Raw genomic sequence first — 57,551 nt, 5'->3', positions numbered from 1 at the left:
TAGTTTATACATATTCAACAATACTGAGTTGAGCTTAAATGCAGTTCAGTGGGGTTCGTTAGAACGTGGATGGTCTAACGAAAAGAGGCAGTCATGTTGGCGCTAAAAATTTGGGGATGGTTTAAGCGCTGCATAAACATATAGAGCAAATAATGAGTACAGATTTTTTTTTGGCATATTTAGTTGAAGATACAGGTCGTTATGATGGTATTACAGCCAATGGTTTGGTCAGGGTAGAAGGGGTAAGTGCCGAGCAAGCTTGGTGGTTGAGTATAGATGGCGGCACAACTTGGCTGGAGAGCTATGGTACAAGCTTTACTTTACCTGAAGGACGGCACAATGTTTTACTCAAACGTAGTGAATATGATTTTCCCTATTTATTAGGCAACATCACAGTAGATCATACCCCGCCTGAGGCACCGACTGCTGCATTTTCAAATGATGGGCAATCTATCAGTGGTTTAGCTGAGGCAGGCTCAACAATTAAAGTTGAAGCAATGATTGATGGGCAGCTTAAAGTCTTAGCCTCCACCATGGTCAATGCGCATGGGCAGTATACGATTTATCTGCCCGCTTTAACCAATGCGGAAACAGTCTATATCACCGCTACCGATAAAGCTTTAAATCCATCTGCACATATAGCCCTCCAAGCACCGCTACTGGTAGAGAAAATCCTCTTAAGTGCCGATAATCAAGCTGTGTTACACACCCAATTTGCGGGCACGCAGATGGCAAATGAGTTGCAAGATAAAACCAGTTTTTCTTTCCTCTCTGCGGATTTAGGCCCAGTTTTGTCGGCTGACGTTGTAACACGCGTCTTTGGTGCAGCCTTACATTTTGATGTGGCTGATAATACTCAGCGCCAATTGAGCTTAAAAGCCCAATCGGGCGGGGTACAAGTGGCGGCCATGTACGATCTACATATTTATAAACTCGATCAAGTCACTGGCGAATGGGTTAGTCAATATGTAGAGCAGAATTGGTTAAAGGCGCTGTTGCTTGGTGGCGTATCTGGTGATTTTGATATTACTTTGGATGCCGGCCAATACATGATGGTATTGGGTAATGGCTTAGGCGTTGCTGCACTCACCGGTTATACCTTAAAAACCATCTCCGATATTACTTTAGATTACAGCCAACCTGTGGGCGCGAAAGGCGATGTGCGCGGTAATGTGTTACAAGACATTGACCTTAAACATGGCTTAGATGTGCTGCCACAAGGCACCCGTATTTTAAATGTGAAAGTCCTGAATGAAGCTGGTCATGTCGATAATTACTTAGTGGGTGATCAAGGCACTTATTCTGTACAGGGTTTATATGGGGTGTTGTATATTCAGTCCAATGGCAGCTATCGCTATGAAATTCATCCTGAATTTAAGCTGACCCATAGCGTGGTGGAAACCTTTAGTTATGAAGTGGCAACTTTAAGTGGAGTCTATAGCAGCGCTAATTTAAGCATTCATATTAATGCTACACAGCAAGCGCAAACTGAAATTGACCATTACCTGATGGTGCAACCGGAAGCGATGGTGTATGCCGGTGAGCAACTGGGTAAAGTAGTGGATTACAGCATTTTAGATGTAGATTTGCTCAACCCAATTCTAGGTGCCGATGCTTTAGCATTTAAGGGTGCGATGAGCTTTAACGTAGCCGAACAAACTTTACGTGAACTGACCTTTAAAGGCGCTTCAGGTGGTATTGAAATTGGCTCAAAATATGATTTAGTGATCTATAAGCTTGATCCTGCTACAGGTGATTATATTCAGCATCATGTAGAAGAAGATTGGTTTAAAGTCATTGTTTTTGGTGGTGCATCAGCCAAAACGACACTGAGCTTTACCCCAGGACAATACAAAGTGGTGCTGAGCGGTAAAACCTTGCTTGGGGCGCTAAAAGGCACTGTGGTGGAAGTGGTTGAGGATATCGTCAAAGATTATAGTCAGCCTGTGCAGCAAACTGTGCTTGATCCTTTAAGTGGGGATTTAACTTTAGCTGACGCAGATCAAGTGCTCAAAGTGAATCAAAGCTTTTTAAATGCTGAAGGTACAACTGAAGTTGCAGGTCAATTTGGTGTGCTCAATATTGCACGTAATGGCGAATATCACTATACGCTTTACACTGACAATACTGCAGCTTATGGGCAAATTGAGAGTTTCTCATATTTAGTGCGTCATGCCGATGGCAGTCAACGTATCGAAGTAATTAATATTCAAATAGATAGCCAACATGCCAACCATGATGTAAATCGTGTAGTGCTAGATACTACAAATAATGTCTTTACCCATAACGAAAATGACAAGCCCCATCGTAAAGACTATAGCTATAGTTTTAAGGTAGATGCTGCAACGCAAACGGATATCACCTTATCAGCCAAAGTGTTGTCACTGCTGAATGACAACCGTGAGTTAAAATATACCTTAACCAATATCACAACAGGTCAAATGCAACAGGGCAGTGTTACGGGCAAAAACCCAAGTTTAGAGCAGTTGAAATTGACTGGATTAAGCGCCGGCGACTATGTGTTAAGCCTTAATTTAGAGGCGAGTAGTGGTTTAGCCGGAACCATTACATCGGTGATTATTAGCCAAAATAGTGTTTATTTAACCGAATTTAATGCCGATACAGTGCCTGTGGTACAAGGTAATTTGCTTGAAAATGATTTAGGTTTAAGCCATGTCAGCAATATTAGCATCGCAGACCAAAGCATCTATAGCGGTGCAGGTCAGCACAGCATGTGGGTCAATGGTCAATATGGGCGTTTATATCTAAATATTGACGGTGAATATCGCTACGAAGCCTATGGCAATGCCTCAGGCATTGAGCGCTTTGAATATAGCTTAAATTCGGCAGTTGGCTCGCAAAGTAAAGCTGTGCTTGAAATTGAAGTAGCACAGCATATTCAAGCGAGCAGTGCAGATGAAACTGTGCTTGCAAGTAGCGCCCATGATCAACTGCATTTGGGGCTTGGTCAGGACACGCTTTTGTTTAGTTTATTAGACAATAACAGCGCCACAGGCGGCAATGGCAGCACTATTTGGCATGATTTCCAAGCCGGTCATGTCAATCAAAATCGCAATGCCGATAAAATTGATTTAAGCCAATTGTTGCCACAGCTTGCGCCTGAGCAGCTTAGCGATTATTTAATGTTAAATTATGATGAGGCGAGCCAAATGGTGACTTTAAGTATTGATCGGGATGGTCAAGGCAGTCATTTTACCGAGGAAAATCTACTTTACCTGACCAATCAAAGCCAAGCTTTAAGCTTAGATGAGCTGCTATACAATCAGCAAATCTTATTTTAGGCGTGCTGCCCAAGCCTAGTGCTTGGGCAATGGCTAAAAATAACGCCAATATTTATTTTCATCCTTAATCGCCAAGACAAAATTAAAGTAGTCGTCATTGGCCACCAAAAGACTTTGCGGGGTCATCAACAGCACTTTGAGTAAGGTACCTTGCTCAAGGTGCACGGGGTGTTGTTGATCGCGACTTAAGGTCATCGGGAGCAAAATTTCAATCACACGCTGTTGCATCTGTAGGCTCCGTTTATGCCAGCAAAAGCAAGGTAAAAATAGAATAGTTACAGCAGGTTAAATGCTAATTTTTGCACCTAAGACTGCCACAAATTGCGCAAGCCAAGCCGGATGTGCGGGCCAAGCTGGGGCTGTGACTAAGTTGCCATCGGTAACTGCTTCAGTGACGCCAATGTCTGCAAAGTTGCCGCCGGCTAACTTCACTTCTGCGCTACAGGCAGGATAAGCCGCACAGGTTTTGCCTTGTAAGATGCCTGCCGCAGCTAAAATTTGCGGGCCATGACACACCGCTGCAATCGGTTTTTGGGCTGTATTAAATTCTTGTACAATTGCAAGCACACGTTGATTTAAACGTAAATATTCAGGCGCACGACCACCCGGAATCACTAGTCCAACATAATCTTCGCTGTTAACTTGATTAAAATCATAATTAATCGCGAAATTATGGCCACGCTTTTCGCTATAGGTTTGTTCACCTTCAAAATCATGAATCGCCGTGGCGACCGTATCTCCGACTTGCTTATCTGGGCAAACCGTATGCACTTGATAACCTAAAGCCAGTAAAAATTGAAATGGCACCATGCACTCATAGTCTTCGACATAATCACCTACCAACATTAAAATTTGTTTAGTCACGCCCGCATCCTTGATTAAAGTTTTGTTTAAATTATAAGCATATTTTTGCTAATGACGCTGACCAAAGTGACCAAAATACAACTACATAAAGTACATAAAAAAGCCGCCTATTATTTTAGAAAAGTTTTATGATGACCTCCTTAGTAAAAAATACAGAGAAATCATTGTGTTTAAGTCATTTTTTCCGCATCCCAAATGGTTTTTTTTATCCTTAATTCTATGGTTTGCCATCAATATTGCGCTGTGGTATTCGGGCGGGCACAGCTGGGGCAGTTATTTAGGCTTAAATTTAGTGGCGGATGATGCTTTACCCATAGGCGTCAGCCGTTTTTGGTCAGGCAATTTTTTATGGTTTTATCTGTGGTTTGTGCTATCGACCAGCATTTTTGCCACGTTTTGGCGCTTAAAATCCAATAATCCTTGGCAAAAGTGGTCAGTGTGGGGCTCGGCTTTTATTCTGTTTAATATTTGGTTTGGGGTACAAGTCAATGTGGTGATTAACGCATGGTATAGCCCATTTTATGATTTGATTCAAAAAATGCTGACCCAAGGCGGTGGTGATGTCAGTTTGTTATATAACGAGACCCTGACTTTTTTATACATCGCCATGGTGTATGTGACCTTTGCGGTATTTAACTTATTTTTTGTCAGTCATTATATTTTCCGCTGGCGTACCGCCATGAACGACTTTTACAGCGCGCATTGGCAAAAATTACGCCATATTGAAGGTGCGTCGCAGCGTATTCAAGAAGATACCATGCGGTTTGCCAAAACCATGGAAGGCTTAGGCGTAAGCCTGATTGAAGCCTTTATGGTGCTGATAGCCTTTTTACCGGTGTTATTTACTCTATCTAGTCATGTGAAAAGCTTACCCTTTGTTGGTGAAATCGCGCATGCCTTGGTTTGGGCTGCGGTAACATGGTCGGTTTTAGGTACTATTATTTTAGTGATTGTGGGCTTTAAATTGCCGGGGCTTGAGTTTAATAACCAAAAAGTTGAAGCCGCCTATCGTAAAGAATTGGTCTATGGTGAAGATTACGAAAACCGCGCCGATCCTTTGACTTTAAAAGAACTGTTTAGCAAAGTACGCGTCAATTATTTCCGTTTATATTTCCATTATGCCTATTTTAACTTGGTGCGGATTTGGTATATGCAGCTTGATAATCTATTTGGTTTATTTGTGCTATTCCCAAGTATTGCAGCAGGTACCATTACTTTAGGTTTAATGATGCAAATTTCCAATGTGTTTGGCAAAGTGCGTGAATCATTCCAATATTTAATTGCCTCATGGCCGACGATTATTGAATTACTCTCAATTTATAAGCGTTTAAAAGCCTTTGAATCAGCACTCGATGACTAAAATGATGCCCACATTGTGTGGGCTTTTTTACATAAAGATAAAAGGCGTAAGCTGCACTTTATGCTACAACACAGCCAAATGAAAGGAACTGCATGATGAAAAAATTACTCGGTCAAATTGCATTAGCAACCAGTTTAACTGTAGGTGTCGTTGCTACCACGCAAGCGAGCAGCACAGTGGATGCTTTAAGCCAGTGTTTAGTGAAATCGACCACGGCTACAGATAAAACCACGGTATTGCAATGGACCTTTGCTGCGCTTGGTCAGCATCCTGATTTAAACACTATGAGCAGTGTCACCACTGCACAAAAAGAGCAATTGGATAAGAATTTAGCCCAAGTATTGCAACGTATTTTGGTTGAGCAATGTAGCAGCCAAACCAAAGCCGTGATTCAAAGCGATGGTTTAGAAGCAGTGGGGGAGAGTTTTCAAGAATTAGGCACCATTACCGGTAACGAAATTTTAAAAACCCCACAAGTGAAAAGTCAGCTTAATGGGGTATTGAAGCATGTGGAAATGGGAAAATTGGTGACGACGTTTTTAACGCCTGATATTTGGAATAAATTGGGCGTCATTCGTTAAGATTAAAGCTTACTTTTGGCAAGTGATAGCTTGCCAAAAGCTGAATCTTTACAAGCATTAGGTATATTTTTCAGGGTTATTTAAAATCTCTAAGGCTGCGCAGCCGTTACTGCCAATTGAGTCGGCAATGGTTTCGGGAATGGCTTTATTCATCGTAATGCTGCTTGCACTGTTGGAATCAAGCATTTTGCCTTTGGCGTTATAGTTGACGTTTTGTTTAATGCCAAACTCGCGATCAGGGCAGTTAATTTTATATAAAATCATTTGGTAGTCGTTAATGGTCATACCGTCTTTGGTGAGGTCGTTATAGATGACGGCTTTGACCCACATTTCTAGTTCTGTGGCTGGGGTGCTTGAGCGTCTGATCGGGTTAATGTGTTCAGGTGAGGCGTAATATTTTTTTTCGTCGCTTTGGGTCAGTTCAAACCATTCGGCAGCGTAGATGCTGCTCAAGCTAAGTAATGTTGTGGTAAGTAGGGCAAGTTTTTTAAACATGATTTAACCCTCAAATCTTTTTTGGATTTTGAATTATTTTAGTCTGCTTAAAGATGAGCGGCAATGTAATTGGTCTGCTTGTCTGAGTTGCTTGATTACAAATGAAATGAATATTTTCCCTAGCCCTCCTCCTTTCTTGCGCTTCGTTTTAAAAGCAGTGCTTTAAAACTCGCTCAGGAGAGAGAACTACGCGTATCAATGTAATTACGTGACAAATCCCCCTTTGAAAAACGTAAGAAGTGAAGCTTCGCAAGGAGGGGGATTGAAAAGTCATGCATAAATCATGACTTTGAAAGTTGAATACGTCCTAAGTTTTTGAGTTTTGTAATAGATGATACTTTTTAATAGTCATCAGAATTTACCCAAGATATTTAGTTAATTCGGTTAAAATTCCTGATGAGGCAAATGCAGTAAGAATTGTAATGTGATTAGATAAAGTAGTTGTGAGCTTTGCATAGGCATTTTTAAATGTTGATGGATCGTTAGTTCTCTCTATGTCATCAACAATATTTTTTATACCTTGTTTTACTTCAGTGGATTCACTTGCCTGATCAATAACTTCACGCATTTTACTACACAATTGTTGTAAGGCTTGGTTATTGATTTGATTTACATTCATGGTGCTATTAGCTCCATTTTGGAATTGGCTCTGTTGAAATGTACCAGAGTAGTAGTTTTGAATAGTTGGTACGGCTTTCATCGCATTATCAATATCATCCATTTTTAAAGTACCTTTCTGAAGACGATATGTTTTTGTTTGTTTTAGTAAGTTCAATATATCAGAGATTTGGTCAATATCTGCACATATATATTTGCAAATATTGATCATCTCAATGATAGACCATTGATAAAATTCAAGTTCATGAATTCTTTTTTCAACAGCTTGATATGTGCTTTCACAAATATTTTTATGATATTCAAGATTTGCTGATAAACCATCAATGAGTTCATTTAGTATTGGTGTATGAGTATAGTCTGTGAATTCCCAAATAATATGGTTTAAAGAAATAGTAGTATCGCGCCCTTTTCCATAGATTTTTGAGATTAAAAAATTATCTTCAGGTTTTAGCTCTCTAAGACACTCATAGAAATGCTCTATAGATTTGTGCCGTATAAATTGTTCTTCATATTCCTTCATTTTTTTGCTTTTGACTTTTATAATTTCAATTTGTTGGTCGATATCAATGATTTCATGTGTGATGGCGTAAGACATAATATAAAAACCCCGCATTCAGCGAGGTTTTTATAACACAAAATCAATTGATTAGCGAATAAATCAACCAATCAATTTCTTCATTAATTCATTGACTTGCGCAGGGTTGGCTTTACCTTTTGCTGCTTTCATCACTTGACCAACAAGACCGTTAAAGGCTTTCTCTTTACCAGATTTAAACTCTTCAACCATCTTCTCGTTAGCAGCAAGTACGTCTTTAATAATCGCTTCAATTGCGCCTGTATCAGTTTCCTGTTTCAAGCCTTTTTCCGCAATAATCTGGTCCGCAGTTTTGCCTTCTTCCCACATAAAGCCGAAGACTTGTTTTGCGATCTTGCCGTTAATCGTGTTGTCCACAATACGTGCAATCATACCGCCAAGTTTTTCAGCAGATACAGGAGAATCAGCTAACTCTAAGCCTGCTTTGTTTAAAGCACCTGAGAATTCACCCATTACCCAGTTAGCCGCAATTTTACCTTGTGCAGCACCGCCCGCAGCCTTAACCACTTCTTCATAAAACTCTGACATTTCACGCGTCAGTGTTAAAACGTGCGCATCGTACTCAGTCACACCAAAGTCCGCTACAAAACGCGCACGGCGTGCAGCAGGAAGCTCAGGAAGGGCAGCGCGTGCCGCTTCAATTTGCTCATCTGCAATGATCACAGGTAGAAGATCAGGATCTGGGAAGTAGCGGTAATCGTTCGCTTCTTCTTTCGAACGCATCGAACGCGTTTCCATTTTCACAGGGTCAAACAAACGCGTTTCTTGGTCGATGGTGCCATCCCATTCCAAGATTTCCATTTGACGTTCAATTTCAACATTGATCGCTTGTTCAATGAAACGGAATGAGTTGAGGTTTTTCAATTCACAACGTGTACCAAATGGTTGACCCGGACGACGTAAAGACACGTTACAGTCAGCACGGAATGAACCTTCCGCCATGTTACCGTCAGAAATACCTAACCAACGTACAAGGGTGTGAATCGCTTTAATGTAGGCAACTGCTTCTTCAACCGAACGCATATCTGGTTCAGATACGATCTCAAGTAAAGGTGTGCCTGCACGGTTTAAGTCGATGCCTGACATGCCTTCGAATTGGTCATGGATGGATTTACCAGCATCTTCCTCAAGGTGGGCACGGGTTACGCCAATGCGTTTTACTGTGCCATCTTCAAGTTGGATATCGATATGACCCAAGCCCACAATCGGGTTGTCCATTTGGCTGATTTGGTAGCCTTTTGGCGAGTCAGGGTAGAAATAGTTTTTACGTGCAAATACTGATGCTTGATCAATATACGCATCAATACCTAAACCAAAGCGAATGGCAAGGTCAACCACTTCTTTGTTGAGTACAGGCAATACGCCCGGCATTGCAAGGTCAACAAGGCTGGCTTGCGTGTTTGGATCATTACCAAAAACAGTCGATGAACCTGAGAAAATTTTGGTGTTGGTGGCAAGCTGAGTGTGAATCTCAATACCAATAACCACTTCCCAACCGTCAATTAAGTTTGACTTTGGTTTTGCAGCGTTCTTCGCCATTATGCGTTCTCCTCAGCAATTGCAGCGCGTTTAGTGTGCCAATCGGTTGCTTGTTGATACTGATGTACTACAGACAACAATTGCGATTCTGACCAGTAGTTACCAATCAGCTGTAAGCCAACCGGTAAGTTATTTGCGTCAAAACCAACAGGCGCGTTAATGGCAGGTAGACCGGCTAAGTTCACTGCGATGGTGTAGATATCACCTAAGTACATTTCAACAGGTGACAAGTTTGCACCAATCTTATATGCCGTGGTTGGTGCAGCAGGGGCAGCAATCACATCGACATTTTCAAATGCTTTTAAGAAATCTTGTTGAATTAAACGACGTACTTTTTGTGCTTTCACGTAGTATGCATCGTAATAACCCGCAGACAGCGCGTAAGTACCAATTAAAATACGTTGCTGAACTTCTTTACCAAAACCTTCTGAACGTGAACGTTTGTATAAATCCATTAAATCCACAGGATTTTCACAGCGGTAGCCATAACGCACGCCGTCAAAACGTGACAAGTTAGACGATGCTTCAGCAGGTGCGATTAAGTAATAGGTTGGTACGTAGCTTTCGGTCATGGTCAGATCAATCTCAACCAAAGTCGCGCCCATCTCTTCTAACTTTTTCAGTGATTCTTCAACACGCGCTTTAACGTCAGCTGCTAAACCTTCGACGTTAAAGTACTGTTTAGGAATACCAATACGTAAACCTTTAACCGATGTGCCGTTGAGGTTCGCTACGTAATCATCAACTTCTTTGTCTACAGAGGTTGAGTCTTTGGCATCATGACCTGCCATTACGTTCATAAGATAAGCACAGTCTTCAGCCGAGCGCGCCATTGGGCCGCCTTGATCCAGTGATGATGCATAGGCGATCATACCAAAACGTGATACGCGGCCGTAAGTTGGCTTAAGACCAGTCAAACCACAGAACGATGCAGGTTGACGGATTGAACCACCAGTATCAGTCCCTGTGGCAAACGGTGCAAGGTCAGCCGCAACTGCTGCCGCAGAACCACCTGAAGAACCACCCGGAACATGGTTTAAGTTCCATGGGTTGGCAGTTGCGCCATAGAATGGGTTTTCTGAGGTAGAACCCATGGCAAACTCGTCCATGTTGACTTTACCTAAAGTCACAAGACCCGCAGCTTTAGCCTTTGCCACGACAGTCGCATCATAAGGCGAGATAAAGTTATCCAGCATTTTAGAACCAGCAGTGGTTTTAATGCCTTGGGTACAGAAAATATCTTTATGGGCAATGGGTACACCCGTTAACACATTGGCACCACCTGCGCGGCGTAGTGCATCGGCAGCATCGGCATCTGCTAATGCTTGCTTAGCGGTCACAGTCACATATGATTTGACTTGTGCATCGATTTTTTCAATGCGTTTTAAATAATGTTCGGTAATTTCGCGTGATGAAAACTGAGCATTGGCTAAACCTTCAGTCAGTTCACGAATCGATAAACGATGTAAATCAGTCATGAGAGAAAAATCTTCACTAAAATGTAAGAAAAAGCTTGAGATGAATCAGAATTATTCAATGACGCGTGGTACAAGATATAGACCCGCTTCTACAGCAGGAGCAACAGCTTGATATTCTTCACGATGATTGCTTTCAGAAACTTCATCAACGCGTAGGGGTTGCGGATGGTCAAATGGGCTTTTTAGTGGCTCAACACCATCGGTATTGATCTCTTTGAGTGATTCCATCATGCCTAAAATTTTATTTAAACTTTGAGCATATTCAGCAGATTGCGTATCATTAAGCGATAATCTTGCGAGATGGGCAATTGCTGAAACTGTTTGTGCATTTAAATCTGCAGAATGCTGAGCATCCGATGTCGACATAACATCACCTCATCAGTATTAAAAATTTTCAAAATATCGTGCGTTATAATAAGCGATTGACTTGTTCAAAGCATCACATTTAGTTAAAGTTGCCCACTTGCGTCCACATAAAGTTTAATTGAGAACGTCCCCGTGATTCTAAAACGACTAATTGGCTTGTTTTCGCCTGATCTGGCCATTGACTTAGGTACAGCGAATACCCTTATTTATGCACCAGGACGCGGCATTATCTTAAATGAACCAACCGTCGTGGCGATTCGTCACAGTGGTTCACAAAAAATTGTTGCCGCCGTAGGTCTTGATGCGAAACAAATGCTTGGTCGTACTCCTGCAAACATCTCAGCCATCCGTCCAATGAAAGACGGTGTGATTGCTGACTTTGAAGTAACCGAGACCATGCTCAACCAATTTATTGGTAAAGTGCATGAAAAGCGTTTATTCCCACCTGCGCCACGCGTTGTGGTGTGTGTACCGTGTAAATCGACATTGGTTGAACGCCGTGCGATTCGTGAGGCGGTATTTAATGCAGGTGCGCGCGATGTACGTTTAATTGAAGAACCAATGGCTGCGGCAATTGGTGCTGGTATGCCAGTTGAGCAAGCGTGTGGTTCAATGGTCGTTGATGTTGGTGGTGGTACAACTGAAATCGCGATTATTTCCTTACAAGGCTGTGTGTATGCGGATTCGCTGCGTATTGGTGGTGATGTGTTTGATGAACAGATCATTAATTATGTACGTAAAGCGCATGGCTGTGTGATTGGTGAGACAACAGCAGAAACCATTAAAAAAGAAGTCGGTATGGCATTGCCAGATGAAGGCGCCAAAGCACTTGAAATTGAAGTGCGCGGTCGTAACTTGGCAGAGGGTGTACCACGCGCCATTAAAGTGACTTCAACAGAAGTGACTCAAGCGATTGCGGATCCGCTGCAAAGTATTGTCTCTGCGGTGAAATCAGCACTTGAACAAACCCCGCCGGAATTATCTTCAGATATTGCAGAGCGCGGTATTGTGTTAACCGGTGGTGGTGCTTTACTTCGTAACCTTGACAAGATGTTGGCGCAAGAAACAGGTTTACCTGTGGTTGTGGCAGAAGATCCACTGACTTGTGTGACACGTGGTGGTGGTAAAGTGCTTGAATTCTTTGATAACCCAAATCACGATATGTTATTCGTTGGCTAAAAGGACCTAGGCGGTGCAAGCAAATCTGTTTTCCAGACAGCCGCCATCTTTTCGCTCATTTATCATTGCGGTCATCACATGTTTGGTTGTGCTGTTTTTAAACTGGCGCGTGCCACATGTGATTCAGCCCGCAAGAGATGTCTTGTATGCGGCATATAATCCGATTTATGCCTTAGCAAGTTATCCCGTGTTATCGCGAGAGTGGCTCACTCAACAAACCAAGTCTGAAGCACAACTGCGTCGTGAAAATACTGCGATGCAGGCGGAGCTGTTACAGGCGCAAGTGCGTTTGCAAAAATTATCTGAACTTTCTGCTGAAAATACCCGTTTACGTGGCTTGATTGATACGCCTCTGATTATTGATGGACGTATGGAAATTGCTGAAGTGATAGGTACAGATGCTGATCCTTTACGCCATATTATTGTCATTAATCGTGGTTCGACCAGTGACTTAAAAGTCGGTCAAACGGTGCTCGATGATAAAGGCATTATGGGGCAAGTGGTGGCCGTGTATCCGCATAGTAGTCGTGTCATGTTATTGTCAGATAAAGAACATGCCTTATCGGTACGACTAGAGCGCAGTGGAATTCGTGCCATTGTCAGTGGTAAAGGCGATTTAGCCCAGCTGAAAATGGAATACGTACCCACCAGTGCAGACGTTAAAGTTGGAGAAAAAGTCTATAGCTCAGGCTTAGGCGCACATTTTCCAGCCGGTTATTTGGTCGGTACAGTACAAAAAGTGAGTCGCCATAACAGTGGTGAATTTGCTCAAATTGATATTAAACCAGCCGCACAGCTTGGTGGAGGTCAACACGTCGTGGTCTTGTTCTCTGATTCACTGGCGATGGAGCAACCGCATGTCGCTCAATAGATTCAATCCACAGGCTAAAAAAGATCCTCTGATTGCCATTATTGTATCGGTGATCGTGGCATCAGTGCTGATCGTTTATCCGCTGTCTTATAGCACCTCAGGTTGGCGACCAGAATATATGCTGTTGGTGGTGATGTTTTGGGTCATGTGTCAGCCAACGTGGTGTGGCGTATGGTTTGCCTTTGCCACAGGTATGTTTTTAGACTTACTGGTCGGCTCACCTCTGGGCTTAAATGCTTTAAGCTTTGTGTTGACGACCTTTGTCACACGTTTTTTAATCCGTGAAAAACGGATTTTAACCTTTTTACATATTTGGATTATTGCAAGCTTGGCCACCACTGCACATTTACTCTTACAATGGTTTATGCAGGTCATGGGTGGGCTTGATTTTGCTTTAGCGCGACACTGGCAGCCTTTACTGACTAGTATTGCAGTATTTCCATTGATTTATGCTGTACTGAAACGATGGCGCATTTAATTTTAGCGTCGAGCTCACCGCGGCGCCGCGAGTTATTAAGCCAATTGGGCTTAAACTTTGAGGTTTATAGCCCTGACATTGATGAATCTGTGTTGGCAGGGGAAGATGTCGCCCACTATGTGGAGCGTTTGGCGCGTGCTAAAGCACAGGCTGTGTTGGCTCGTTTTCCTGATGCTTTAGTCATTGCCGCGGACACATCGCTCGGTGTCGATGGGAAAATTTTAGGAAAACCTGAATCGAAAGCACATGCATTTGCCATGTGGCAGATGATCTCTGATCGTAAACATGACGTGTTTTCAGGTGTTTGCGTTAGTACAAAACAACAAATTTCCAGTATAGTGGTACGTACCCAAGTTGAATTTCAACACTTAAGTCCAAAAGATATGGAAGACTATTGGGCCACAGGTGAACCGCTTGGTAAGGCGGGTGGCTATGCAATTCAAGGCATTGCGGCACGTTATATTCCAAGTATACAAGGCAGTTATAGCAATGTCGTAGGTTTGCCTTTACATGAAACAGTACAGTTATTAACAGCGTTTAAGGCATTAAATTAAACACTGCGCAAAAAGAATTTTTATAATGTTTTGAGTTTTATTATGTCTGACGAATTATTAATTAACGTCACCCCGATGGAATGTCGGGTGGCGTTAATTGAAAATGGTACCGTCAATGAGTTATTCGTTGAACGTACTGCCAAACGTGGTTTGGTCGGCAATATTTATAAAGGCAAAGTGGTACGTGTATTGCCGGGTATGCAAGCTGCATTTGTAGATATTGGTTTATCACGGACCGCATTTTTACATATCAACGATATGGTATGGCCACGTCAGCAGCCAACCCCCAATGTCTTTGAACTATTACAGCCCGGGCAAATTCTGACTGTCCAAGTCATGAAAGATATGCTTGGCACCAAGGGCGCACGTTTATCGACTGACCTGTCTATTCCGTCGCGTTATTTGGTGCTGATGCCGTATGGCAGTCATACCGGTGTGTCACAGCGCATTGAGGCTGAAGAAGAACGCAATCGCTTACGCGGTATTATTGAAAATATTCAAGCCGAGCATAAACTCCCGGGTTCAGTGATTGTACGTACTGCAGCCGAAGGCGTGTGTGAAGAAGATATTGCGCAAGATATGGCCTATTTGGCCAAGCTTTGGGAATATATTCAACGTAAGCAAAAAAGCATTGCAGTACCGTCGTTAATCTTTGAAGAGCTGCCACTACCACAGCGCATTATTCGTGATTTAGCCAACGAAAAAACCGCAAAAATTTATGTTGACTCACGTGAAGTCCATGGCAAGTTACAAGAGTTTGTCGCAGAATTTGTACCCATGATGCAGGATCGTTTATTGCATTATCCGGGTGAATGTCCAATCTTTGATTTATATAATGTTGAAGAAGACATTCAAAAGGCGCTACAAACCCGTGTCGCGCTAAAATCGGGTGGTTACCTCATGATCGACCAAACCGAAGCCATGACCACGATTGACGTCAATACTGGCTCTTACGTGGGTGGACGCACGCTTGAAGACACTGTGTTTAAAACCAACATGGAAGCCACACAGGTCATTGCCCGTCAGTTACGCTTACGTAATTTAGGTGGCATCATCATTATTGACTTTATTGATATGCAAGAAGCGCAGCATCGTGAAGAAGTGATGAACCAGTTTGAGCAGATGTTAGAGCGTGATCATGCCAAAACCAAAATTACCCAAGTCTCGGAATTGGGTTTGGTGGAAATGACGCGGAAACGTACCCGTGAATCTTTAGAGCACTTATTATGTGAATCTTGCCCAACCTGTCAGGGGCGTGGTTACATCAAAACAGCGGAATCAGTGTGTTACGAAATCTTTCGAGAGATTCTACGTTATACCCGTGCTTTTAGTTCGCAGATTGGCTTTACTGTCGTTGCCCATCCTTTGGTGATTGATCGCTTACTCACCATTGAAGCGCCAGCAGTAGCGGATCTAGAGCATTTCATTAATCGGGTGATTAAATTCCAAGTCGAAAATTTATATACGCAAGAGCAATACGATATCATTTTAAACTGAAATTGTAACAGGATGTCGTTAAACACTTGTTACATCTGATATTTTACTTTCTGCTCCATCTTGCTCAATATGACAGTACAAGCTAGCCAAGACCGAGATGTCAAAATAACGGTCAAGCAAACGAGGTCAGTATGGGAATGAGTAAAGTCATAATGCAAGCAAGTGTTCAACATCATCCAAGCCAGCATAAAAACACCCACCATGCCTACATGGTGGACGAACAAGGTAAAGAAGTACAAATTACAACAGCAATGGTGCGTTCAGTGTGTCATCAACTATTGCAACAATGTCGAATGATTAAAAATTAAGGGGCTAAATTAGCCCCTTAATCTTGTAAATTTATTGGCAATTTCTACCAATTACTAGCTAACTTCCTGCAAGCCTACCTTAACTAGGGCTTCAGTTTGGGGATGTTCAATTAAGGCTTCAAAGCAGGCAATTTCATCTTCTAAATGAGTGATTAAATTCTGCATTTTAGGCACTGCGTTACGACAGGCCGTTAAGCCCACTTCAAGCTTACCCATATAACTGGTCATGGTAATATTGAGGGCTTGGCCATCTAAAACAATGGAAGCCGGATAGATAGCATCAAGACGTGCGCCATTCCAATACAGTGCTTCTGTTGGGCCGGGTAAGTTAGAAATCACCAAGTTAAAGGCTTGGCGTTTAGGTAATAGTCCTGAAATAATATTTAAGCCAGCAGGGCTATAGACACAGGCGCTATAACTTAAAATTTGATCACTACTCATGCGTTTAAAGCGTTGTTTAGCATTCATTACACTGCGTCGAATGGTATTTAAACGTGCCAGTGGCTCAGCTTGATGGGTAGCTAAATTGGCCAAAATCATGGTAATACGATTAGAGGTGTCGGAATCATCATTGCGTACAGAGACTGGCACCATGGCAATCATCGGCTTGGCTGGCAGTGCATTTTGACTGAGTAAATATTCACGTAAAGCACCTGAACAGATTGCCAATACCACATCATTAATCGTCACATTTAAGGCCTTGGCAATACCACGTAAGCGCTCTAACTCAAAAGATTGTGCAGCAAAACGGCGTGAGGCACTTACACGTTGATTAAAAATAGTGGTCGGGGCTTGGAAACTCGATACATAATCAGGATGATGATTTTTCTTATCTTTAAACGCCGAAACCAACTCTGCCATGACTTTAGGGGTGGCTTTACATTGGCTTTGTAAGAGATGGGCCAATTTTTTAATTTTACTGCTGGGCGGTTCAGGGTTTTTAAGACGTTTAGCACGGCGACTTTCCACGCACCATGGCGCAATAATGCCTTTGGTTTGTGGATCATGGGCAAAAGATTTTTCTAATAGACGCATACCTGCTACGCCATCGGTCATGGCATGATGGATTTTAAAGTACATGGCAAAACGATTGCCTTCAATCCCTTCAATAATATGGCAGGTCCAAAGCGGTTTAGCGCGATCAATTAAGCTGCTATGTTCTTGAGAAATATAGCTTAACAGTTCGCGAATACGCCCAGGATGTGGCAGGGCAATATGGCGAAAGTGATGTTCTAAATCAAATTCAGCATCATCATCCCAAAATAGGCCATTGAGCTTATTGGTAAAAGGGGGCACAGGAATACTTTTTTCATGTCGAATATCAGCCACTAAATCCTGAATAAAGGTGGAGGGTGCATCTTCTGGAATTTGAAATAAAAATAATCCCCCAACGTGCATGGGCTGCTGGCGTTTTTCTAAAGATAAAAAGAGTAAATCAATGGGATGTAAGGGACGCATATCCGGTTGCCTCGTATTTTTAAATTACTTTTTAGAGTTATGACGTGTTTTAAATCGAATTATATAAGTGATTGTAATTAAAAAAAATACTTTATCAATCTTTGTTTAAAAAAAAGCCACTGCAGGCAGTGGCGAGTTAGTTATTTTAGATTTCCGGCATGTAGACCACATTCTTTATGCGTGGCTTCTTCCCACCACCAACGACCTTCACGTTCATGTTGGTTGGGTAAAACAGGACGAGTACATGGTTCACAGCCAATCGAAATAAACCCTTTTTCATGTAAGGCATTATATGGAATTTCCATTAAACGAATATAGTTCCACACATCGCTACTTGACCAATTGGCAAGTGGGTTGTATTTAATCAATTGTTTACCTGGACCTGAAAAACCAACATCTGCTTGTACTACAGGAATTTCGTTACGTGTACCTGGGCTTTGGTCTTTGCGTTGACCTGTAATCCAACCGTCTAAAGTGGCTAATTTTTTACGTAACGGTGCGACCTTACGTACTCCGCAGCATTCTTTATGGCCATCCACAAAAAAGCTAAACATGCCTTTTTGAGTGACTAGCTGTTGTACGGTTTGACTTTCTGGGAAGCAGATTTCAATTTCAATCCCGTAATGTTGACGCACTTTATCAATAAATTGATAAGTTTCAGGGTGCAGGCGACCAGTGTCTAAACTAAATACGCGAAAAGGCTTACCTAAGTTAGCAGCCATATCAATCAATACGACGTCTTCGGCACCAGAGAAAGAAATGGCAATATCACCTTGTTGTTCAAGCGCAAGCGCCATAATTTCAAAAGGCGATTTTTCTGCATATTCGGCCGCAAGGGCATCAACTAAATCAATAGTGGGGATGGTTGTCATGAGCGTTCCTGGCAAATAGGCTTGGGCACTTCAAAACCTATATAACTTGATTGGTAAAATATTCTAATCCAATTGAATTTATCTGCTTAGCACTAAAAATGAGATCGTTATGAATTAAATAGATTTAAAAAAACAACAAAAATGGCCTTAGGTTTTGGCTATTATAACTTGATTGAAGGCTAAAACTGGGGAAAGTACATGGAAGTGGTGTGTTTGGATCTTGAAGGGGTACTGGTGCCAGAAATTTGGATCAGTTTTGCTAAACATACCGGCATTGCTGAATTTGCAGCCACCACCCGCGATATTGCCGATTACGATGTGCTCATGCAACAGCGCCTTCATTTGCTTCACCAACATGGGTTTAAATTACAAGACGTACAAGCAGTGATTGCACAAATGCAGCCTTTTGATGGTGCCAGAGCTTTTTTAGATGAGTTACGTTTGCATTTTCAAGTGATTATTTTATCGGATACTTTTTATGAGTTTGCTCAGCCTCTGATGCAGCAACTGGGCTATCCAAGCTTATTTTGTCATCAATTAAAGGTCGATCCGACAGGTATTATTGTTGATTATCAATTGCGTCAAGCCGATCAAAAAACACAAGCAGTGAAGGCATTACATGATTTAAATTTTCGAGTACTGGCAGCAGGTGATTCCTATAATGACATTGGCATGCTCAGTGAAGCTGAGGTGGGTTTTTTATTTGAAGCACCGCAACATGTCATTGCGCAATTTCCGCAGTTTAGAGCGATTTATGGCTTTGATGCGCTGAAACAAGCCTTGATTCAAGCTTCAGTGCGGCAGATTACCAGCGTCTCGTAAAGTGGTAAGCCTTTATACATAAGCCTAGTAACTTGCATGCTAACAATAGATTTAATATTTCCCTGATGCTTTAAAATACTCAGTTTAAATCAGGAATTTTTTTAATTGAAGGTCAAAACATCGGGGATTAATTGTTATTGCAGGGGGATAAAAAAACCGGATCACGAGGATCCGGCATATTCAGTTAGAAACGGTAGCCAATTTTCATACCGTAACCAATGGCATGGTTATCTGAGAATTCACCGACTGCATTACCACCCGTTTGCGCGGTTGCATCTCCTAACCAGAAGTATTTTACTCCACCTTGGATAAAGTAATGTTCGGCAGGGCTATATTGACCGCCTAGACCTACGCTCCAATAGCCTTCTGTTGGGCCTAAAGTCGTGACTGGGTTACCCGCACCAGAGTCATAACCAACAGAGACATTGCCGGCCCATTTGGTATTAAATTTATGACCCACGCCGACATTGGCTGACCATTGATCATCTGAATAATCAATCAGATTTTGATTCACCAAAGGATGGCTCATCAACTCTGGGCGAACCACAAAGTTATCCCAATGTACCCAGCGTAGATTAGCAAAGGCCAAAGTATCAGCCGCAATACCCATTTGGAAATCCACATTCACCGATTGAGGGGTGATCGCTTCAACACGACTCACCACTTGGCTTAAATCAACACCATTTGGAAACAAGGGATGGTAGCCTGCAGGAAGTTGCGGAATGCTTGAGGTTTCTGTTGTATTGGCTTTATGTTTAATTTCAGAACGATACGTTACTGCAGCTTTTAAAGCGATTTCAGGGATTTGATACGCAAAACCAGCAAGCCAACCAAAAGCAGGTTCTTGATCTACTTTAATATTGTAGTTACCAAGTTTTGCAGCACCGCCATAGGCTGCACCACGTAACTGAATATCCGCTTCTACAGTTTGCCACACTGGACCTGCATAAAAGTTCCAATTTTCATTGGGTTGATAGCCCATTAATGCGGTTAAGTTATTGGTACGTACTTCAACGGTTGTCCCTTGTGTACCATCACCAAACATAAAGTTATCGGCTGCGTAGCTAGCATCAGCACCATAAGGCTGATCGTAAATCAAACCCAAAGAAATGTGATCAGTGGCTTGAACTTTTACTGCAGCAGAAGGGAAGTAGTAATCATCTGCCATATCGCTGACCGGTTTTTGATCGCGACCTTGACCTTCTACAGTCGGATCAAGAACTGAAAGCCCTGCTTCTGCATAGTTGCCTGGTTGTAAAAATGCAGCAATCGATTGACCAGAACGATCTAGACCAGCAGCAAAAGTGGTCAACGGCAACGCAGTCAATAGCACTGCTGCAGACAATACAGAAAGCTTCATAGCTTCAGTCCTTGATAAAAGCGGTAAGTAAATTTTGTTGGAAAATTACCACAATTAAAAAAAGAGTAAATGCTTTAAATTAGCTAAATTCGGTGAAATTTGTACAAAATGACATATTATTGTTAATAAATGACATATATGTAAATTTATATCTATATGATTTAAAACGTTAAAAAAAATAAAAAATAAATTGCATTGGCTGAAATGACATTAAAAACTTAAATGCTTTAAATTTGATCAATTAATTTATAAGTGTATAAAAATACCGAATTTAGTCAGCACTAAATTCGGTCTTGTTAAAAAATGTTTCTAAATTTTAGAAGCGATGGCCAATTTTTAAACCATAGGCCAATGCGTCATTGTCATTAAACTGGCCTGCAGGTGAGTGAGCGCCGGTTTGCGCTTTAGCATCACCAAGCCATAGATATTTGACCCCGCCTGCAATAAACGATTTTGGTGTTGGGCTATATTGTAAGCCTAAGCCCACATTCCAAAAACCTTCGGTCGGGCCCAAGGTGGTTACGGGATTACCTGCGCCAGAATCCCAGCCCACAGATACATTTCCTGCCCATTGATCATTCATCTTACGCCCGACACCTACGTTTGCCGACCATTGATCTTTGGAGTAATCGACTAAATTAAAACCATCGGGTTTGCCAAGACTAGGTAATAAATTTCCGGCCAGCTGCGATAATTGTCCAAACTGGTAAGGTTGCATAGAGAAATCTTTCCAATTGACCCAGCGCACATTGGCAAAAGCCACCGTATCCGCCATGATACCGGTTTGGAAATCTAGATTAACCGATTGAGGAGTGGTCACTTTACTTTGGCCGGATTGACCTAAAGCTGCCACTTGCTCGGGTGTAATCAACCCTTGTGATACCAGTAAAGTTCCCATCGCAGGTACTAAAGGCATACTTTCACGTGCCGTAAATTCATGGTCAATTTCAGAACGATAGGTTACAGATGCTTTTAAAGCAATCTCAGGAATTTGATACGCAAAACCTGCCAACCAACCTACTGCGCTATCTTCTGGCACATCTAAACCATAGCCATTAAATAAGCTATAGGCATTACCACGCAAATTCACATCGGCTTTTAAGGTTTGATAAACTGCACCACCGTAGAAATTCCAGTGTTCATTGGGTTGAAAACCCACTAAAAAGTTCAAATTTTGCGTCATCACTTCAACTGAAGTGCCGCCTGTGGTGGCATTGTTGAGTGCAATCGCTACGGGTTGTCCTGTACTTGGATTAACCTGTAAGGGCGTCCCATCTGGTGCAATAAAGTTAGGTTGTCCAGTGATGACAGCTAAACCATTGGTTAAATTGCTCGGCGGTAAAATTACATCTGAGGCTGTGCTCACAAAGTTATTACGCCCGCTATATTCGGCATCAGCACCAAAAGGTTGATCATAAATTAAACCTACCGATAACTTTTCAGTTGGTTGTAATTTTAATACGGCATGTGGATAGTAGTAGTCACTGGCCATATCACCAGTATTGTTGCCTGAAATATCTTGCCCTGAAACGTTTGGATCTAAAATGCTAATCCCTGCTTCAAAGTAGTTATCTGGCTGTAAAAATCCGGCAATAGATTGACCTGAACGGTCGAGGGCTGCAGCAAAAGTGGTTAACGGTAATCCCAAAAGGCAAAGTGCGGCTGTTAACTTTTTTAATTGCATATATTCATTCCTTGTTGTGCAGTCTGAGACTGTCATCGTTTTTATTACATCAATGCTTCATGCATTTGATTCAATCTTGCCTTAAATTAGCACAGAATAAAACTGAGTAAAGTAAAAAAAATAACCGAGCATGACTGCTCGGTTAAAATGAGATTTAATTATGCAATATCATCGAGTTCGTAGTCCGACCATTTTTGACTGGCCAGTTTTAAATCAAAATCAAGATGCTGATGAATTTCTTGCAGATTGATTAAGCCGCGGTCTTCCGGCAACTGCACCAAAAGCGGTAAATGGGTAACACCGTTATCACCTACTGGAAAAGCATAATGGCGCTCTTTATGATTAATTGAAATTAACGCTTCAAACTCTAGATACACGGTTAAATTGGGGTATTGTTTGGGAATACGTATAATATCTAAATAAGCATTTTGCCGTTCATGAAACGCTTTTTCTTTTAAGGCTTGAATCTGCTCTTCAATTTTTTTAGATTTATTGAACATTTTGCCCAACAGCGATTGACCTTCTTTGTCCAAAGCACGTTGTAGCTCTTTGAGCTGGCGATAACACTCACGATATTGGTTTAAGGCGCTACGTACAGTTAAATTAAGATTGTTAATCGGCTGCAACATGATTTCATGATGTTGTGCCCAATCTTCATGAGATAACAAAGCAAATACTTGGTTACGGCGTTTTTCATGTAACGCCAGATAAGATTTTAAGCGCGCAGCAAATTGATCTGCTTGACTATCAAACATCACCGCCGCTTGGGATTGGAAGTCATAGAAATAACTAATGATGTCAGCAATCAGTTGCCGTGTGCTCATATATAAATAGTCCATTTCATCAATATGCTGGGCCTTGTGGCGCAGTGCATAATGCATGGGTTCTAAAATTTGAATGCCCAGTTCTTTTTCAAAAGCCAATAAGCGTTTTTCCACCACTTTTTCAATCACTAAACCTGATGCATCTAAGGGTTTAACTAACAGCGGTAGTAAACGTTCATTATTGACTTGTTCCAGCTGACTGACAAATTCAATCACATGCTGACCAATTTGTTTTTCAACGGTAATAATGCGCTGTACTTGCCATTGGAAAAATTGCTGATGTTCAGGCTCATTCAGATAAGCCAAATCCAATACAGCGGCATTTAAATAAATATTATCGCTTAAGGCCAAACGTTCTTCGCTTAAAAAGCGGCGGATTGAAAATGGATTGACATCGGGCTGATCACTTTGAGCTAAAGCAAAGATATAACGCGAGGTTTTAATAATTTCTAGCTGACGTAATTTTTGTTGTTCGACTAAAAACATGTGCAGGAGTGGATGCGACTGGCGTGTTAATTGTCGTCCACGCAAGGTTTTAAAATACAAATGCAGCAGCTGTTGTTTTAAAAATACTTCGCAAATAAAGCATTTCAGCATATCGGTGGTTAAACGGCGATGATTGTCAGGCAATCGAATCTCTGTTTTGGCATTGACTATACTGGCCGCGGTATAAATAAAACCATGGCGTAAGTTTAGCTTAATCTGTTGTAAGTTAAGGTTTTCTTCCACATTGGTTTTATCAAGCTGCGCGAGGATACTTTCTAAGTAATTGGCAATTTCAAAGGCATCTTGGTATTTTTCAAGTTCACTCAGCGAGTTTAAAATTTTTTGACCTAGATTTTTCATACCCGGGTGAACAATCGCTTGCACCACCAGCTCAAAATGTGCTGCAGGTGTACAGCTAAAGCGATTGTGCTCAGAATCCCATTTAATATTTTTTTTAACTAGAATCTGACGATAAATACGATCACGTTGTTCGGGATCGATGTTCTGAAAAATGTTATTTAAATTGTTTTGCCAATAGAGATCTAAATAGGGGTCAATCTGTGTAACCAATGATCTCAGTTCGTAGGGAATGTAGTCCTGTATCATCCTGAATATTATCCTTCAACACAATCGTTATTTTCATGAGAAATTGTGATGAGATTAACATAAAAAATCAGGAAAATTATACTGATAAGATCAATATTAAGTCGTAGTTGGCAAGAATAGAGGCTAAAAATGGTGCGCCTTGCGGGAGTCGAACCCACGCCGGTCACTTAGGAGGCAACTGCTCTATCCAATTAAGCTAAAGGCGCGCAAGCGATAATGTACGCCAATTTTCGCCAAAAAAAAAGTTATTGCCGGAGCAATAACTTTTTAAATATTTAACAATTAGGCTTTTTTGCCAGGTTTAAGTAATTTAAATAAAATCAGCATGCTGATAATCCAAATCGGAAGCATCAGTACTGATTCTTTAAACCCTTGCGTCCACATGATATATAAAATCACGCCAATAAAGCTTAATACTAAGATATTGCCGAACGGTGAGAAGAGAGCTGGGAACAAGGTTTTTTCGCCAGTTTTCTTCATTGCTTGAATAAACTTAAAGTGGGTTAAGCTGATCATGGCCCAGTTTAAAACCAAAGCACCTACCACAATGTAGATTAAATGACTTAAAGCATCTTCAGGGACAAAGTAGTTTAAAAGCACACACCCAAAAATTAACAGTGCTGAGAACAATACCGCTGGAATTGGAACGCCTTGTTTATTGACTTTCATAAACACTTTTGGCGCATTGCCTTGCTGCGCTAAACCAAACAGCATACGACTATTGGCATACATGCCACTGTTATATACCGATAAAGCGGCGGTTAAGATAATAAAGTTGAGCAAATGTGCTGCCCAATCAATGCCCAATTGACTGAAAATCATGACAAATGGGCTCTTATCCAAGCCGCCAAGTTCGAGCTGATTCCAAGGAACAAGTGACAATAAAATGGTTAAAGCACCCACGTAGAACACTAAAATACGAAACACCACTTGGTTAATCGCTTTAGGAATGGTCTTTTGTGGATCTTTAGCTTCAGCCGCTGCCATACCAATGAGCTCAATGCCGCCAAAAGCAAACATTAAGAAGGCCAGCATATAAAATAGACCTTCAAAACCATTGGGGAAGAAACCACCTGCAGTCCAAAGGTTGGTAAAGGATGCTGTTGAGTCTGGGCCTGCGGTCATGAGCAAGTAAATACCAAACACAATCATCGAAATGACCGCAGTCACTTTGATGATAGAGAGCCAAAACTCTGATTCACCATAAAATTTCACATTACCTAAGTTGACTAAGGTAATCACCACAAAGAAAAATAAAACCGATGCCCATGCCGGGATATGTGGCCACCAATAATTGATATATTTAGCCACGGCTGTGAGTTCTGTCATGGCCACTAAAATATATAAAATCCAGTAATTCCAGCCGGCTAAAAAGCCTGGAAATTTACCCCAGTATTTATATGCAAAATGACTAAATGAACCTGCAACGGGCTCATGAACGATCATCTCGCCCAGTTGACGCATAATTAAGAATGCAATAAAACCACCAATGGCATAGCCTAAAATGATGGAAGGACCTGCAGATTGGATGACCTGTGCGGAACCTAAAAATAAGCCAGTACCAATCGCGCCGCCCATGGCGATGAGTTGGATGTGACGGTTCTTTAAGCCACGCTGAAGTTGCGAAGACTCGTTATTCAAAGTATTCAGCCCGACAATGGATAAGTCATTTGATTGTAATAGATCACAAACAATTCGCCTAGTAGAGCGCTAATGTTGATTTTTTGTTATGCCTTGTATAAAAAAAAATCATACTTCTATTTTTTATAAATGATAGCTGAATCAATAGATTAATTTTATTGGTTGGCGAAATCCTTAAATATTGATGTTTTTAAAAGATGCTTAAATGTTGATTTTTTATACTTAAGTCCTAAGACAATGTCATTGCAAGCAAAAAGCAGTATTCTTAACGCAAGCAGGGTGACTGCCAATAACAATGATGAAAAGGATGAAATAACAATGACTTTTGCCCCACAAATTAAAATTGCTTCAACCTATATGCGTGGTGGAACCAGTAAGGGCGTGTTCTTTAAACTCGACGATTTACCTGAAGCTGCGCAAGTGCCGGGGCGGATTCGTGACCAAATTTTACTCCGTGTCATTGGTAGTCCAGACCCTTATGGGAAGCAAATTGACGGTATGGGTGGGGCAACCTCGAGTACCAGTAAAACGGTGATTTTGGCCAAAAGTAGCCAAACCGATCATGATGTTGATTATTTGTTTGGGCAAGTGTCTATTGATCAAGCATTTGTGGATTGGAGTGGCAACTGCGGCAACTTAACCGCAGCAGTAGGCGCGTTTGCGATTAGCAATGGTTTAGTGGATGCCGATAAAATTCCTGAACATGGCATCTGTACCGTGAAAATTTGGCAAAAAAATATCAGCAAAACCATTATTGCGCATGTGCCAATCAGCAATGGTCAAGTCCAAGAAACCGGTGATTTTGAACTCGATGGTGTAACTTTCCCTGCGGCAGAAGTACAAATTGAATTTTTAGATCCAGCCGATGATGGTGAAGATGGGGGTGCCATGTTCCCTACAGGTAACTTGGTGGATACATTTGAAGTGCCTGAAATTGGTACATTCCAAGCTACATTTATTAATGCCGGTATTCCAACCATCTTTATGAACGCTGAAGATTTAGGTTTTGAGGGTACTGAGTTACAAGATGCGATTAATAGCGATGCTGCAACCTTAGCGCGTTTAGAAACCATTCGTGCTTATGGCGCTAAATACATGGGCTTAATTGATGATGTAGCTGAAGCAACAAAACGTCAGCATACGCCAAAAATTGCCTTTGTAAGCAAACCTAAAGCTTATATCACCTCAAGTGCTAAGCAGTTGACAGAACATGACTGTGATTTACTGGTGCGTGCCTTGTCAATGGGTAAACTACATCACGCCATGATGGGTACAGCAGCGGTTGCCATTGGTACAGCAGCAGCAATTCCGGGTACTTTGGTCAATTTAGCTGCAGGTGGCGGTGAACGAGAAGCGGTGCGTTTTGGACATCCATCAGGGACTTTACGTGTGGGTGCGCAGGCCATTCAAGAAAATGGGCAATGGGTAGTGAAAAAAGCGGTCATGAGTCGTAGTGCCCGCGTTTTGATGGAAGGTTGGGTACGTATTCCGCAAGATACCCTTAACTAAAGAAAAAATTTCAATCCAACTCAACCTTTGTCCTAAATTTTGTTAGCATGCAACTTGGACAAAGGTTGTGTGATGGTATGTTAGTAACGGATTTTGAAGACTATTCCTTGCAGCAATTGCAAGGTTTAATCCACGTTTTACCGGTCGCCGCTGTATTATTAGCGCCCGATGCAAAAGTGCTGGCGGCCAATCAACATTATGCAGATTTTTTTCTGAAGCCTTTCTCTGAGGTAGTTGGACGTTATTTACAACAGATTGATCAGTCTTGTTATCAATCCTATTGCAATGACCTAAGAATTTTAAGGCAAGGGCAAGCGCTACAACCTTTTGAGCATGTATTTGCAGGGCGCGAGCATCGTTTAAGCTTTCAACCTTATTATGCCAAGCATGATCTTACGGCAGTATTGGTCTGTGCGGTCGATGTCAGTGATTTAACTGCTAAACAGCGCCAACTCAAACAATCTAATCGGCATTTAAAACAGCAACTCGATCGTGATGAACTCACAGGTCTTGCGAGTCGCCATGCCTTTGCACAAAAACTGCAGCAACATAATGCATTGACTGTGGCGATTTTGGATTTAGATAATTTTAAAACATTAAATGACCAATATGGGCATGTTTTTGCTGATCGTGTCTTAAGCCAATTAGGAAAATTATTACGACGTTTGAGTCAAGAATATGCTTGGCCCAGCATGTACCGGATTGGGGGTGAAGAATTTGTGATTTTATTTGAGCAGCAGCACTTAGCAGAAGCGTGCCAGATTGTAGAACAGATTCGACAAGCGGTATTGTCTTTAAATCAAGAGTTTGCACTCGCCAATAACGATATTTCAATTTCAGCTGGGGTGGCTGAAGTTGCGTCTGCTCATACAGTGATTCATGCTTTAGAGCAGGCTGATCAAGCCATGTATACGGCTAAACAACAGCTTAAAAACAGTGTGTATTACTATCAGCATGCTGAATTTTATCGTTACCATGCTCTTTAAACTTGGATGCATCTCGGCGCAGAACACAGTATGATGTGCCGTGCAATCCTAACTTCTTGATTCGAGGCGAAAGTGTCCCTTCAGCAAAACAATGCACTGATATCCGCACAGCAACAAATTCAACAAGATCTCATGACCACCTTGCAGGCTTTTGCACTGCCAGAACCTTTAAAAGCTGCGGTGCATCATGCGGTGATGTTAGGTGGGAAACGTGTTCGCCCTGCGTTGTGTTATGCCACAGCTGCCTTAAACCCGAATCAAAACTTTGCCGCAGTACGCCGTGCAGCAGTTGCCATTGAACTCATACATTGCTACTCACTGGCGCATGATGATTTGCCATGTATGGACAATGACCTGTTGCGTCGCGGTCAGCCGACCTGTCATGTGGCATTTGGTGAAGATACGGCGTTATTAGCAGGCGATATTTTGCAATCGATGGCTTTTGAAGTGTTGGGCAGTCGTTTGTTTGATCAAGCTCAGGCGGTGGATCAAGGCATTGTGCTCAAACAAATGCAAATTCTTGCCACAGCAAGCTCAAAAATGGTCTGTGGTCAAGTGTTAGACTTACAAGCTGAGGGGCAACAGATTGACCAAACTGCCTTAGAAAATATTCATCGCAATAAAACTGGTGCTTTAATTTCCGCAGCGATTATGCTGGCAGCAGTCACGGTGTTTAAAGGCACTGATTTAGCGATTCCAAAACTACGTGAATATGCACAAGCCATTGGCTTAGCGTTCCAAGTGCAAGATGATATTTTAGATATTATTGCTGATACCGAGCAATTAGGAAAAACTGCAGGCAAGGATCAGCAAGTCGAAAAGTCGACTTATCCTGCATTAATGGGCTTACAACAAGCACAGGCGTATGCACAGCAATTGCATGATCAAGCCTTTGCTGCATTACAGCATTTTGAAACCGGTGCTGAGCAGTTACGCAGTATCTCAGAGTTCCTACTGCATCGTAAAAGTTAAGCGAAATGCATCAAGCAGGCACCTTGCCTGCTTTTTTAGCGCTATCATAAACTCGATGTTACTCGTGCAAAGTGGCATCCGGTGGAATAATCGGGCGGCCATTACGCAGTGCAGTCACGGCAGCGGGATCAAAATCAATCAGTAATTTATTTTCTTTGCCATCAATTTCATAGCGTCGAATCAGCTTCTGATCACCGTCTAAGGTTTCAACTTGATATTCATCTGCAATGTTCATAATGCCATCTAAATTGGTTGTGGCAGAGGCCATATCTTGATGGAATAACTCATAAATATCACGTAAGTCAAAACTCGCATTGTTATTGTCAGGATGCTTTTGCACGTAATTTTGAATATGACGAATAATTAACTGGGCAAATAAGAAATAATCCGGTTTATGGGTAAATGCCAAGCTCATGTCTTTACTCCTTATTTTGATCTGTTTTTGTTGTGGGCTTAATACAAATAGCATGACCTGCATAAAAAAACAGCAAAGGTTGCAAAAACAAGACAAAAGGTCAGCTGGCTTAACTGACACAAGAGCGAGGTGGGCAACAGCTTGAAATCAGATTTAGTTGTTTAGAAAAACAACATGAAAGCTAACGGCCTATTCATGAGTTTGAAAGTGAAAAAAAACATCCGCCTAGACAGAAAAATAGCATTTAAATTTTGTCACCTTGTTGCTTGATCACTAGAAATTTATATCAGTGAGACGATTTTGATAATAACAGCCTCACAGTTAGTTTTTGTTTTTTATGATTTCTTGCAAGCAATCGCTATTTTTACAGTCAATACATCAACATAGATTTTTGAAAAAAATAATAAGCTTAACGCTTTTAATTTAATAAACCGATTAAGTGCGACTACAAGGCACTTAAGCGCGCAAAAACGCTTAAGTGGTTAAAAAATCATCCAAAAGACTAAGGCCGATAAGCTAGCAAGTGAAATCCAAAATCAGGTACAATTGGCGGGATTAATTTTGTGTTTGGTGTATTTGAAGGCCAATACATACATTCTTTGTTAATAAATTAGGCCTGCCAGGAGTTATCCCCGCATGAGTGCCATTACTCCATACGAATGGGCAATTATTGCCTTCGTGATCGGCGTTACATTTCTTTGCGTCTTTATGCTCACTGTCCCATTACTCCTCGGGGGTAAATCATGGGGTCGTGCTAAGCAGGAGCAATTTGAGTCAGGTGTTGTAGGTGCAGGTGGTGCACGTATTCGCTTGTCGGCAAAATTCTATTTGGTGGCAATCTTCTTCGTTGTATTTGACTTAGAAGCATTGTACCTCTACGCATGGTCCGTTTCGGTTCGTGAAGTAGGTTGGGTAGGTTTTGCAACTGCAGCTGTATTTATTTTAGTTTTACTTGTTGGTTTGATTTACGAATTTTCAACTGGCGCACTGAACTGGGCACCTTCTGATAAACGTAAAGCAGCAGGGATTAAACCTAAAATTGGTTCACCAAATATGGACCTTGCAGAAATTACACGCTTTAACTCAATTGAAGAATTGGTGACTGACCCTACAGGTCAAATCCCAGCGCAATCCTCTGGTCGTGTGAAACAAAAGTCACCGGCTATATCATCTGACAAGGAGTAATACGGGATGAAATATACCTTAACCCGTGCGAATCCGGATGCTGACCAATATCCACTTCAAGAGCGTATTGTCGTAGAAGACCCGCTTTTACAAGAAGAAGTGAATAAAAATGTGTTTATGACTCGTTTAGAGGACGTAGCACATACAGCAGTAAACTGGGGTCGTAAGAACTCAGTTTGGCCGTTTAACTTTGGTACATCTTGCTGCTACGTAGAGTATGCAACAACATTAACCGGCGTGCATGACTTGTCACGTTTTGGTGCCGAGGTTATTCGTGCTTCACCACGTCAGGCCGATTTGATGATTGTGGCTGGTACGTGCTTTATGAAAATGGCACCTGTAATTCAACGTTTGTATGAACAAATGCTTGAACCAAAATGGGTCATTTCAATGGGTGCTTGTGCCAACTCAGGCGGTATGTACGACATCTATTCAGTTGTACAAGGTGTGGATAAAATTATTCCAGTGGATGTTTACATCCCAGGTTGCCCACCACGTCCTGAAGCATTAATCCAAGCATTAATGCTATTACAAGACCAAATTCAATTAGAGCGCCGTCCACTTTCTGCGGTGATTGGTGATGATCTTAAGCCAATTTATAAGCCAAAGATGATGCCAGAACGTGACCGTAAGAATGAACAGCGTATGGCTGTGAAAAACTTGCGCTCTATGGATGAAATTAAATAATTTAAGCGACAAGATTTTTGTTTACACCCGTTATGGGTGTTGTTGTCGTTTAGGTTTGAATGAATTTGTATTAAATAGGAAGCCAAGCCAATGGCTGAAGACATTGCTATGCCAGGATCAACACCAATTGATCCACGCCCAGCATTTGCAATTGTAGAAGAGCTCAAAACCAAATTTGGTGAGAACTTTTACGTGCAAACGACTTTTGAGGATTTCCCAACAGTCTGGGTTGAGCGCGCACGTGTACAAGAAGTTTTAATGTTCTTGCGTACAGTGTCACGTCCTTACGTGATGTTGTTCGACTTGTCTGCGGTAGATGAGCGTTTACGTACTCACCGCGACGGTTTACCTGCGTCTGACTTTACTGTGTTCTATCACTTGTTATCGCTTGAGCGTAACACGGACATTCGTATTAAAGTTGCGTTGAATGAGAATGACATTAACATTCCTACAGCAACCAACATTTGGCCAAACGCCAACTGGTACGAGCGTGAAGCTTACGATATGTTTGGTATCAATTTCGAAGGGCATCCAATGCTGCGTCGTATTTTGTTACCAACCTATTGGGAAGGTCACCCGCTGCGTAAAGAATATTCAGCGCGTGCCACTGAATATACCCCGTATATGCAGAACCAAGCGAAACAGGACTACGAGCAAGAGCACTTACGTTTTGTGCCTGAAGATTGGGGTCTAAAACGCGGTAATGATGACGAAGACTTCATGTTCCTAAACTTAGGTCCGAACCATCCATCTGCGCACGGTGCATTCCGTATTGTTTTGCAGTTAGATGGTGAAGAAGTTAAAGACTGTGTGCCGGATATCGGTTATCACCACCGTGGTGTGGAAAAGATGGCTGAACGTCAAACTTGGCATTCATTCATTCCGTATACAGACCGTGTCGACTACTTAGGTGGTTGTGCACAGAACATGCCTTATGTACTCGGTGTTGAGCAAATGGCAGGGATTACCGTTCCTGACCGTGCACAATGTATCCGTGTCATGATGTCTGAATTGTTCCGTATTAATAACCACTTATTGTTTATTGGTACCGCAATCCAAGATGCTGGTGGTATGACCCCTGTATTCTATATGTTCGCTGACCGTCAAAAAATCTATGACGCGATTGAGGCGATCACAGGCTACCGTATGCACCCAGCGTGGTTCCGTATTGGTGGTACAGCACACGACCTTCCAAACAACTGGCAACATTTAATCCGTGAAATCTTGGATTGGATGCCAAAACGTTTGAAGGAATACCATACTGCAGCGCTGAAAAACTCTGTATTTATTGGTCGTACCCGTAATGTTGCGCAATACGATGCAAAATCTGCATTGGCTTGGGGTGTAACAGGTACAGGTCTACGTGCGACAGGGATTGACTTTGACGTGCGTAAATATCGTCCGTATAGCGGCTACGAAAACTACGACTTCGAAGTGCCACTAGAGTACGAAGGTGATGCTTACGCGCGTGTGATGGTTCACTATCGTGAGATTGAAGAATCATTAAAAATTATCAAGCAATGTCTTGATAACATGCCGTCTGGTGCGTACAAAGCGGATCATCCATTGGCTGTTCCACCACCAAAAGATAAGACATTACAAGATATTGAAACCTTGATTACGCACTTCTTAAGCGTATCTTGGGGTCCTGTAATGCCAGCAGGCGAAGCGTCTGTAATGGCTGAAGTGGTTAAAGGTGCATCGAACTACTACTTGACTTCAGACAAGTCAACCATGAGTTACCGTACCCGTATTCGTACACCAACCTTCACACATTTACAGCAAATGCCTTCTGTGATTAACGGCAGCTTAATGTCTGACTTAATCATTTATTTAGCGACCATTGACGTCGTAATGGCTGACGTGGATCGCTAAGGGGTAATCGCATTATGATGATTTTGACTGATAAAAAACCACGTGTGAATGTTGAAGGGATTTTGACAGCTGACGAAATTCATGAAATTGAACATCACATTGGTCACTACCCGTACCCACGTGCAGCGTGCTTAGATGCGCTCAAATGTGTACAACGCCGTAATGGCTGGGTAGATGATGCGCAAATGAATGCCATTGCACAAATGCTTTCAATGAGCGTGGCGGATTTAGAAGGTGTTGCAACGTTCTATAACCGTATTTACCGTCAACCTGTAGGCCGCAATGTCATTTTATTATGTGACTCAATTGCGTGCTTCTTAATGGGGGCGGAAACTTTAGCAGAAGCGTTCCAACGCGAGCTTGGGATCCAGTTTGGTCAAACTACAGCGGATGGTCGTTTCACGATCTTACCAATTTGCTGTTTAGGTAACTGTGACAAAGGTCCAACTTTGATGATTAATGAAGACACTCACGGTTTAGTGGATGTTTCTTCAGTGAAACAGTTATTGGAGAAGTATGTATGAATACTGAACCAAAACCGATTTACGGCGACGGTAACCCAGAAACTCACCCATTAACGTGGCGTTTAAGCAAACAGGAAGCTGTGCGTAGTGTAGATGACTACGAAGCACTTGACGGTTATGCAGGCTTTAAAAAAGCCCTTTCAATGCAACCGAAAGAAGTTTTAGATGTTGTAAAAGCTGCAACGGTTAAAGGCCGTGGTGGTGCAGGTTTCCCAGCAGGGATCAAATGGTCGCTGATGGCGCCAAACGATAACTCTGGCCCGCGTTACTTAATTTGTAATGCCGACGAAATGGAACCAGGTACCTTTAAAGACCGTTTGTTGATGGAAAAACTTCCTCATCAATTGATCGAAGGTATGTTGATTGCAGGCTATACCTTAGAAGCGACTCACGGTTATATCTTTATCCGTGGTGAGTACATCGAAGCTGCAAAATACTTAAATGAAGCTTTAGAGCAAATTCGCGCTAAAGGTTATTTAGGTGACAACATCTTAGGTACAGGTTGGAACTTTGAGTTACACGTGCATACTGGTGCGGGTCGTTATATCTGTGGTGAAGAAACTGCATTGATTAACTCGCTTGAAGGTCGCCGTGCGAATCCGCGTACTAAGCCACCATTCCCGCAAGTTGCTGGTGCTTGGGGTCGTCCTACGATTGTCAACAACGTAGAGACTTACAATAACTTACCGGCAATTATGCTACGTGGCCCTGAGTGGTATGTTGGTTTATCACAAGGTAAATCAAAAGATCCAGGCACAAAAATTTACGGTGCTTCAGGCAAAGTAAAATTCCCAGGTCTGTGGGAACTACCTTTTGGTACGACTGCACGTGAAGTGATTGAAGATCACGCGGGTGGCATGAAAGATGGCTTAAAGCTTAAAGCATGGTTACCAGGCGGTGCCTCAACTGACTTCTTAGCAGCTGAACACATTGATCTTCCTATGGATGCGGAAAGCATCATGAAAGCAGGTTCACGTTTGGGTACCTGTTTGCTCATGGTGGTTGATGAAACCCAATGTATGGTTTCAGCAACACGTAACTTAGAAGAATTCTTTGCGCGTGAATCATGTGGTTTCTGTACCCCTTGCCGTGATGGTTTACCTTGGGCGGTGAAAGCGCTAAAAGCACTTGAAGATGGTACTGGTAAGAAAGAAGATATCGATCATTTACAAGAGCTTACGCGTAAGCTTTGGATTGGTAAAACTTTCTGTGCACATGCTCCTGGTGCAATGGAGCCGCTTATGGGCGCACTCAAATATTTCCGTCATGAGTTTGAAGCGAAAGTCGTTGATGCGGCCGCTAAAACTGCTGATGTAAAACAAGCTTAAGGAATTCGACTATGGCTACAATTCATGTCGATGGCAAATCGTACGAAGTCAATGGCTCAGAGAACTTGCTACAAGCATGTTTGTCTTTGGGTATTGATATTCCGTACTTTTGTTGGCATCCATCCTTAGGTTCTGTCGGTTCTTGCCGTCAATGTGCTGTGACACAATACGCGAATCCTGAAGATACGCGTGGTCGTCTGGTGATGTCATGTATGACACCGGCTGCTGACAATACCTATATTTCGATCGAAGACAAAGAAGCAAAAGATTTTCGTGCGTCAATCGTTGAGTTCTTAATGACCAACCACCCACACGACTGTCCAGTGTGTGAAGAAGGTGGTCACTGTCATTTACAAGATATGACAGTAATGACTCAGCATGACCGTCGTCGCTATCGTTTCACCAAACGTACGCACTACAATCAAGAGCTTGGCTCATTCATTTCACACGAAATGAACCGTTGTATCGCATGCTACCGTTGTGTTCGTTACTATAAAGACTATGCTGGTGGTACAGACTTTGGCGTGTATGCCAACGCATCGCGTGTCTACTTCGGTCGTCCAGAATCAGGGACTTTAGAATCTGAATTCTCGGGTAACTTAACTGAAGTATGTCCAACTGGTGTATTCACCGACAAAACTCACTCAGAACGCTACAACCGTAAATGGGACATGCAGTATGCGCCAAGCGTATGCCAAGGCTGTTCTTCAGGTTGTAACATCTCTCCGGGTGAACGTTATGGCGAACTGCGCCGTGTAGAAAACCGTTTCAACGGTGAAGTTAACCAATACTTCCTATGCGACAAAGGCCGTTTCGGTACAGGTTATGTGAATAACGCGGATCGTCCACGTCAACCACAATTCCGTTCAGGTGCCAACGTGACTACAGTTTCTGTAGATACAGCGCTTGATACTGTAATTGCAAATATCCAAGGCAAAAAAGTCTTAGGTATTGGTTCACCACGCGCATCACTTGAATCGAACTTTGCGTTACGCGAATTAGTCGGTCAAGCGAACTTCTCTACAGGTATGTCGCAAAAAGAACAAAACCTTGTGGAGTTAGCAGCTTCTATCATGCAAACAGAGGGTGTTTATAACCCGAATATGCGTGAAATCGAAAGCTACGATGCGGTGTTGATCTTAGGTGAAGACTTAACCCAAACTGCGCCTCGTATCGCTTTATCTGTTCGCCAAGCTGCGAAAAATAAAGGCAAAGAGATGGCGGCTGAGCGCCGTACGCAAGAATGGTTGGCTGAACCTGTACAACGTATTGCACAAGATGCGAAATCTCCGATTTACATTTTAGCTGCAACACAAACACGTTTAGCTGACGTAGCTGAAGGCGAAGTGGTTGCTTCTCCAAACGACATCGCGCGTTTAGGTTTTGCCATTGCTGCAGGCGTAAAAGGTGAAGCAATTACAGGTCTTGCTGACGATGCCAAAGCATTTGCACAAACCATTGCCGATACCTTAAAAGCTGCGAAAAAGCCGTTAATCATCTCTGGTACAAGTTTACAAGACGCATCAATCATGGAAGCTGCTGCACAAGTTGCACAGAATCTGGGTAATGCAGGTCTAACATTGACTGTTCCTGAAGTGAACTCAATGGGTATGGCTATCTTGGGTGGTAATAGCCTTGAGCAAGCATTTGCACAAGACTTTGATACTTTAGTGGTTGTAGAAAACGATTTATATCGTCGTTTACCAGCGGCTCAAGTCAATGCTGCATTCGCTAAAGCGAAAAACATCATTGTGCTTGATCACTCAGAAACTGAGACGGTTAAACAAGCGGATATCGTACTTTCTGCAGCATCATTTGCTGAAGGTGATGGTACTGTCGTTTCTCAAGAAGGCCGTGCACAACGTTTCTACCAAGTGTATGACCCAAGCTACTACAAACCAGAACTTGCGATCAAAGAATCTTGGCGCTGGATCCACGCGATTGAAACTGGCGTGAAAGGCAAAGCGATTGCTTGGACAGTACTTGATGACGTGATTGAAGCGGTTGCCAAAAACGTACCGGCTCTTGAAGCAATTCAAGATGTTGCACCAGATGCGGGCTTCCGTGTTCATGGTTTAAAAGTTGCGCGTGAACCACGTCGTTATTCTGGTCGTACTGCAATGCGTGCGCCATTATCGATTCATGAACCAAAACAACCAACAGACAAAGACTCAGCATTAACATTCTCGATGGAAGGTTATGTGGGGAATCAAACACCAGCAGCATTAGTACCGTTTGCGTGGTCTGCAGGTTGGAACTCACCACAAGCTTGGAACAAATTCCAAGAAAACGTGGGCGGTTCATTAAAAGGTGGTGATTCAGGCGTTCGTTTATTCGATCGTTTAGCAAAACGTCCAGCGCGTACTTTCGTGGCACCAGCACCTGTGCTTGTGAATGCAGAAAGCTTCCGCCTTGTACCAATGCACCATATCTTTGCTTCAGGCGAATTTACAGTGAAAACACCTGCGATGGAATCACGTATTCCTGACGCAATGTTTGCTGTAGGTGAGCAAGATGCTGCACGCTTGAATGTTCAAGACGGCCAAAAAATCACCGTGAAAGCGGGCGAGACTGAAGTTGTTCTACCTGTTCAAGTGATTGAATATTTACCTACAGGTTACATTGGTTACCCAGTCGGTCTTGCACCTACGGTATCTCTTGCAGAGCCTGTTTCAGTCAAGGCTGGAGTGTAATTCATGGAACAAGAATTAATGCGTCAAACGCCGCTTTGGGCTGAGAACTGGCCAATTGCGTACTCAGTAGTGCAAGCCATTGCCATTTTATTGGTGGTGGTATTAATTGCTGCGTTGATGTCTTTTATTGAACGTCGTCTTTTAGGTCTTTGGCAAGACCGTTACGGTCCTAACCGTGTCGGTCCAGGTGGTATTTTCCAGATCGTTGCCGACATGCTGAAAATCATGTTCAAAGAAGACTGGACACCTAAATTCGTAGACAAGTTAACTTTCCGTATGGCACCAGCAGTTGCAATGGCAACTGCGGTGTTATCGTTCATGGTTATTCCGGTAACACCTTATTTAGGTGTTGCGGACATGAGCATCGGTCTATTGTTCTTTATGGCAATGGCAGGTATTGCTGTGTATGCAGTGTTATTTGGTGGTTGGTCATCAAACAACAAATATGCATTACTCGGTGGTCTACGTTCTGCAGCGCAAACCATTTCGTATGAAGTGTTCTTGGGGATCTCGTTAATGGGTGTGGTGGCAATTGCTGGCTCATTCAACTTACGTGAAATCGTAGAAGCACAGCAAGACGTATGGTTTGTGATTCCTCAATTCTTAGGCTTCATGATCTTTGTCGTGGCAGGTGTTGCGGTTACGCATCGTCATCCATTTGACCAACCAGAAGCAGAGCAAGAATTGGCAGAGGGTTACCACGTCGAGTATGGCGGTATGAAATGGGGTATGTTCTTCGTTGCCGAATACGTAAACGTAGTGCTGATTTCAGCATTAATCGTGACTTTATTCTTTGGCGGCTGGTTAGCTCCATTTGGTCTGGATTTCCTTCCACCATTATTCTGGTTTGTGATTAAAACAGCATTCTTTGTAATGATGTTTGTATTGGCTCGTGGTTCTTTAATGCGTCCACGTTATGACCAAGTCATGAACTTCGGTTGGAAAATTTGTTTGCCATTAACGCTAGTTAACTTGCTAGTTACTGCTGCTGTAGTGTTGTGGTAAGGGCAGGGAGAACAAAATGTTTAAATTTCTAGCTGGGGTCGGGTCGGTTGTACGTAGCTTGTGGATGGTTTTCTCACATGCAACACGTAAACGTGACACCATTTTATATCCAGAAGTGAAAGCTGAAGACATCGTACCACCGCGTTTCCGTGGTCGTATTGTGTTAACACGTGACCCAGATGGTGAAGAGCGCTGCGTTGCGTGTAACCTCTGTGCGGTTGCCTGTCCTGTTGGCTGTATTTCACTGCAAAAAGCAGAACACGAAGATGGTCGTTGGTACCCAGAGTTTTTCCGTATCAACTTCTCACGTTGTATCTTCTGCGGTATGTGTGAAGAAGCATGTCCTACGACTGCAATTCAGTTAACACCTGACTTTGAGTTGGGTGAGTATGTACGTCAAGACTTAGTCTATGAGAAAGAAAACTTACTCATTTCAGGTCCTGGTAAATATCCTGACTATAACTTCTACCGTGTAACAGGTATGGCTGTTGCAGGTAAAGACAAAGGTCAAGCACAGCGCGAAAGTAAGCCTGTTGATGTACGGAGTCTATTACCATGATGTGGCCGTTTTATTTGATGGCACTTGTGGCCATCGTCTCTACGATTCGTGTTGTGACCAACGCGAATCCCGTTCATGCTTTATTAAGCTTGATCGTGTCATTACTTGCTGTCGCCGGTATGTTTATGATTGTGGGTGCGCCGTTTGCGGGTGCACTTGAGATCATCGTATACGCAGGTGCGATCATGGTTTTATTCGTCTTCGTTGTGATGATGCTTAACCTTGGTCAAGCGACTGTAGAACAAGAACGTAAGTGGTTAACATCTGATGCTTGGGCATATCCGGCATTGATGTGTTTCCTGATGGGTCTTGTCCTAGTATGGATGTTAGGTTCTGAGTACAACGTTGCTGGTCCGCTGATGGGTACTGAAATTGTCGGTCCTAAGGCTGTGGGTATTGCACTCTTTACCGAATACTTACTCTTGGTTGAAATTGCTGCCATGTTATTGCTTGCTGCTTTAGTGGCTGCATTCCATATTGGTAAGCGTGAGCCAGGTGCAGAAGAGGACAAACAATAATGGGCAACATCCCTTTAGAACACGGTCTAATCGTCGCATCTATTCTTTTTGCACTGGGTTTTTACGGTGTAATGGTACGACGTAACTTACTATTTGTATTGATGAGCCTTGAAGTCATGATGAATGCGGCAGCACTTGCTTTCGTATTGGCAGGCAGTGCTTGGGCACAGCCAGATGGCCAAATTATGTTCATCTTGATCTTAACGCTTGCTGCTGCAGAGGCGTGTATCGGTCTTGCGATCGTCCTTCAGTTCTACCATCGCTTCCATCACTTGGATGTGGATGCTGCTAGTGAGATGCGCGGATGAGTTATTTATATTTAACAATTTTATTCCCGCTCATTGGTTTTGTCCTATTAGCAGCGGGTCGCCACAAGCTTCCTGAAACGGTTGCAGCCATTATTGGTGTGGGTGCGGTAGGTCTATCTGCATTAGTTGCTCTAATTGCAGGCATTGACTTTGTGAACAACGGCAAAGAGTTATATATCCAACATCTTTGGACGTGGTTTAATGTCGGCGGTTTTGCCCCAGGCATTAGCTTACAATTAGATGGTTTATCATTACTCATGCTGGGCATGATCACAGGTGTGGGTTTCTTAATTCATATCTTTGCATCATGGTACATGCGTGGTGAACAAGATTTTGCGCGTTTCTTCTCGTATTTCAACCTCTTCGTTGCGAGCATGTTATTGCTGGTATTAGGTGACAACTTAGCGTTGTTATTCTTAGGTTGGGAAGGCGTAGGTCTATGTTCTTACCTGTTAATTGGTTACTACTACCAAACACCATCTAACGGTTTAGCGGCAATTAAAGCCTTTACTGTGACACGTGTTGGTGACGTATTCTTATTAATCGCATTATTCTTGCTTTACCAACAGTTTGGCACTTTGAATACACAGTACATCGTAGAAAACGCGGCGACTGTGATGACACAAAGCTCGTCAATTACGCTTTGGACTGCATTAATGTTGTTCTTAGGTGCGGCAGGTAAATCAGCGCAGATTCCACTACAAACTTGGTTAGCAGACGCAATGGCAGGTCCTACACCTGTATCTGCGTTAATCCATGCTGCAACAATGGTTACAGCGGGCGTTTACCTGTGCTGCCGTTTGTTTACAGTATTCGAACTTGCCCCAGAAGTGATGATGTTTATCTCAATCACAGGTGCTGTGACATTACTTGTAGCTGGTTTTGCTGCATTGGTACAAACTGACATTAAACGTATTTTGGCTTACTCAACCATGAGTCAGTTAGGTTATATGTTTATGGCAGTGGGTGCTGAAGCATACCAAGCGGGTCTATTCCATATGCTGACTCACGCATTCTTTAAGGCATTATTATTCTTGTCTTCTGGTGCAGTGATTCTGGCGTTCCATCACGAACAAAACATTTTCAAAATGGGCGGCTTGTTCTACAAGAACAAATTCCTATTTGCATGTTTCGCGATTGGTGGTGGTGCCTTAGCAGCAATTCCATTCTTAACGATTGGTTTCTTCTCAAAAGACGCGATCTTAGCCGCTGTTTGGACACAAAGTCATTTAGCAGGCTTACCAGTTTACAATACGCTTTACTGGGTCGGTGTAGCAGGTGCATTCTTAACCTCTATTTATACTTTCCGTTTAATCTGGATCGTATTCTTTGGCAAAGAGAACACGCCTTACCACGAAATTAAAGGTGTAACGTATTGGGCTCCACTTGCGATTCTTGCTGTACTTTCAACAGGTCTAGCAATCGTACTGAAAGCACCAGTGATGAGCATTCTTGATGCAGCAAAAATTCCAGCATTCGTGATTCCTGAAAACTTAGTTGCAGGTGCACATGGTGCAGAATACATCGCAATTGCGGTGGCATTGTCTGGTCTTGCTGTGGGTGTGGTGTTATTTGCCTTTGCTTATAATGCTGTGAAGGGCTTTGCCAATACTTCAATTGGTTCAGGTCTTGCAAATATCTGCCGTAACGCACTGGGTTTTGATGCGCTATACGACATCATCTTTGTTAAACCCTACTTATTGATTGCTAAAATGTTAGGTCGTGATCCAGTTGATGGCGTGTGGTTACTACTTCCTGCGCTCGTTCGCGGTGGTCATAGCTTCACAAGTTCACGTCAAACGGGTTCATTACGCGATTACGCTGCGAGCATGGCATTAGGTATTATTGTACTTCTAATGATCTTGATCGTGACTCAGATCGTGGGGAAATAAGATGGAAATCACAAACAATTTTCTTTTACCCGCGCTGATCCTTGTACCGTTCATTGCAGGTTTTGCATGTTGGTTGGTCGATAAACTCGACCAACAACTGCCGCGCTATATTGCGCTCGTTGGTATGCTGGTTACGCTCGGTTTAACCGTAGCGTTATGGCAATCAGGTACGTTTAATTATGAACTAGGCGCCAAAGTTCCAACTTGGTCTGCCGAATTTATGTTGCCTTGGATTTCATCTTTAGGCATTAACATTCACTTAGCGGTGGATGGTTTATCTTTACTGATGGTCGGTTTAACTGCACTTCTTGGTATTTTAGCAGTTGGCTGTTCATGGGGTGAGATTCAAAAACACGTTGGTTTCTTCCACTTAAACCTTTTATGGTCTTTAGGTGGTGTGATTGGTGTGTTCTTAGCGATTGACTTATTCTTGTTCTTCTTCTTCTGGGAGATGATGCTAGTTCCAATTTACTTCTTGATCGCACTTTGGGGTCATAAAGGTGAAGCGGGCAAGTCACGCGTTTATGCAGCAAACAAGTTCTTTATCTATACCCAAGTTGCGGGTCTGATCATGCTGATTGGTATCCTAGGTCTGGTGATCTACGGTTACATGATGACAGGTAACATCAGCTTCAACTATAACTTCTTGTTAGGTGTAGCGAATACTTTAGATGCTCAAGTGCCTTCACTTGCTTATGCATTCATGATCTGTATGTTTATTGGTTTCGCTGTAAAACTTCCAGTGTTCCCATTACATGGTTGGTTACCAGATGCACACGCGCAAGCACCTACAGCAGGTTCTGTAGACCTTGCAGGTATCTTGATTAAAACTGCGGCTTACGGTTTATTACGTTTTGTGATTCCGTTCTTCCCAGCAGCATCTGCACAATTTGCAGATATCGCAATCATCTTCGGTTTAATTGGTATTTTCTACGGCGCTTGGTGTGCTTTCCAACAAACCGATATGAAACGCTTACTTGCGTATACGTCGATTTCACACATGGGCTTTATCTTACTTGCGATCTACGCAGGTAACATCTTAACCTTCCAAGGTTTAATGATCATGATGTTGGCACACGGTTTATCGTCTGCTGCACTGTTCATTATGTGTGGTCAAGTGTATGAGCGTTTACATACCCGTGATATGCGTTTAATGGGCGGTATTCGTGGTCAGTTCCCATACCTTGCATTCTTCTTAATGTTCTTTGTTGCAGCATTAGTCGGTATTCCAGGTTTGGGTAACTTCATCGGTGAATTCCTAATCTTGATGGGTTCATACGCGAAATTCCCACTATTTACTATTCTTGCCACAGTAAGCTTAGTATTTGCGGGTGTTTACGGTTTAATCCTGATTCACAAAACTTTGTTTGGTGTACCAAATGAAGAACAACGTGAACACTATGCATCTTTAAAAGATTTAAATGCACGTGAAGTGGTTGTACTTTTAATTTGTGCAATTGGTCTGTTATGGCTTGGTCTTTATCCACAAACCTTCCTTGACGTTTCAAACTCAAGCATGGCGTGGTTAGCGAACAGCTACATCCCAGTGCAAGAAGTAGTTGAAGTTGCTCAAGAAGCTTCAGTTCAACTCGAAAATGTGGAGATCCAATAAGTCATGAACTTCACAATGTCATTTTCTGAACTTATGCCTTTAGCGCCAGTCATGATCGTCGGTTTAACCGCGATCGTGGCAATGCTACTGACTGCAATTAAACGTAACCATAATCTTGTCGCCACTGCGTCAGTGATTGGTTTAAACCTTGCAGCCATCTACCTTCTATTCATGTTATTTGGTACCAGCTTTGTACCATCTAACGTGATGGGCATGTTTATGGTTGATCCATTTACATTGCTGTATCAATTAATCGCAGTAGTTGCAGCGCTTGCGTGCTGTACCTTGTCTCATGCCTACATTGAAGGTTATAAAGACAACCGCGAAGAACTTTATCTATTAATGTTGTTGTCTGTTACAGGTGCAATGTTAATGGTAGCAAGCTCACACTATGCATCATTCTTCATTAGCTTAGAGTTAATGTCGATTCCTGTATACGGTATGCTTGCTTATACACATCAGCGTACGAAATCTTTAGAAGCTGGTGTGAAATACCTCGTATTATCAGCAACTGCATCTGCAATGCTGCTTATGGGTATGGCGTACATTTATGCTTACACAGGTTCATTATCGTTCTATGATTCTGTACAAGCCTTAATGGAAAACATCACGCAGCCAATGGTGATTTTAGGTTTAGGCTTAATCATCTTTGCTGTGGCATTTAAATTGTCTTTAGCACCATTCCATAAATGGACACCAGACGTTTATGCAGGTGCGCCAGCGCCAATGGCGACTTTCTTAGCAACAGCTGCGAAAGTGGCAACCATTGGTGTATTTGTACGTTATTTATTGACTTCAGGTGCGATCCTTGTTGATTCAATCATCACGATCTTAACCATTCTTGCCGTGTTCTCTATTTTGGTAGGTAACTTACTGGCAGTAAAACAAGTCAACTTAAAACGTATTTTGGCTTACTCTTCAATTGCGCATTTTGGTTATTTGATCATTGGTTTGATCAGCATGACTTACGCAAGCTTAGGTAACGTGACTGTTTACGTGATTACCTATGTATTGACTACAATTGGTGCCTTTGGTGCGGTTGCATTAATGTCTAGCCCATATAACAACACAGATGAAGCAGAAAGCTTAGCGGACTACCGCGGTTTATTCTGGCGCCGTCCAGTGTTAACTGCTGTATTAACTGTCATGATGTTATCTCTTGCAGGTATTCCATTAACAGCAGGCTTCATTGGTAAGTTCTTAGTAATCATGGCTGCAGTAACTACTCAGCACTGGTTCTTGGCTGCCATGATTATTGTGGGTTCAGGTATTGGTTTGTACTACTACCTACGTGTGATGGTGGTCATGTACATGACACCACCAGAAACGCCACGTATTGACGCCGACAAAGAATGGGGTCAAAAAATGGGCGGTGTAATGGTGTTAGTCGTTGCCGCTGCAGTATTAGTGATTGGTGTTTATCCAGACCCAATTATTAAACTGGCACTTGAAACAGAGATTCTATCTCCGCTTCATTTCATGTTAAGTCAGCAATAACGATTAAAATTATTCTAAGTTAACAAAAAAGCCCTCAGTTTGAGGGCTTTTTTTATTTATCCAATGCTGCAAAAAGCTCTATAATAGAGCAAATTTTATCTTTAACCTTTTAGGTGCTCTCCCGTGGCTATTCATGAAATTCGACATCCATTAATTCGACATAAACTTGGCCTATTACGCCGTGCTGACATTAGTACAAAAAACTTCCGTGAATTAGCACAAGAAGTCACGATGCTTCTGACTTATGAAGCAACCAAAGATCTTCCAATGGTTGAACAAGAAATCCAAGGTTGGAATGGTCAGGTGAATGTTGACCGTATTGCGGGTAAAAAAATTACCGTTGTGCCAATTTTACGTGCTGGTATTGGCATGTTAGATGGTTTCTTAAACTTAATTCCAAGTGCCAAAGTGTCGGTTCTTGGTTTAGAGCGTGACGAAGAAACCTTAGAAGCACGTACCTATTACAAAAAATTAGTACCAGACGTACAGAACCGTATTGCCATGATCATTGATCCAATGCTCGCTACTGGTTCATCTTTAGTGGCAGCGATTGATGTATTAAAAGCTAGCGGTTGTAAAGACATTCGCGTGATGGTATTGGTTGCAGCACCAGAGGGGATTAAACGTGTTGAACAAGCACACCCTGATGTCACTATTTTCACAGCGTCAATTGATGACGGCTTAAATGAAAATGGTTATATCGTGCCAGGTCTAGGTGATGCGGGCGATAAAATTTTCGGTTCTGTTCAAAAAGACTAAGTTTGAATAGCAACCAAAAAAGAGGCTGTTTTAGCCTCTTTTTTATATAATGTGATTAGGTAATTCAAGATAGGGTAGCACAATGAAAGACGAACTACAGCAAGGTAAAATCAAGCAATATGATTCAGCAAAAGGCTTTGGTTTTATTGGTTATGCGGATGGAGATATTTTCTTTCATATCTCTGACTTTCCACAACAAGACGGTAGTGAGCCAAAACGTAACGACCGTGTAAAGTTTCTTGTAGCACGTAATGGCGATAAATTTAAAGCCATTAAAATTCAGCGTGTAGAAGATCTATCTAAAAAAGCAGTTAAAACGCGTGTAGCAAAACATAATAAATCCATTACTTCAGCATTGTTATCTAATTTTCGCGGTTAAATAAGCATAAAAATTAAAGAGGTCTGAGGACCTCTTTTTACTATCAAAAATTTTTAAAACTACAGGGGGAAAGTGATGTTGCAACACAAAGGCTCAGCATTAATTGTATTGGTTATTGTTCTGGGGATGGCTGGACTAGCAGCAAGCTATTGGGGATATGGGCTGTATCAACAAAACAAGCGAGAACAGCAAGCGCAGCTTGCCAGCTTAATTGCAGAACACGAACAAATTGTATTACAACAACGTGCAGTACATGGAGATTTACCTGAACAGATTCTTGCTAAGCCCGTTGAGCGGCAAGCTGTGCTAGAGCGACCGATCATGCCAACGCCACCTGCCGCCGGTAAAAACTTTCGCTGTGATGAGCGTCAACATTGTTCGCAAATGCGCTCTTATGAAGAAGCGCTATTTTTTAATCAATATTGCCCAAATACCAAAATGGATGGTGATGCAGACGGAATTCCCTGTGAAAAACAATTTGCACGTTAGCATAAATAACATTTTTATAAAAACTTAATAATAAGAACCATAGTGGTCATTTTTTGTTTACAATATATACAGGTACAGGGGATAAGCACACTGCATAAGACAGTGATTAAGACATGATAAAAATTCAAAGTGACGACAATGAAAAAATTAGCTGCAGTCAGACAGATAAAGTGGTTAGTGAGCCTATTCTTTATGCTGTTATTTTTAGGTTTGGGTTATGCTCAATTTAATACTTATACTGGTCAACCTCTTATTCGTCTTTCTGACAAAGATCAGCAGAAGTTACAGCAATATGAGCGTTTGCGTAATGTGCGACATTATGAGTTTAAATTACAGCCCAGACAGTCGCCGTATTGTGCTGGGCGTATTTATTGTGTAGAGCAATCAACAGCAATACCTTAAAAAAAGCACCTTAAGGTGCTTTTTTTTTATTTTTCGCAGAATTTCATAAAGGCTTTTAGACCTGGGCCTTGATACTTTTGACGATGCACCAGCATAAACAACGGACGTGCCAGTTGCCAAAATGGGGTCTCTAGAATCACCAGCTGACCTTTTTCACGTAAAGGTTCAATCGCCAGTTTAGAAATACACGATAATCCTAAGCCACCAGCAACAATCTTTAAAATCGCTTCATTATGACCTAAGGTTAAACGAATATTGGCATCTGGAACGTCTTGTAAAATAGCATTATCAAACACTTCACGTGTTCCTGAGCCTTCTTCACGTAAGATCCAGTCCGCGTTTACAAAGTCAATTGGGCTCAGTTCACGTTGTAACTGCGCCAAAGGATGGCTTGGTGCACAGCACACCGCCAATTCGTCATCGCGCCAATGAATACATTGCAGTTGCGGTAAATGACATGAACCCTCAATTAAAGCTAAGTCTAACTGGAACTGATTCACAGCTTCGATCATTTGGCGAGTATTGCCCACTTGTAATTGTAAATGCGCTTGTGGCTGAATTTGTAAAAAATCCGCCATTAAATCTGGCATTAAGTAGTCACTAATGGTTAAGGTTGCGCCTAAACGTAAATCAATACTTTGTAACTCACCTTTAGCTGCTTGTTCAAACGCTTCACAGCGGCCTAGAATTTCTAAGGCTTGCGGGAGAAGAAAACGACCTAAATCATTGAGTTGTAGCCGTTTACCTAAACGGTCAAACAGCGGAGCGCCTAAGCCATCTTCAAGGTCGGCCAATGCCATACTTGCCGCACTTTGCGTGAGCTTTACCGCATCACTGGCTTTGGTTACGGTACCCTCTTGAGCGACTGCTACAAAAACAGCCAGCTGACGTAATGTCATGCGCATGAATATAGCCTTAACATTGAAAAAATATTCATAAATTATCGTCTCATGCTACCATGAGCGCAGTCTTTGATGCCACGTTGAAATTATGTCAATTGAGAAATTTACACAAGAAAAGGTTTTATCTGTACATCGTTGGACCAATACGCTGTTTAGTTTTACCTTAACCCGTCCTGCTCATTTTAAATTTACCGCAGGCCAGTTTGCACGTATTGGTTTAAAGGTGGGTGATGATTTGGTGGTACGGGCGTACTCAGTCGTTTCATCACCTTTTGATGAAACTTTAGAATTTTTCTCAATTGTAGTGCCAGATGGGGCATTTACCTCTAACTTGCAGCATTTGCAAGTGGGTGATGAATTGTACCTTGAAAAAATCCCCTATGGCTTTTTAACACTGGCACGTTATCAATTGCCTTTACCACAAGATTTATGGTTGTTGGGGACTGGAACAGGTTTAGCACCATTTTTATCCATGCTGCAAGACTTTGAAACATGGTCAAAATATCAAAAGATTAATTTAGTCTATAGTGTACGTACAGCGGCAGAACTGGCCTATAGCGAGCGCATTCAAGAGATTGCCGAAACTTTTGGTGAAGGGCATACGGGCTTTAAATTTATTCCGATTATTACCCGTGACCCAAATGCAGCTTTGCATGAGCGTTTACCCGTGCTCATTGCCAATGGCGAGCTTGAGCAAGCCGCAGGTCTGCCGCTGAATCCTGCAACCAGCCATGTCATGCTGTGTGGTAACCCTCAGATGGTCGATGATACCAAAGAGGCTTTAAAAGCCCGTGGCCTGACCATGAACCGCCGTGGTGAAGGTAATATTGCCGTAGAGAATTACTGGTAATCGCTGTAAAGTCTTACTTTAAAAGCTCAAGCACAGGACACAAAAAAACCTCCAATGTGGAGGTTTCTTTAATGCTTGCTGCTTAATGCACAAACATATCTACAAATTGACGGATCTCTTGCAAAGCGGTCTCTACATCGGTGGTCAGCCATGTCGGTTCAAATAGACCTGCATAATGATCGAGACGATCCTGTGGTACCACTAAACGCACAGGGCATTCTTCTTCGAGAAGACGCCATGGAATAATGGGCACTTCGTTGTCTAAAAATGCCGCCACGTTACGAATATCAATCACCATAGCATTAATGCACTCAGGAAAGGGCATTACCGAAAACTCTTCAGTGCGACGGCGAAAATACTCTAAATCACCCCATTTTAAGCGGTAGGTGGGTTTAGTAAACTCAATAATGCCAATCAAATGCTGATCACGCGTGTGGTGTAAAGTACATTGATGCGTGACATCCGTGTCTAAATCAAGCGTTACACTCTGTTGACGATACGCCATAAAGTAAAAACACAGCAAAAAAAGGAGTGACTGATTATAGCCTAAAATCATCAGTGTGAGCGATTATTCGTTCACCATCCTGCTATGCTTCTTCACACAATGCAACACTTAGACTTGTTAGTATAAAAAACAAACAATCAAGGTGAGAGCAACATGCAACACGATCCAAATAAGTCGCATCATGCCACCAGCGCGTCAGACGCCCAACAAAAAAAGCGTTTGCCCATTTATATCTTAATTATTGTTGGGGTATTTCTTGCGGCACTGATTTTCTATATGACGGCAGATGTCAAACCAAAGCCAAGTGAGGCGCCTCCCGGTCATCCAAATCCAACAGCTCAGCCTGCAGGTGTTACCAATAGCAGCACAAGTACTGCGACCGCAACCGATACTGCTACTGCGACTGATCGTTAGGTGAGAATGTGAATTTTAAAAAAGCTCTAGTCTTCATCCACTAGGGCTTTTTTACTGGCTGATTGTGGGTTTTTGTTGTAGTTTTAACATTAATCATTGAATAAAAAATAGACAAAACTTAAGGTAATACAGAGATAAACGTAGGGCCAAAACCCGATAAACAAACCAAAAATAAAGGATAACAATATGAATGATTATTTTGAGCGCAGTCGAGGTGGCTTAAATGCCATGTATTATTGGGAGCAATTTCATCCTATTCTCGCCGCGATTGCCATTTTAATTGTTGGTTGGATTATTGCCTTGGTGGTGGCGGCTGGGATTAAAAAGCTACTGCAAAAACTTGGTACCAATCAAAGACTTTCTAATGCGACTGGGCACCGCTCTAATATTGAAAACATCGTGTCACGAATTGTGTTTTGGATCGTGATGATTATTGCGGTGATTGGAGCACTCAATGCCTTGAATCTCAATAGTGTGAGTGGTCCATTTAGTAGCATGGTGCAGCAATTCTTACTCTTTGTGCCGCAGTTGTTAGCAGCCGTTGCTGTTGGTTTTATTGGTTGGTTAGTAGCCAATGTAGCGAAAGTAGGTCTGCAAAAATTACTCAACCGTACAAATTTAGATGAAAAACTCAGCGCTGAAGTTGGGGTAAGTCCAATTAGCCAAAATATCAGTGAAATTGTGTACTGGTTAATTTTGTTGCTGTTCTTGCCAATTGTACTGTCTATTTTAGGCTTAAATGGTCTGTTATATCCTGTACAAAATATGGTGAATCAAGCGGTTGGCTTTTTACCTAATCTATTTATTGCCGGCATTATTGTTTTTGCGGGTTATATTTTGGCCAAAATTGTACGTGGTATTGTCGAAGGTTTAGGCAATAGTCTCAATGTACAGCAGCAAGCAGAAAAAATTGGTTTATTTAAAGGCTCTAATTTACCGCGCTTACTAGGTTCGTTCCTCTTTGCGGTGGTGATGATTACGGCCTTAATTGTGGCATTTGAAGCACTAGGTGTAGAAGCAATTTCACAACCTGCCACCGCCATGTTGCATGAAATTATGAATGCCATTCCACATATTATTGCTGCAGGTTTAATCCTGATTGTAGCGTATGTGGTGTCACGTTTTGTGGCCAAACTGGTGGTTGAAGTTTTAGCAGGTACAGGGGTAGACAATATTCCTGCCAAAGTTGGTGCACAGCGTTTTTTAGGCGAAACTAAAGTCTCTTGCGTTGTTGGTTACTTGATTGTGCTGTTTACCATGCTGTTTGCCGTATCTGAAGCAGCTAACCGTTTAGGCTTTGATCAAATCAGTGATTTGATTGCCATGTTCATTTACTTTGGTGCCAATATCTTACTCGGTGCTGTCATCCTAGTGATTGGTTTCTGGTTAGCTAACATTGTTGCCAATGTGGTACAGCGCGGTGAATATAAGAGTTCACGTTGGTTAGCCAATCTAGTCCGTGTGTTAATTATGGGCTTGGTACTGGCAATGGGTTTACGTGCCATGGGCATTGCAGATTCGATTGTGAATTTGGCCTTTGGTTTAACCCTTGGCGCAGTAGCTGTGGCCTTTGCCTTAGCCTTTGGTTTAGGTGGACGTAATCCTGCAGAACGTTTGTTAACTGATTTAATGGATAAAGCCAAACGTGAAGCCAATGAACCAAATCCTGAGCCAGTGAAAGATCAGGATATTATGAAACCACAAGCACCATCATCTGATTTTAAAAGTACCACAATGAATGCAGATGGACCTATTATCGCCCCTGTAGAAGTGGTGACTGATAAAAAACCAAGCACGAATCCAGATCAGGATGTTGCTGTGCCAGATAGTTTAGTGGTTGATCCAGAGCAAAAACCATTGAACAATCCATATGGTTCAACTGGCGAAGCAGAAAATAATACAGACCTTAAACCTGAAGATAAGAACTAAAGAAATGACACCAATGGGCTGATGCCCATTGGTACAAAATTTAAGGATGCCAAAATGTCACGTAGAAAACCCAATCATCGTTTTGCACCGGCGGTCATCGCAGGGGTGACCATTGGTTTTTTGGTTGCCGGTTATCAGTTGGTCTTTGGTGGTAACAAGCCTAAGCAAGCTCATTTAAAGGCGCCACCTGTAGAACGGCAGCCTGAGGCACAAGACGACTCACCCAAGCAGGCGACCGGAGAACTTTAGTCGCCTAGCTCAAGCAACAGCTTATACATATTGGGCAGCAGCATGCGCTGATGCCCAAGCCCATTGGAAGTTATAACCGCCCAAATGCCCTGAGACATCTAACACTTCACCAATAAAATACAAGCCTTTTTGTTTTTTACTTTCCATGGTTTTAGATGACACTTCTGTGGTATCTACACCACCTAAAGTGACTTCTGCTGTTCGATAACCTTCTGTGCCAGAGGGTTTGACTTCAAAGCCATGCAACTGCGCAGCAATCGATTCAAGTTTATCATCGCTTAAATTACCAATCGCACTATCGGCATGTTCAAGCCAAATAAGATTTTGTAGCTCCAACACCACACTCTTGGGTAAATGTTCACTTAGTAAAGTGCGTAATAGCACTTTAGGTTGGCTGGTTTTTTTGATTTTGAAGAAATCTGATAAGTCGAGGCTTGGTAAAAAGTCAATTTTAAAGCTTTGACCCACTTGCCAGTAATTTGATAATTGCAAAGAACTTGGACCACTTAAACCGCGATGGGTAAACAATAAAGCCTCGGTAAAGCTATTTAATGGGTTAGATAAAGTGGCTTCTACCGCATTACCACTTAGGCGTGTGGTGACTTCTTTAAAGCCATCTGAGAAAGTAAATGGCACTAAACCAGCACGGGTTGGATAAACGTGATGGCCAAATTGTTTGGCAATTTCATAGCCGAACCCAGAACCGCCTAAGGTCGGGATAGATAAACCACCGCTCGCGACTACCACTGACTCAGCTTCGAAAAAGCCTAAAGTTGTGGCCAGTTGAAACCCTTGACCATCGACCGTGCTGACCTCTTTGACTTCAGCACTGGTTTTAATGGTCACTAAGCCAGTTTTATCACATTCTTTTAACAACATGGCCAAAATATCTTTGGCGCCATTTAAGGTAAATAATTGTCCGTGTTTACGCTCTTCGTATTCGATTCCGTAGTCGCAGACCATGCCAATAAAGTCCCAGTTGCTATAACGACTGAGCGCCGAAATGACAAAATGCGGGTTATGTGACACGTAATTTTCAGGCTCAACATATAAATTGGTAAAGTTACATTTACCACCGCCCGACATGAGAATTTTTTTACCCACTTTATTGGCTTTTTCTAATACCAAAACCCGACGACCACGTGCGGCTGCCATGGCTGCCAACATTAAGCCTGATGCACCAGCACCAATTACAATTACATCAAACATAGAGGGAGACACGGCAATTTACCAACAGCAATCAATCAGCCGGGCATTATAGCCAATTTCTAAGCGCTTTTCAGGCAATGTTACGTCCTTGTAAGCCACCACTATGAATGACTAAAATTTTCTGCTGCGGTTCAAGCTCACCGCGTTCAATCATTTTAAAGAGGCCATAGAACATTTTGCCAGTATAAATCTGTTCTAAAGGAATCTGATATTGGGCTTCAAAGTCTTTGATAAATTTGAACAGTTCAGGCGTAGTTTTGGCATAGCCACCAAAACAAAATTCATCCGTAATCGACCAATTACTTTTTGTGGTCATATCGGCGACATCATGCTGTAAAAAATCACCTTTTAAGGCAGAAAAACCTAAAATCTGTTGCTGGGCTACGCTGGCTTCAATTAAGCCGGCGATAGTGCCACCGGTACCTACCGCACAGCAAAGGAGGTCAATATCTTGCTCATGCTTGCTTAAGATTTCTTTACAGCCCTGTATAGCCAGCTGATTGGTGCCACCTTCAGGAATGATATACGCCTGTGGATATTTGGCCTTGAGCATATTTAAAAAATCAGGTTGATCTTTAGCGCGATAATCTTCACGCGAGATAAACACAAGCTGCATGCCAAAAGCTTGCGCCGTGCTTAAGGTCGGGTTAAGTGGTTGATCTTTCAGTTCAAGTCCACGAATAATCCCAATGCTGCTTAAACCTAAAGCATGTGCAGCAAAAGCAGTTGCCGCGATATGATTCGAATAGGCGCCACCAAAGCTTAAGACTTGTGTATAACCTTGTTCTAAGGCTGTTTTTAAATTGTATTTGAGCTTAAAAAACTTATTGCCTGAGATGTGCGGATGGACCAAATCTAAGCGCTTAATATGAAGCTGAACGCCTAGATGCTCAATATGTTGGGTGGGAATATTTTGGGCTATATGCTCAAACATAAATCGGCGCGTTCCATACTTATAATGCTGCTGATAAAATATACAAATACTGCTATGCTACAGTCATAATAAAAATACAGGAGGATACGGATATGCGTCGCATTGCACTCCTTATCGTCAGTTTAGGTGTCACTTGGCTTGCAGCGTGTGACACCACCGATCACATGAATAAACCACGGACAATGATCATTGGTGGTGTACCAGTACATGATCATGATTATAAACTATTGCCTCCATCTACACCTACACAGCAAAGCTTGGCTGAATAAGTGGCAAGGTTTTGTCATAACAAGATGCCCAACATGGGCATCTTGTTTATTCAAGTCAGAGAATTGGCCAGATCTAGCCCAAGTGCTGAAGATTTTTGCTTGGATCATAAAAAAAGAGCAGTAAAAAATGGCCAAGCAGCGTAAAATTGCGCTTTCTTTTTCCCTTAAATATAGGAATCGCTATGGAATCGCTGGTGATTTTAGGCTCAATTGCGTTGGCATTGCTGTTAGGTGCAATGAGCCCTGGGCCGACCTTTATTTATGTGGCAAAAAACTCGATTGCGATTTCACGTAAACATGGCTTATTTACCGCTTTAGGCACAGGCACAGGCGCAGCCATTTTTGCTTTGTTGGCGGTATTGGGTTTGCAAGCATTGTTATTGGCAGTGCCAGCGGCTTATTTAGGGCTGAAAATTTGTGGTGGCTTATATTTACTTTGGCTGGCCTATAAAATTATTAAACATGCCAAAGAGCCTGTGCAAAGCGTGGCGGATGGGGCAACGGTGATGAGCTACCGCCGTGCTTATGTTTCAGGCTTAATTACCCAAATGAGTAATCCTAAAATAGCGATTATTTTAGCCAGTATTTTTACTGCACTTTTACCTAAAGAAATCCCAAGTTATTACTATGTCGTATTACCGATCTTATGTTTCTTTATTGATGCAGGGTGGTGTTCTTTGGTGGCAGTTGCACTTTCGGCAGATAAACCACGCCGTGTTTATTTACGTTTTAAGGCTCTGTTTGACCGTGGCGCAGGTGTGGTGATGACGGTATTAGGTTTAAAATTATTATTTGGGATGAAATAAGCATGTTCTATAAAAAAATCCTCTATTTGTAGAGGATTTTTTTGCAATGAATATTTGCTAAGCATCTCGCATACAACAATCAAGTGGCAGAATGAGGCGGATATATTGCCAGTACATGGTAGTACATAGTAAAAAGTCAGCGGTAAAAGATGCATAGTGCTGCGCCTAATGAGTAAATGGGCGAAGCAGACGCCTTGCTTCTCGCTAGTGTTTGTTGGATTAAAGCCTTACAAACCAAAGGCCTTGTACTCGCTCAATATATCCTGAAGCAGTTATAACCTAGAGTAGCTCAATTTGCCAATTGGATGCTTGAATTTCGAGATTATTTAAACGTAATTGTTTGCTGATGTCATCAGCCTGTTGTTGCAGTTGCTGTACCGAGACTGTTTTTAGCCAGCGGATTTCACTTGAGCTATAACGCGCATGATCACGACGAGTATGCTCGATAGCTTGTTGCACGATACGATGTTGCTGAGTGAGCAAATCCCGTTGATTGAGTACGCCAAGTAAAGCATTGCCATTGATAGTTTGTGCTTGTGCATTGGTTTGATGAATACGTTGAATCAGCCGATGCAGCTCGGTATTGACTTCAAATGCTTCTGCCAATAATGCAGTCGGGTCTTCACTGGGTTGATCACCTTCTTGTACTACCACATTGCTATTAATCCGTTGTTGTAAGGATACCAGTTTAGTTTGTAGATCACTTCGAAGTAATAAGGCTTCAGCGAGTTTCATGATAGGTCTCAATAAAAATAGATAAGCAGCTTCATCTGCATAAGGCAGATGTAGCCTTAAAAGTGACGTGCTTTAGAGCTGATCCTAGCCAAAATAATGGACAGCACGTCCCTCTAAAGATAACGTAACTTTAATCTTTGGAGATTCAAGAAATGGCTAAACGTTTTAGTCCTGAATTTAAACAGCAAGCGATTGATTATGCACTTTCAAACTCCCACGAACCTATAGCTGCAATCGCCCAGAAATTAGGTGTGGGTTATTCAACTTTAGACAAATGGATTCGTGAAGCCAATCCAGTGGGTTCAAGCAAACGTCAACTTTCACCAGAACAACAGCGGATCTTAGAATTAGAGAAAGAAGTCAAACAGCTCAGGGAAGCCAATGACATCTTTAAAAAAGCGCATGTGTACTTTCTGACAGATCATGCCAAGAAAAGTACACGGTAATTCAAGATCTGGATGTGAATGAAGTCACTGTATCTTCTGCCTGTCAATGCCTGGGTGTCAGCACTTCAGGCTATTATGCCTGGCGAAAACGCCAGACCAATCCAGCGCAGAAATATAATGATTTAAAAGCCGTATATTGGCAGCATCATGCACGATTGGGTGCACCTTCATTGGTACATGACATGCATGATTTAGGTTACAGCATGAGCGAACGAACCGTTGGAAGAATGCTTAAAAAGCTTGGTTTACGTAGCAGGATTGCACGTAAATACAAGCATACGACTGATTCAAACCATCGTTTGCCTACAGCGCCTAACTTGTTGGATCGTCAATTTACGGTCAATGAACCCAATAAGATCTGGACAACGGATATTACCTATATCCGTACTAAGCAAGGTTGGCTGTATTTATGTGTGATGCTGGATCTATTCAGCCGTCGTATTGTCGGCTGGCAAACCAGCCATCGAATAGACCGTCAATTGGTGTGTGATGCGTTTCATTATGCAATGGCTCGTCAGGGGTATCCAATGGGTGTCATGGTGCATTCGGACCAAGGCTCACAGTACTGTAGTCGTGATTTTAGGGCGCTATTATTGACGAATAACTGCGTTCAAAGTATGTCACGCAGGGGAAACTGTTGGGATAATGCAGTGACCGAAAGCTTCTTTCATACATTGAAAGGTCATGTGGTCCATGGCAGTGTGTTTGCCACTCGAAAAGAAGCGAATACAGTCTTGTTTGACTATATTGAGATTTATTACAATCGGGTCAGAAGGCATTCCGCAAACGGCTGGTTAAGCCCAGAAGCCTTTGAACAGAAATATTTTAAGAATTTAGAGGGATTTGTTGTCCACGATACTGTCTAGGATCA

Annotated in this window: 56 protein-coding genes and 1 tRNA gene; 37 read left to right on the top strand and 20 right to left on the bottom strand. The window is 42.2% G+C overall.

The features are described from left to right. The first annotated feature begins 152 nt into the window (after window positions 1-152). Window positions 153-3,302 carry a BapA/Bap/LapF family large adhesin gene (locus tag AC5YCI_RS08210; RefSeq protein WP_496129293.1) on the top strand — a complete coding sequence of 1,050 codons (3,150 nt, stop codon included), beginning with the start codon at window positions 153-155 and terminating at the stop codon, window positions 3,300-3,302. A gap of 33 nt (window positions 3,303-3,335) precedes the next feature. On the opposite strand, the gene AC5YCI_RS08205 is transcribed toward AC5YCI_RS08210, so the two are convergent. Both AC5YCI_RS08205 and AC5YCI_RS08200 read right to left on the bottom strand, forming a co-directional pair. Beyond that, a complete protein-coding gene (locus AC5YCI_RS08205; protein ID WP_496129294.1) occupies window positions 3,336-3,530 on the bottom strand; it encodes a hypothetical protein in 195 nt (64 codons plus the stop codon). Between the two features lie 57 nt (window positions 3,531-3,587). Then, a complete protein-coding gene (locus tag AC5YCI_RS08200) occupies window positions 3,588-4,166 on the bottom strand; it encodes a DJ-1/PfpI family protein (RefSeq protein ID WP_496129295.1) in 579 nt (192 codons plus the stop codon). A 166-nt stretch (window positions 4,167-4,332) separates the two neighbouring features. On the opposite strand from AC5YCI_RS08200, the gene sbmA reads away from it, so the two are divergent. Together sbmA and AC5YCI_RS08190 are read left to right on the top strand one after the other, a co-directional pair. Beyond that, window positions 4,333-5,526 carry a peptide antibiotic transporter SbmA gene (sbmA, locus tag AC5YCI_RS08195; RefSeq protein WP_496129296.1) on the top strand — a complete coding sequence of 398 codons (1,194 nt, stop codon included), beginning with the start codon at window positions 4,333-4,335 and terminating at the stop codon, window positions 5,524-5,526. A gap of 95 nt (window positions 5,527-5,621) precedes the next feature. After that, window positions 5,622-6,107, top strand: a complete 486-nt coding sequence (locus AC5YCI_RS08190; RefSeq protein WP_496129298.1) for a hypothetical protein — start codon at window positions 5,622-5,624, stop codon at window positions 6,105-6,107. A 57-nt stretch (window positions 6,108-6,164) separates the two neighbouring features. Here AC5YCI_RS08190 and AC5YCI_RS08185 read toward each other — a convergent pair whose 3' ends face one another. The 5 genes from AC5YCI_RS08185 to gatC all read right to left on the bottom strand — a co-directional run bounded on the left by AC5YCI_RS08185 (window position 6,165) and on the right by gatC (window position 11,198). Then, the gene (locus AC5YCI_RS08185) at window positions 6,165-6,602 is read right to left on the bottom strand and encodes a hypothetical protein (RefSeq protein WP_496175431.1); all 438 of its coding nucleotides are present in this window, start codon (window positions 6,600-6,602) and stop codon (window positions 6,165-6,167) included. Window positions 6,603-6,960: 358 nt separating this feature from the next. After that, window positions 6,961-7,815 carry a hypothetical protein gene (locus tag AC5YCI_RS08180; protein ID WP_496129301.1) on the bottom strand — a complete coding sequence of 285 codons (855 nt, stop codon included), beginning with the start codon at window positions 7,813-7,815 and terminating at the stop codon, window positions 6,961-6,963. Between the two features lie 63 nt (window positions 7,816-7,878). Then, window positions 7,879-9,354 carry an Asp-tRNA(Asn)/Glu-tRNA(Gln) amidotransferase subunit GatB gene (gatB, locus tag AC5YCI_RS08175; RefSeq protein WP_496129302.1) on the bottom strand — a complete coding sequence of 492 codons (1,476 nt, stop codon included), beginning with the start codon at window positions 9,352-9,354 and terminating at the stop codon, window positions 7,879-7,881. Next, a complete protein-coding gene (gene gatA, locus AC5YCI_RS08170; protein WP_496129303.1) occupies window positions 9,354-10,832 on the bottom strand; it encodes an Asp-tRNA(Asn)/Glu-tRNA(Gln) amidotransferase subunit GatA in 1,479 nt (492 codons plus the stop codon). Before gatA ends, gatB begins: the two co-directional genes overlap by 1 nt. Window positions 10,833-10,883: 51 nt before the next feature. Beyond that, window positions 10,884-11,198, bottom strand: a complete 315-nt coding sequence (gatC, locus tag AC5YCI_RS08165; RefSeq protein WP_496129304.1) for an Asp-tRNA(Asn)/Glu-tRNA(Gln) amidotransferase subunit GatC — start codon at window positions 11,196-11,198, stop codon at window positions 10,884-10,886. A 132-nt stretch (window positions 11,199-11,330) separates the two neighbouring features. Here gatC and AC5YCI_RS08160 point away from each other — a divergent pair, with 132 nt between their 5' ends. From AC5YCI_RS08160 to AC5YCI_RS08135, 6 genes are all read left to right on the top strand, one after another. Then, window positions 11,331-12,377 carry a rod shape-determining protein gene (locus AC5YCI_RS08160; protein WP_496129305.1) on the top strand — a complete coding sequence of 349 codons (1,047 nt, stop codon included), beginning with the start codon at window positions 11,331-11,333 and terminating at the stop codon, window positions 12,375-12,377. Between the two features lie 13 nt (window positions 12,378-12,390). Further along, window positions 12,391-13,248, top strand: a complete 858-nt coding sequence (mreC, locus tag AC5YCI_RS08155; protein WP_496129306.1) for a rod shape-determining protein MreC — start codon at window positions 12,391-12,393, stop codon at window positions 13,246-13,248. Beyond that, window positions 13,235-13,726, top strand: a complete 492-nt coding sequence (gene mreD, locus AC5YCI_RS08150) for a rod shape-determining protein MreD (RefSeq protein WP_496129307.1) — start codon at window positions 13,235-13,237, stop codon at window positions 13,724-13,726. Before mreC ends, mreD begins: the two co-directional genes overlap by 14 nt. After that, window positions 13,714-14,280, top strand: coding sequence for a Maf-like protein (locus AC5YCI_RS08145; RefSeq protein ID WP_496129308.1), 567 nt, complete (start codon window positions 13,714-13,716; stop codon window positions 14,278-14,280). Before mreD ends, AC5YCI_RS08145 begins: the two co-directional genes overlap by 13 nt. 42 nt (window positions 14,281-14,322) lie before the next feature. Continuing rightward, window positions 14,323-15,777 (top strand): ribonuclease G, encoded by a 1,455-nt coding sequence (gene rng / locus AC5YCI_RS08140; RefSeq protein WP_496175430.1) that lies wholly within the window; start codon window positions 14,323-14,325, stop codon window positions 15,775-15,777. Between the two features lie 131 nt (window positions 15,778-15,908). After that, window positions 15,909-16,085 (top strand): PA1571 family protein, encoded by a 177-nt coding sequence (locus AC5YCI_RS08135; protein ID WP_496129310.1) that lies wholly within the window; start codon window positions 15,909-15,911, stop codon window positions 16,083-16,085. 54 nt (window positions 16,086-16,139) lie between these two features. On the opposite strand, the gene AC5YCI_RS08130 is transcribed toward AC5YCI_RS08135, so the two are convergent. Both AC5YCI_RS08130 and AC5YCI_RS08125 read right to left on the bottom strand, forming a co-directional pair. Continuing rightward, complete coding sequence (locus tag AC5YCI_RS08130) at window positions 16,140-17,543, bottom strand: WS/DGAT/MGAT family O-acyltransferase (protein ID WP_496129311.1); 1,404 nt, start codon at window positions 17,541-17,543, stop codon at window positions 16,140-16,142. Window positions 17,544-17,683: 140 nt separating this feature from the next. Next, window positions 17,684-18,415 (bottom strand): phosphoadenylyl-sulfate reductase, encoded by a 732-nt coding sequence (locus AC5YCI_RS08125; protein WP_496129312.1) that lies wholly within the window; start codon window positions 18,413-18,415, stop codon window positions 17,684-17,686. A gap of 198 nt (window positions 18,416-18,613) precedes the next feature. On the opposite strand from AC5YCI_RS08125, the gene thrH reads away from it, so the two are divergent. Then, a complete protein-coding gene (gene thrH / locus AC5YCI_RS08120; protein ID WP_496129313.1) occupies window positions 18,614-19,237 on the top strand; it encodes a bifunctional phosphoserine phosphatase/homoserine phosphotransferase ThrH in 624 nt (207 codons plus the stop codon). 184 nt (window positions 19,238-19,421) lie between these two features. Here the strand turns inward: thrH and AC5YCI_RS08115 are convergent, their stop codons facing one another. The 5 genes from AC5YCI_RS08115 to AC5YCI_RS08095 form a co-directional block, all read right to left on the bottom strand. Continuing rightward, window positions 19,422-20,597: an OmpP1/FadL family transporter gene (locus tag AC5YCI_RS08115; protein ID WP_496129314.1), complete on the bottom strand. Its 1,176-nt coding sequence runs from the start codon at window positions 20,595-20,597 to the stop codon at window positions 19,422-19,424. A 316-nt stretch (window positions 20,598-20,913) separates the two neighbouring features. Next, window positions 20,914-22,281: an OmpP1/FadL family transporter gene (locus AC5YCI_RS08110; RefSeq protein ID WP_496129315.1), complete on the bottom strand. Its 1,368-nt coding sequence runs from the start codon at window positions 22,279-22,281 to the stop codon at window positions 20,914-20,916. Between the two features lie 158 nt (window positions 22,282-22,439). Then, entirely contained in the window at window positions 22,440-24,197 is a 1,758-nt protein-coding gene (locus tag AC5YCI_RS08105; protein ID WP_496129316.1) for a hypothetical protein, read from the bottom strand. A gap of 130 nt (window positions 24,198-24,327) precedes the next feature. Next, a tRNA-Arg gene (locus AC5YCI_RS08100) sits at window positions 24,328-24,403 on the bottom strand. 76 nt (window positions 24,404-24,479) lie between these two features. Further along, on the bottom strand, window positions 24,480-25,838 hold the full coding sequence (locus AC5YCI_RS08095) for an amino acid permease (RefSeq protein ID WP_496129317.1): 1,359 nt from the start codon (window positions 25,836-25,838) through the stop codon (window positions 24,480-24,482). 318 nt (window positions 25,839-26,156) lie between these two features. Between AC5YCI_RS08095 and prpF the strand changes: the two genes are divergently transcribed. The 3 genes from prpF (at window position 26,157) to AC5YCI_RS08080 (ending at window position 29,305) form a co-directional block, all read left to right on the top strand. Next, window positions 26,157-27,347 carry a 2-methylaconitate cis-trans isomerase PrpF gene (gene prpF / locus AC5YCI_RS08090; RefSeq protein WP_496129318.1) on the top strand — a complete coding sequence of 397 codons (1,191 nt, stop codon included), beginning with the start codon at window positions 26,157-26,159 and terminating at the stop codon, window positions 27,345-27,347. A 77-nt stretch (window positions 27,348-27,424) separates the two neighbouring features. Beyond that, a complete protein-coding gene (locus tag AC5YCI_RS08085) occupies window positions 27,425-28,333 on the top strand; it encodes a GGDEF domain-containing protein (protein WP_496129319.1) in 909 nt (302 codons plus the stop codon). Between the two features lie 72 nt (window positions 28,334-28,405). Next, window positions 28,406-29,305 (top strand): polyprenyl synthetase family protein, encoded by a 900-nt coding sequence (locus AC5YCI_RS08080; RefSeq protein ID WP_496129320.1) that lies wholly within the window; start codon window positions 28,406-28,408, stop codon window positions 29,303-29,305. Between the two features lie 58 nt (window positions 29,306-29,363). On the opposite strand, the gene AC5YCI_RS08075 is transcribed toward AC5YCI_RS08080, so the two are convergent. Beyond that, a complete protein-coding gene (locus AC5YCI_RS08075; RefSeq protein WP_496129321.1) occupies window positions 29,364-29,720 on the bottom strand; it encodes a hypothetical protein in 357 nt (118 codons plus the stop codon). Window positions 29,721-30,356: 636 nt separating this feature from the next. On the opposite strand from AC5YCI_RS08075, the gene AC5YCI_RS08070 reads away from it, so the two are divergent. The 17 genes from AC5YCI_RS08070 (at window position 30,357) to AC5YCI_RS07990 (ending at window position 47,432) form a co-directional block, all read left to right on the top strand. After that, window positions 30,357-30,905, top strand: a complete 549-nt coding sequence (locus AC5YCI_RS08070; RefSeq protein ID WP_496129322.1) for an NADH-quinone oxidoreductase subunit A — start codon at window positions 30,357-30,359, stop codon at window positions 30,903-30,905. 6 nt (window positions 30,906-30,911) lie between these two features. Further along, a complete protein-coding gene (locus tag AC5YCI_RS08065) occupies window positions 30,912-31,592 on the top strand; it encodes a NuoB/complex I 20 kDa subunit family protein (RefSeq protein WP_496129323.1) in 681 nt (226 codons plus the stop codon). 90 nt (window positions 31,593-31,682) lie between these two features. Beyond that, window positions 31,683-33,467, top strand: a complete 1,785-nt coding sequence (gene nuoC, locus AC5YCI_RS08060) for an NADH-quinone oxidoreductase subunit C/D (RefSeq protein ID WP_496129324.1) — start codon at window positions 31,683-31,685, stop codon at window positions 33,465-33,467. 14 nt (window positions 33,468-33,481) lie between these two features. Continuing rightward, window positions 33,482-33,991 (top strand): NADH-quinone oxidoreductase subunit NuoE, encoded by a 510-nt coding sequence (gene nuoE, locus AC5YCI_RS08055; RefSeq protein ID WP_122899213.1) that lies wholly within the window; start codon window positions 33,482-33,484, stop codon window positions 33,989-33,991. Next, on the top strand, window positions 33,988-35,319 hold the full coding sequence (nuoF, locus tag AC5YCI_RS08050; protein ID WP_496129325.1) for an NADH-quinone oxidoreductase subunit NuoF: 1,332 nt from the start codon (window positions 33,988-33,990) through the stop codon (window positions 35,317-35,319). The genes nuoE and nuoF overlap by 4 nt, the downstream gene beginning before the upstream one ends. An 11-nt stretch (window positions 35,320-35,330) precedes the next feature. Beyond that, window positions 35,331-38,012: an NADH-quinone oxidoreductase subunit NuoG gene (gene nuoG, locus AC5YCI_RS08045; protein ID WP_496129326.1), complete on the top strand. Its 2,682-nt coding sequence runs from the start codon at window positions 35,331-35,333 to the stop codon at window positions 38,010-38,012. 3 nt (window positions 38,013-38,015) lie between these two features. Continuing rightward, complete coding sequence (gene nuoH, locus AC5YCI_RS08040; RefSeq protein ID WP_122899219.1) at window positions 38,016-39,017, top strand: NADH-quinone oxidoreductase subunit NuoH; 1,002 nt, start codon at window positions 38,016-38,018, stop codon at window positions 39,015-39,017. Window positions 39,018-39,033: 16 nt separating this feature from the next. After that, window positions 39,034-39,576, top strand: coding sequence for an NADH-quinone oxidoreductase subunit NuoI (nuoI, locus tag AC5YCI_RS08035; protein ID WP_122899221.1), 543 nt, complete (start codon window positions 39,034-39,036; stop codon window positions 39,574-39,576). Beyond that, window positions 39,576-40,094 (top strand): NADH-quinone oxidoreductase subunit J, encoded by a 519-nt coding sequence (gene nuoJ / locus AC5YCI_RS08030; RefSeq protein WP_496129345.1) that lies wholly within the window; start codon window positions 39,576-39,578, stop codon window positions 40,092-40,094. Before nuoI ends, nuoJ begins: the two co-directional genes overlap by 1 nt. Beyond that, window positions 40,094-40,402, top strand: a complete 309-nt coding sequence (gene nuoK, locus AC5YCI_RS08025; RefSeq protein ID WP_496129327.1) for an NADH-quinone oxidoreductase subunit NuoK — start codon at window positions 40,094-40,096, stop codon at window positions 40,400-40,402. The genes nuoJ and nuoK overlap by 1 nt, the downstream gene beginning before the upstream one ends. After that, window positions 40,399-42,294 (top strand): NADH-quinone oxidoreductase subunit L, encoded by a 1,896-nt coding sequence (nuoL, locus tag AC5YCI_RS08020; protein ID WP_496129328.1) that lies wholly within the window; start codon window positions 40,399-40,401, stop codon window positions 42,292-42,294. Before nuoK ends, nuoL begins: the two co-directional genes overlap by 4 nt. Before the next feature lie 7 nt (window positions 42,295-42,301). Further along, the gene (gene nuoM / locus AC5YCI_RS08015) at window positions 42,302-43,906 is read left to right on the top strand and encodes an NADH-quinone oxidoreductase subunit M (RefSeq protein WP_496129346.1); all 1,605 of its coding nucleotides are present in this window, start codon (window positions 42,302-42,304) and stop codon (window positions 43,904-43,906) included. Window positions 43,907-43,909: 3 nt separating this feature from the next. Then, window positions 43,910-45,403 carry an NADH-quinone oxidoreductase subunit NuoN gene (nuoN, locus tag AC5YCI_RS08010; RefSeq protein ID WP_496129329.1) on the top strand — a complete coding sequence of 498 codons (1,494 nt, stop codon included), beginning with the start codon at window positions 43,910-43,912 and terminating at the stop codon, window positions 45,401-45,403. Window positions 45,404-45,526: 123 nt separating this feature from the next. Next, a complete protein-coding gene (upp, locus tag AC5YCI_RS08005; protein ID WP_496129330.1) occupies window positions 45,527-46,162 on the top strand; it encodes a uracil phosphoribosyltransferase in 636 nt (211 codons plus the stop codon). Window positions 46,163-46,244: 82 nt separating this feature from the next. Next, complete coding sequence (locus AC5YCI_RS08000) at window positions 46,245-46,541, top strand: cold shock domain-containing protein (RefSeq protein ID WP_496129331.1); 297 nt, start codon at window positions 46,245-46,247, stop codon at window positions 46,539-46,541. A 75-nt stretch (window positions 46,542-46,616) separates the two neighbouring features. Next, entirely contained in the window at window positions 46,617-47,030 is a 414-nt protein-coding gene (locus tag AC5YCI_RS07995) for an excalibur calcium-binding domain-containing protein (RefSeq protein ID WP_496129332.1), read from the top strand. A 138-nt stretch (window positions 47,031-47,168) separates the two neighbouring features. Continuing rightward, complete coding sequence (locus AC5YCI_RS07990; RefSeq protein WP_496129333.1) at window positions 47,169-47,432, top strand: hypothetical protein; 264 nt, start codon at window positions 47,169-47,171, stop codon at window positions 47,430-47,432. A 26-nt stretch (window positions 47,433-47,458) separates the two neighbouring features. Here AC5YCI_RS07990 and gigC read toward each other — a convergent pair whose 3' ends face one another. Continuing rightward, a complete protein-coding gene (gene gigC, locus AC5YCI_RS07985) occupies window positions 47,459-48,337 on the bottom strand; it encodes a LysR family transcriptional regulator GigC (RefSeq protein ID WP_496129334.1) in 879 nt (292 codons plus the stop codon). Window positions 48,338-48,422: 85 nt separating this feature from the next. Between gigC and AC5YCI_RS07980 the strand changes: the two genes are divergently transcribed. After that, a complete protein-coding gene (locus AC5YCI_RS07980; RefSeq protein ID WP_496129335.1) occupies window positions 48,423-49,184 on the top strand; it encodes a ferredoxin--NADP reductase in 762 nt (253 codons plus the stop codon). Between the two features lie 82 nt (window positions 49,185-49,266). Here AC5YCI_RS07980 and AC5YCI_RS07975 read toward each other — a convergent pair whose 3' ends face one another. Beyond that, window positions 49,267-49,689, bottom strand: a complete 423-nt coding sequence (locus AC5YCI_RS07975; protein WP_496129336.1) for a hypothetical protein — start codon at window positions 49,687-49,689, stop codon at window positions 49,267-49,269. Between the two features lie 153 nt (window positions 49,690-49,842). On the opposite strand from AC5YCI_RS07975, the gene AC5YCI_RS07970 reads away from it, so the two are divergent. The 3 genes from AC5YCI_RS07970 (at window position 49,843) to AC5YCI_RS07960 (ending at window position 52,281) form a co-directional block, all read left to right on the top strand. Beyond that, window positions 49,843-50,103, top strand: coding sequence for a hypothetical protein (locus AC5YCI_RS07970; protein WP_496129337.1), 261 nt, complete (start codon window positions 49,843-49,845; stop codon window positions 50,101-50,103). Between the two features lie 186 nt (window positions 50,104-50,289). Beyond that, window positions 50,290-52,032 (top strand): mechanosensitive ion channel, encoded by a 1,743-nt coding sequence (locus AC5YCI_RS07965; protein WP_496129338.1) that lies wholly within the window; start codon window positions 50,290-50,292, stop codon window positions 52,030-52,032. 54 nt (window positions 52,033-52,086) lie between these two features. Beyond that, on the top strand, window positions 52,087-52,281 hold the full coding sequence (locus AC5YCI_RS07960; protein WP_496129339.1) for a hypothetical protein: 195 nt from the start codon (window positions 52,087-52,089) through the stop codon (window positions 52,279-52,281). Between the two features lie 21 nt (window positions 52,282-52,302). On the opposite strand, the gene AC5YCI_RS07955 is transcribed toward AC5YCI_RS07960, so the two are convergent. Next, window positions 52,303-53,502: a BaiN/RdsA family NAD(P)/FAD-dependent oxidoreductase gene (locus AC5YCI_RS07955; RefSeq protein WP_496129340.1), complete on the bottom strand. Its 1,200-nt coding sequence runs from the start codon at window positions 53,500-53,502 to the stop codon at window positions 52,303-52,305. Between the two features lie 58 nt (window positions 53,503-53,560). Further along, on the bottom strand, window positions 53,561-54,424 hold the full coding sequence (locus tag AC5YCI_RS07950; protein WP_496129341.1) for a 1-aminocyclopropane-1-carboxylate deaminase/D-cysteine desulfhydrase: 864 nt from the start codon (window positions 54,422-54,424) through the stop codon (window positions 53,561-53,563). 92 nt (window positions 54,425-54,516) lie between these two features. Between AC5YCI_RS07950 and AC5YCI_RS07945 the strand changes: the two genes are divergently transcribed. Both AC5YCI_RS07945 and AC5YCI_RS07940 read left to right on the top strand, forming a co-directional pair. Continuing rightward, the gene (locus AC5YCI_RS07945; protein WP_496129342.1) at window positions 54,517-54,693 is read left to right on the top strand and encodes an NF038215 family lipoprotein; all 177 of its coding nucleotides are present in this window, start codon (window positions 54,517-54,519) and stop codon (window positions 54,691-54,693) included. Between the two features lie 182 nt (window positions 54,694-54,875). Beyond that, window positions 54,876-55,499 carry a LysE family translocator gene (locus AC5YCI_RS07940; protein ID WP_496129343.1) on the top strand — a complete coding sequence of 208 codons (624 nt, stop codon included), beginning with the start codon at window positions 54,876-54,878 and terminating at the stop codon, window positions 55,497-55,499. 279 nt (window positions 55,500-55,778) lie between these two features. Here the strand turns inward: AC5YCI_RS07940 and AC5YCI_RS07935 are convergent, their stop codons facing one another. After that, a complete protein-coding gene (locus AC5YCI_RS07935; RefSeq protein WP_496129344.1) occupies window positions 55,779-56,234 on the bottom strand; it encodes a DIP1984 family protein in 456 nt (151 codons plus the stop codon). Window positions 56,235-56,386: 152 nt separating this feature from the next. Between AC5YCI_RS07935 and AC5YCI_RS07930 the strand changes: the two genes are divergently transcribed. Next, window positions 56,387-57,546, top strand: a protein-coding gene (locus AC5YCI_RS07930) for an IS3 family transposase (RefSeq protein ID WP_496175269.1) whose coding sequence is annotated in 2 segments (ribosomal slippage) — window positions 56,387-56,633 and window positions 56,633-57,546 — 1,161 coding nt in all. Because the reading frame shifts where the segments join, the coding sequence is not laid out codon by codon here. Window positions 57,547-57,551 lie beyond the last annotated feature (5 nt).

The sequence above is a fragment of the Acinetobacter sp. CY17 genome, from assembly GCF_059515825.1.
Note: the sequence above shows the minus strand (reverse complement) of the source record. Positions and strands in the feature narration are given on the sequence as shown.

What these genes read in the sequence shown, in the direction of transcription:
- AC5YCI_RS08210 (WP_496129293.1), top strand. Translation starts at nt 153, where the DNA reads ATGAGTACAGATTTTTTTTTGGCATATTTAGTTGAAGATACAGGTCGT.
- AC5YCI_RS08205 (WP_496129294.1), bottom strand. Translation starts at nt 3,530, where the DNA reads ATGCAACAGCGTGTGATTGAAATTTTGCTCCCGATGACCTTAAGTCGC.
- AC5YCI_RS08190 (WP_496129298.1), top strand. Translation starts at nt 5,622, where the DNA reads ATGAAAAAATTACTCGGTCAAATTGCATTAGCAACCAGTTTAACTGTA.
- AC5YCI_RS08185 (WP_496175431.1), bottom strand. Translation starts at nt 6,602, where the DNA reads ATGTTTAAAAAACTTGCCCTACTTACCACAACATTACTTAGCTTGAGC.
- AC5YCI_RS08180 (WP_496129301.1), bottom strand. Translation starts at nt 7,815, where the DNA reads ATGTCTTACGCCATCACACATGAAATCATTGATATCGACCAACAAATT.
- gatB (WP_496129302.1), bottom strand. Translation starts at nt 9,354, where the DNA reads ATGGCGAAGAACGCTGCAAAACCAAAGTCAAACTTAATTGACGGTTGG.
- gatA (WP_496129303.1), bottom strand. Translation starts at nt 10,832, where the DNA reads ATGACTGATTTACATCGTTTATCGATTCGTGAACTGACTGAAGGTTTA.
- gatC (WP_496129304.1), bottom strand. Translation starts at nt 11,198, where the DNA reads ATGTCGACATCGGATGCTCAGCATTCTGCAGATTTAAATGCACAAACA.
- mreD (WP_496129307.1), top strand. Translation starts at nt 13,235, where the DNA reads ATGTCGCTCAATAGATTCAATCCACAGGCTAAAAAAGATCCTCTGATT.
- AC5YCI_RS08145 (WP_496129308.1), top strand. Translation starts at nt 13,714, where the DNA reads ATGGCGCATTTAATTTTAGCGTCGAGCTCACCGCGGCGCCGCGAGTTA.
- rng (WP_496175430.1), top strand. Translation starts at nt 14,323, where the DNA reads ATGTCTGACGAATTATTAATTAACGTCACCCCGATGGAATGTCGGGTG.
- AC5YCI_RS08135 (WP_496129310.1), top strand. Translation starts at nt 15,909, where the DNA reads ATGGGAATGAGTAAAGTCATAATGCAAGCAAGTGTTCAACATCATCCA.
- AC5YCI_RS08130 (WP_496129311.1), bottom strand. Translation starts at nt 17,543, where the DNA reads ATGCGTCCCTTACATCCCATTGATTTACTCTTTTTATCTTTAGAAAAA.
- AC5YCI_RS08125 (WP_496129312.1), bottom strand. Translation starts at nt 18,415, where the DNA reads ATGACAACCATCCCCACTATTGATTTAGTTGATGCCCTTGCGGCCGAA.
- thrH (WP_496129313.1), top strand. Translation starts at nt 18,614, where the DNA reads ATGGAAGTGGTGTGTTTGGATCTTGAAGGGGTACTGGTGCCAGAAATT.
- AC5YCI_RS08115 (WP_496129314.1), bottom strand. Translation starts at nt 20,597, where the DNA reads ATGAAGCTTTCTGTATTGTCTGCAGCAGTGCTATTGACTGCGTTGCCG.
- AC5YCI_RS08110 (WP_496129315.1), bottom strand. Translation starts at nt 22,281, where the DNA reads ATGCAATTAAAAAAGTTAACAGCCGCACTTTGCCTTTTGGGATTACCG.
- AC5YCI_RS08105 (WP_496129316.1), bottom strand. Translation starts at nt 24,197, where the DNA reads ATGATACAGGACTACATTCCCTACGAACTGAGATCATTGGTTACACAG.
- prpF (WP_496129318.1), top strand. Translation starts at nt 26,157, where the DNA reads ATGACTTTTGCCCCACAAATTAAAATTGCTTCAACCTATATGCGTGGT.
- AC5YCI_RS08085 (WP_496129319.1), top strand. Translation starts at nt 27,425, where the DNA reads ATGTTAGTAACGGATTTTGAAGACTATTCCTTGCAGCAATTGCAAGGT.
- AC5YCI_RS08075 (WP_496129321.1), bottom strand. Translation starts at nt 29,720, where the DNA reads ATGAGCTTGGCATTTACCCATAAACCGGATTATTTCTTATTTGCCCAG.
- AC5YCI_RS08070 (WP_496129322.1), top strand. Translation starts at nt 30,357, where the DNA reads ATGAGTGCCATTACTCCATACGAATGGGCAATTATTGCCTTCGTGATC.
- AC5YCI_RS08065 (WP_496129323.1), top strand. Translation starts at nt 30,912, where the DNA reads ATGAAATATACCTTAACCCGTGCGAATCCGGATGCTGACCAATATCCA.
- nuoC (WP_496129324.1), top strand. Translation starts at nt 31,683, where the DNA reads ATGGCTGAAGACATTGCTATGCCAGGATCAACACCAATTGATCCACGC.
- nuoE (WP_122899213.1), top strand. Translation starts at nt 33,482, where the DNA reads ATGATGATTTTGACTGATAAAAAACCACGTGTGAATGTTGAAGGGATT.
- nuoF (WP_496129325.1), top strand. Translation starts at nt 33,988, where the DNA reads ATGAATACTGAACCAAAACCGATTTACGGCGACGGTAACCCAGAAACT.
- nuoG (WP_496129326.1), top strand. Translation starts at nt 35,331, where the DNA reads ATGGCTACAATTCATGTCGATGGCAAATCGTACGAAGTCAATGGCTCA.
- nuoH (WP_122899219.1), top strand. Translation starts at nt 38,016, where the DNA reads ATGGAACAAGAATTAATGCGTCAAACGCCGCTTTGGGCTGAGAACTGG.
- nuoI (WP_122899221.1), top strand. Translation starts at nt 39,034, where the DNA reads ATGTTTAAATTTCTAGCTGGGGTCGGGTCGGTTGTACGTAGCTTGTGG.
- nuoJ (WP_496129345.1), top strand. Translation starts at nt 39,576, where the DNA reads ATGTGGCCGTTTTATTTGATGGCACTTGTGGCCATCGTCTCTACGATT.
- nuoK (WP_496129327.1), top strand. Translation starts at nt 40,094, where the DNA reads ATGGGCAACATCCCTTTAGAACACGGTCTAATCGTCGCATCTATTCTT.
- nuoL (WP_496129328.1), top strand. Translation starts at nt 40,399, where the DNA reads ATGAGTTATTTATATTTAACAATTTTATTCCCGCTCATTGGTTTTGTC.
- nuoN (WP_496129329.1), top strand. Translation starts at nt 43,910, where the DNA reads ATGAACTTCACAATGTCATTTTCTGAACTTATGCCTTTAGCGCCAGTC.
- AC5YCI_RS08000 (WP_496129331.1), top strand. Translation starts at nt 46,245, where the DNA reads ATGAAAGACGAACTACAGCAAGGTAAAATCAAGCAATATGATTCAGCA.
- AC5YCI_RS07995 (WP_496129332.1), top strand. Translation starts at nt 46,617, where the DNA reads ATGTTGCAACACAAAGGCTCAGCATTAATTGTATTGGTTATTGTTCTG.
- AC5YCI_RS07990 (WP_496129333.1), top strand. Translation starts at nt 47,169, where the DNA reads ATGAAAAAATTAGCTGCAGTCAGACAGATAAAGTGGTTAGTGAGCCTA.
- gigC (WP_496129334.1), bottom strand. Translation starts at nt 48,337, where the DNA reads ATGCGCATGACATTACGTCAGCTGGCTGTTTTTGTAGCAGTCGCTCAA.
- AC5YCI_RS07980 (WP_496129335.1), top strand. Translation starts at nt 48,423, where the DNA reads ATGTCAATTGAGAAATTTACACAAGAAAAGGTTTTATCTGTACATCGT.
- AC5YCI_RS07975 (WP_496129336.1), bottom strand. Translation starts at nt 49,689, where the DNA reads ATGGCGTATCGTCAACAGAGTGTAACGCTTGATTTAGACACGGATGTC.
- AC5YCI_RS07970 (WP_496129337.1), top strand. Translation starts at nt 49,843, where the DNA reads ATGCAACACGATCCAAATAAGTCGCATCATGCCACCAGCGCGTCAGAC.
- AC5YCI_RS07965 (WP_496129338.1), top strand. Translation starts at nt 50,290, where the DNA reads ATGAATGATTATTTTGAGCGCAGTCGAGGTGGCTTAAATGCCATGTAT.
- AC5YCI_RS07960 (WP_496129339.1), top strand. Translation starts at nt 52,087, where the DNA reads ATGTCACGTAGAAAACCCAATCATCGTTTTGCACCGGCGGTCATCGCA.
- AC5YCI_RS07950 (WP_496129341.1), bottom strand. Translation starts at nt 54,424, where the DNA reads ATGTTTGAGCATATAGCCCAAAATATTCCCACCCAACATATTGAGCAT.
- AC5YCI_RS07945 (WP_496129342.1), top strand. Translation starts at nt 54,517, where the DNA reads ATGCGTCGCATTGCACTCCTTATCGTCAGTTTAGGTGTCACTTGGCTT.
- AC5YCI_RS07940 (WP_496129343.1), top strand. Translation starts at nt 54,876, where the DNA reads ATGGAATCGCTGGTGATTTTAGGCTCAATTGCGTTGGCATTGCTGTTA.
- AC5YCI_RS07935 (WP_496129344.1), bottom strand. Translation starts at nt 56,234, where the DNA reads ATGAAACTCGCTGAAGCCTTATTACTTCGAAGTGATCTACAAACTAAA.